Here is a 48,096-nt window from a genome sequence, read left to right on the forward strand (position 1 = left end):
GCCAAGCCGGCCTCGACGTCGGCCGGGGTCAGTTCGGGGCGCAGCAGCGAGTGGTCGATCATCTTCGCCACCGCGGCGCGGGTGGGCAGCGGGCCGCTCCAGCGCGGGACGTCGAGCGAGGTGACGGACATGGAGTGCTCCTTCGGGGTATGATCGAGGCTCAGCTGTCTATACAGCCTATACAACTTCTTCCGAGGAGGCGCGCGCCGGCCATGGCAGCACCGCAACCGCTGTACGAGCGCATCGGCCGGCAGCTGCGCCGCCGCCTGGACGCCGCCGAGGACGGGGACCCGTTCCCCTCCGAGCCGCGGCTGGCCGAGGAGTTCGGCGTCTCCCGGATGACCGTGCGCGCCGCGCTGGCGGGCCTGGAGCGCGACGGCCTCATCGAGCGGGTGCCCGGCCGCGGCAGCTTCGTGCGCAAAGCCGCCGCCGAACGGCCCGTCGGCACCCTGCTCAGCTTCCACGATCAAGCCCTGGCCGCCGGTCACACCCCGCGTTCACGCGTCCTGCGGGCCGGGCCGCGACCCGCCTCCGGGCAGGAGGCGGCGGCCTTGTGGCCCGACGGCGCCCCGCAGCCGGCCGAGGTGGTCGCCATCAGCCGGATCCGGCTGTTCGACGACCTGCCGATCGCCGTCGAACATGCCGTCTTCCCGGCCGCTCTGGAGGCCCTGCTCACCACCGACCTGGAGACCGGGTCGCTGCACAACGCCTTGCGCCGGCTCGGAGTCCGGCCGACGCTCGGCTCCTCGGTCCTCACCGCGCGCACCGCCGGCGACGACGCCGCCGGGCTCGGCGTCACCCCCGGCACGCCGATGCTCGTCGAGACCCGCACCATCCACGATCAGCACGGCGATCCGGTCGAGCACACCGTCAGCTCGTACGTGGCGGACCGTTACGCGCTCAAGGTCGAGTTCTCGGTCGTCACGTCGAACGACCCTGACACACCCACGGTCGGATCAAAGACCAATCGGCAGTGATCAACCCTCATGCATTCGCACCATGCGCAGAACCCTCAGCTCGTGTCTGATCGCCGGGGCCGTCGGGCTGTTCGGCGGCCCCCCGGCAGATCGTCGACAGGGTGCGCATCACCTATCCCGACCCGCAGGCCGGCGGCCTGGTCCCGGCCGACGTGACGGTCACGGTGGCGCCCACCAACGCTGTCGGACGTCCCGGCGCCGGGCGTCCAGCCGTGCTGGCTGTTCTCCAAGATGCCGCTGTACCTCGACGTGGTCGACTTGTATCCGGAGACAGGCAGCTGAAATGAGCCCACTCTTCGCCCCTTGGCCGGGGCGGCGGAGAGCGCCTGCCGCATAGCGTGATCGTCATGAGCGATGCAATAGACAGCCGGGCCCGGGGATTCCTGCTGCGCCCCGGCGAAGGAGTCCGGCTGGAGCTGCCCGATTGGCAGATGAATGTGAAGGTGGCTGCCTCGGACACCGCCGGGGCGGCCACTGTCGTGGAGGGGATTCTGGCGCCCGGGCATCCGGGGCCCGCGCCGCATGTCCACGACGGTCACGATGAGTGCTTCATCGTGCTCGAAGGGCGCATGCGGTTCCGGGTGGACGAGGGGTTCCGGACCGCGGCGGCCGGGGACACGGTGTTCGCCGGTCGCGGGCTGGCCCACGGATTCGGCAACCCGTTCGCCGAGTCGGCGCGGTATGTGGTCCTGCTGACACCGAGCGGATACGAGGACTACTTCGCCGAGGTGGCGGCGCGGATCGAGCAGGTCGGCGGCAGGCCTGATCCGGAGTGGAGCGCCGCGCTGATGGCCCGATACGCGACGCGGCCCGTCGAGGTGCTGGCCGATCCGGGCGAACGTAAGTTTTCCTAAGGAATCATTCACGGCGGCTTAAAGACCGGGTTCCACCATGCACAGGATGCGAGTGCATGAGAACGGTCTTCCAGTCGGCGGCGGTCTCGGGCTGCGGCGGCTCAACGCCACCGTGGCCACGGCCGCCGGCGTCGTGACGGTGCCCCGCCGGCGGCCGGTCGCCCGGCCGTTCACCGTCCTCGGTGAGCCGCTGCGGCGGGTGCTGCCCGTCGTGCTGGTGATGCTGGCCGTCGCCGGTTCGCTGGTGGTGCTCGTGGTGGCCCGGGCGCCGCAGCTGTCGATCGTCGACGAGGCCGCGCACGCCGACTACGCCTACCAGGTCTCGCACGGACGCCTCCCGGCCAAGGGCGCGCTCGTCGACTCCGAGATCCGCTACGAGTGGTACTGCCACGATCTCGGGGGCGCGGTGTCCTCGGCGGGCTGCACCGCGGGATTCACCGACGACTTCCAGGCGGACGCGCAGGACTACACATTCGGCGACCCGCCGTTGTACTACCTGGTCACCGGTTATCTGGGCCGGGCGCTGAGCCCGCTGGTGCCGGGGGCCCACGACTTCATCACCGCCGGCCGGGTCGTCGGCGCGCTGTGGCTGTTCGCCGGGATGCTCGTGTTGTATCTCGCGCTGCGCGCGTTCCGTGTGGAGCAGCGTTATGCCTGCCTGGGCGCGGTGCTGCTGCCGTTGTGCCCCGGTGTGCTGGCCGCCGCGAGCTCGCTCACCAGCGACGCGCCGTCCGCGTTGTGCGGGGCGGCGGCGCTGTATGTGCTGGCCCGGGTGATCGTGCAGGGCCGGACCGGCTGGGTGGTGCCGTTCGCCGTCACGGCCCTGAGTACCGGGACGAAGATCCTGAACGGCCTGCCGATGCTGGTGGTCGGCGGGGTCGCCGTGGCCCTGGCGGTGGGGGCCTGGCGGCGCGGCGACCGGGGCGCCGCGCTGCGTACCGGTCGGATGGCGCTCGCGGTCGCGGTCGCCTTCTGCCTCGTCTACGGCGGCTGGACGGTGTTCCAGAGCGGACGCGGCCAGGCCGGCTGGGTGAACCCGAACCTGGCCGACGGCCTGCCGCCGGCCGGATCCGCGGCCGGCGACCTGCTCAGCAACCTGTTCGGCACGTTCCAGCACCTGACGACCGACTACTGGCTGGCCGACAACGTCAACGGCGAGTCGGTGGTGATCTGGGCGACCCTGCTGTGCGTGGTGCTCGGCGCCGCGCCCTTCGCGCTGATGGCCACCAGCCGCGTGCGGTCCTGGGGCTGGCAGCTCGCCGTCGGCACCGCGATCGGCATCTCGGCGGTCGCGGTGGTCGTGGAGACCCAGGTGTTCGCGACGAGCGGGCGCTACTTCGCGGTCGTCGCCGGCCGGTACGCGCTGTGCTTCCTGCCGTGGGCGATCGCCTGCCTGGCGGTTGTGGCGAGCCGCCGCGGGCTCTCGCGCAGCGGGATCGCGTTCACCGGTCTCGGGTTGACCGTGATGCTGCTCGCCACGACCGGACTGTTCACCCTCGGGCCGGCGCTGAGCAGCCGGACGGCGTTCCTGGTCGGCTGACCGGCGCGGCGCGGCGCGGCGCGGGTGTGGTGCGGGTGCGGCGCTGCGCGGCCAGCCCTCAGCCGCTGGCGGGCTGCTGGCTGGGGACCTTCAGCGGCAGCATCAGGTAGCGGAAGTCCGGCTGTGCCGGGACGTCGAGCGCGGCGCGGCCCATGAGCACGGTCGGCCGCGTGGGCTCGGTGAACGACAGCTGCGCGTACGGCGTGTCCAGGGCGGCCAGGCCGTCCAGCAGGTAGCTCGGGTTGTAGGACACACTGATGTCCTCGCCGTCCAGGACGGCCTCCACCGCCTCCGAGGCGTGGGCCTCGTCGCCGCTGCCGGCTTCCAGGGTGACCTCGCCCTGGATGAACGCCAGCTTGATCGGCGAGGTGCGCTCGGCGACCAGCGCCACGCGCTTGGCCGCTTCCAGGAACGCGGCGGTCTCCACCATCGCGGTCGTGGTGTACGCCTCCGGGAGCAGCGAGCGGTACTTCACGAACTCGCCGGCCAGCAGGCGCGAGGTCATGGTGCGCGACCCGCCCGCGCCCTCGGCGGCGCCCCGGGCCGACTCGAAGCCGATCAGCCCGTCGCCGAGGCCGCCGTCGGCCAGCGCCAGCCGGACCCAGTCGCCGCCGGCCAGGGCCCGCGCGGTGTCGGCGAGGACCTTGTAGGGGATCAGCGCGGTCTCCGAGACGTCGGCGCGTTCGGGCTTCCACGGCAGCTCCCGGATCGCGAGCCGGAAGCGGTCGGTGGCGACCAGGGTGAGCTTCTCGCCCTCGATCTCCACCCGGATCCCGGTCAGCATCGGGATGGTGTCGTCGCGTCCGGCGGCGATCGCGACCTGTGCCACGGCGCCGGCGAAGCCGGAGGCCATGACCGAGCCGGTGGCCTCGGGCATCGCGGGCAGACCGGGGTAGTCCTCCACCGGCAGCGTCTGCAGGCTGAACCGCGTCGACCCGCAGGACAGCAGCAGCTTGGAACCCTCGGTGGCGAACTCCACCGGGCGGTTCGGCAGCGACTTGGCGATGTCGGCGAGCAGCTTGCCGTGGATCAGGATCCGGCCGGGCTCGGCGACCTCGGCCCGGACCTCGGCCCGCGCCGAGACCTCGTAGTCGAACCCGCACAGCGTGACCGTGCTGTCCCCGGTCTGGCTCTGGTCCGCCTGGAACAGCAGGCCGGAGAGCACCGGCGCCGCGGGCCGGCTGGGAAGGGAACGGGCTGTCCAGGCCACTGCCTCGGAAATGGTGTCGCGCTCGATCCGGAACCTCACCGGCGCCTCGCCTCCTGTCGCTGCGGGTAACAGAGCTCTGAGTACACCACCCGGCGCCGACGCTCGGCCCGGCGATCAGACGAAGAACAGGTTGAACTGGTCGATGACCGCCTGCGGCTGCTCCTCGACGAAGTAGTGGCCGGTGTCCGGCACCACCACGACCTGCACGTCGGTCCCCTGCGTCGGCAGCGTCGCCTGCATCTGCGCGGCGAACAGGGTGTTGACCATGCCCAGCAGCGGCACCGTCACCTTGCCGTACGTCGCCAGGTCGGTGATGTCCTGGCCGAAGGTCTGGTACCAGCCGTTGCCGCCGCGGATGCCGTCCGGGGCGTTGTAGGCGCTCGTGTAGACGGCACGGTCCACAAGCGTGACAGCATCCTGGTTCAGCAGAAGGTTGTCGAACATCCAGTCCACGATGTACTGCGCGCGGCCGGCCACCAGTTCCTCCGGCAGGCCGGCCACCTGGTTGAAGGCGAACCACCAGGGATAGAACGGCGAGCCGGGCTGCGGCAGCATCGGGATCTGGTAGTAGCCCGGGTTCGGGTGCACGACGTCGAGCATCGCCACGCGGCGCGCGGCCTGCGGGTAGTTGGCGGCGAAGGCGAAGGCGACCATGGAGCCGATGTCGTGGCCCGCGATGTCCGCCTGTTCGTAGCCCAGCGCCTGGATGAAGCCGTGGACGTCGCCGGCCATCGTCTTCTTGTCGTAGCCGCCGGCCGGCTTGTCCGAGCCACCCATGCCGCGCAGGTCCAGGGCTATCACCCGACGTCCGGCCGCGGCCAGCGCCGGCATCACCTTGCGGTACTCCCACCAGGTCTCCGGCCAGCCCGGCAGCAGGATCAGCGGCGCGCCCTGGCCGCCGGCGACATAGTGCAGGCGCAGGCCGTCGACGGTGACGTACCGGCTCGTGAATCCAGCTCCGAGGGATTCGGCCAGGTGCGCGTCGCTGAGGGCTGCGGCAGTGCTCGCGGCCGGGGCGGCGCCGCCGTCGGCCGGGGCGGCGGAGGCCAGGGCCGGGGCCGGGCTCGCCGCGGTCAGCGCGGCGGTGCCCATGCCCAGGGTGAGCGCGCTCCGTCGGTTCAAAGTCACTGTTCTGTCTCCTCGGTGAGGGGAACGGCGGGATATTTATCAGGGGTCTGTTTCACCCGTGTCCCGACTACCCCACCGGGCTCACGGGTAACCGCCCCGCCGTCGCCGGACAAGGGTCGCGCGGGCCCCGGCAAGGGTTCGGCAGCCTCAGCGGCACGTCAGGACACGGTCAGGTCAAGGACTGAGTCAGGGCTCGGGCACGTTGTCTAGACCTCTGGGCGCGATTACGGTGCCGCACAGCGGGGCGACCGACCTCATCTGCCGGTCGGCCGCCGATTCCCGGTCCAGGACGGAAGGCTCGCGGCACGCCGCGCGCCCATGTCCCCTTGCCATGGAAAGGAGTCCGAGTGGACAAGATTCGCTCGGCGTCACGCGCACGATCCGGGTGGGCCGCCCGGCTCGCGGCCCTCGGGGCCGCGGCCGCGCTGGTCTGGGGCGGCTTGGGCGGTCCGGCCTCCGCGGCCTCGGCCGCCTCGGCCGCCGGCACCCAGCAGGCACCGGACTACGTCCGGTCCTGCGCCGTCCCGACGCACGAGGGCCAGATGGCGTGTCTGGCCCTGCGGCGCACCGACGTGCCGGCCCACCGCGCCACCGCCGTACCCGCGGCCGTCTCCGGCTACGGTCCGTCCGACCTGGCCAGCGCCTACAACCTGCCGTCCGGCGGCGGGGCCGGGCAGACCGTCGGCATCGTGGACGCCCAGGACGACCCGAACGCCGAGAGCGACCTGGCGGCCTACCGGTCCAACTTCGGGCTGCCGGCCTGCACCACCGCCAACGGCTGCTTCCGGAAGATCGACGAGAACGGCGGCACCAGCTATCCGACCCCTGACACCGGCTGGGCCGGGGAGATATCCCTGGACCTGGACATGGTCTCGGCGGTCTGCCCGCAGTGCCACATCCTGCTGGTCGAGGCGACCTCGGCGAACATGGGCGACCTGGGCACGGCGGTCAACGAGGCCGTCGCGCAGGGCGCCAAGTTCGTGTCCAACAGCTACGGCGGCTCCGAGGACAGCTCGGACACGTCGTCGGACTCCAGCTACTTCTACCACCCGGGTGTGGCGATCACGGCCAGCACCGGCGACTCCGCCTACGGCGCGGAGTACCCGGCGACGTCGCAGTACGTGACGGCGGTCGGCGGCACCTCGCTGACCCGGGGCGGCGGCACGCGCGGTTGGAGCGAGTCGGTGTGGTACACCAGCTCCACGGAGGGCACCGGCTCAGGGTGCTCTGCGTACGACCCGAAGCCGTCCTGGCAGCACGACACCGGCTGCTCGCGGCGCATGGAAGCCGACGTCTCCGCGGTGGCCGACCCGGCCACGGGCGTCGCGGTCTACCAGACCTACGGCGGGTCGGGCTGGTCGGTCTACGGCGGCACCTCGGCGGCCTCGCCGATCGTCGCCTCCGTATGGGCGCTGGCCGGCGCGCCGAACTCCGGCGACATCGCGGCCCAGTACCCGTACAACCACACGGGCAGCTTCAACGACGTCACCTCCGGCCGGAACGGCAGCTGCTCGCCGGCCTACTTCTGCACCGCGCAGGCCGGCTACGACGGTCCGACCGGCTGGGGCACGCCGAACGGCACCGCGGGCTTCAGCTCGGGCTCGAGCGCCGAGACCGTCTCGGTGACGAACCCGGGCGCCCAGAGCACCGCGGTCGGCGGCGCGGCGTCGCTGCAGATCTCGGCGACCGACTCGGCCGGCAAGGCGCTGACCTACAGCGCCACCGGGCTCCCGGCCGGCCTGTCGATCAGCGGCAGCGGCCTGGTCTCCGGCAAGACGACGACCGCGGGCACCTCCTCGGTCACCGTGACCGCGTCCTCCGGGACGGCCACCGGCACGGCCACCTTCACCTGGACGGTCAACGGTTCGGGCGCTGAGACGGTGTCGGTGCGCAACCCCGGCGGCCAGACCGGCACGGTCGGCACCGCGGCGTCGCTGCAGATCTCCGCCGCCGACTCGGCCGGCAACCCGCTGACCTACAGCGCCACCGGCCTGCCCGCGGGCCTGTCGATCAGCGGCAGCGGTCTGATCTCCGGCACCCCGACCACGGCCGGGACCTCCTCGGTGACCGTGACCGCGACCTCCGGGACGGCCACCGGCTCGACCACCTTCACCTGGACCGTCACCGGCGGTTCCGGCGGCGGCTGCACCGGCCTGACCCCGTGGAACGCCACCACCTCGTACGTCCCGGGCGACGTGGTCTCCTACAACGGCCACAAGTACACGTCCACCTGGTACTCGACCGGGGCCACCCCGGGCGCGCCGGCCTCGTGGGCGGTGTGGACGGACAACGGGACCTGCTGAGACAGGAGGGCCCGGCAAGGCGTTCAACCCTGGGGTGGAGGCGTGGATTCCACCCCCGTCCCACCTCAGGGTTGAAGAAACAGCAGGTCGTCGGCTTGCATAGTCGTAGTCATGACGACAACCGACTGGATCATCGACATCGCGCTCGTCCTGATCGTCTTCCGCCAGCTGCGCGAGGAGCGGATCTCCAAGGCCACGTTCATCGTGCCGATCGCGATGATCACCTTCGCGGCGAAGAACTACCTGCACGGCATCCCCACCGCCGGCAACGACCTGGTGCTGATCGCTGTGTTCACCGGTGTCGGCGTCGTGTTCGGCCTGTTCGGCGGCCTGCTCACCCGGGTGCGGACCCTCAACGGCCACGCGCACATCAAGGCCACCGCCGGCGCCGCCGCACTGTGGGTCATCAGCATGGGCTTCCGCCTGGGCTTCGCGGTCTGGTCCTCCCACCCCTCCGGCGCCGCACACCTCACCAAGTTCTCGGCCGCCCACGACATCACCAGCGGCCAGGCCTGGGTCACCGCCCTGATCCTGATGGCCTTCAGCGAAGTCATCGTCCGACTGAGCACCATCGGCGCCCGCGCCTGGACCCTGTCCTCGCACACCACCCACGAGCCGGTGCGGGAACCGGCGGGTGACCTGGACTGGCTGATCCAGGAGGCGAGGATCCCGTCGAAGGCGAGCCGCTGAGCGAGGGCCGTCGACGCCTTGTGGCCCGACTCGGAAGTTCCGAGTCGGGCCACATCGCTTTGGCTCAGACCAGTTCACACACGCCGAGCTGCTGCACCAGCTGCAGAGTGTCGGCGTTGACCCAGTACTCGGCGAGCATGCCGTCCTGGATGCGCAGGGTGTCGGTCCCGGTGAAACGGACGCGGTTGCCGACGGCGGACTCGGACCCGCCCGGGAAGCCGCCGGCGTAGGTGCCCTCGGCGCTCCAGCGGACCACCAGGTAGTCGTCGGTGACGATGGGGCCGACGGTGAACTCGAAGGTCAGGCCGCGCAGGACGGTGTGGATTCCGGCGACCCAGTTGTTCAGGCCCTCGCGTCCCCGCACGGTGTCCTCGCCGGAGCCGGTGATGGGGGCGGCGTGCGCGACGAAGTCGGGGGCGATGATCCGGTCGGTCTGCGACAGGTCGTTGTTCCACAGGTCCCGCCAGGGGTTGGCGAGCAGGGCGTTGGTGGAGGCGGACATGGTGGTTTTCCTTTCAGCCTTCGAAACTGTTCAGGTCGGCGTCGGGGATCCAGGAGCCGTGGACGCCGGCGGTCACCCGCCGCGGCAGGTGCACGGTGGCGATCCGGTCGAGGCCGGAGGCGTCGAGGACGAGCAGCTGGGAGGCGTCCTGCTTGAGGTCGGAGACCACGGTGAGCAGATAGCCGTCGTCCTCGCGGGCGGCCCCGGCGGCGGCGACGAACACGGCCTCGCTGGGCAGGCGCGCGTCGCCGACGTGGTGGATGCGGCGGGCGCCGGTGGTGCGGTCGTACTTGACGACTCCGTACCCGCCGAAGCCCTTCTCGTCCGGGAAGGAGATCGCGTACTGATAGCGGTTCTCGGCACCCAGGTACTGCTCGTTGAGGGTCGGGAACTCCACGGTCAGGTCGTCGATGATCTGCTCGTCGACGGTGCCGGCCGCGGTGTCGACGACCCAGCGGCGGGTGTAGGACCGGCTTCCGGGCTCGGTGCCGCGTCCCGGCGCGCCGATCCACCAGTTCCAGGACAGGTGGAAGCCCTCGCGGTCCACGGTCGGGCCCTCCAGGACGATGCGGCCCCGGGCGTCCTCGTACGCGTTGGAGACGTGCAGCAGGTTGCCGGGCTCGACGCTGAACCAGCGGATCTGCCGGGCGCCGTCCTCGCCGCGCGGCATGACGCCGATGCGGGCCGGCTGCAGGTCGCTCCAGCCGTAGGGGATGCCGGAGTGGTCAGACGGATCGAAGGTGACGTTGCCCTCGATGAAGACCACGTGCCGGCCGGTGATGGCGAAGTCGTGCTTGAGCGAGGCGGTGGCGTCCGGGACCTCGGTGCTGTACAGGATCTCGCCCTTGGCGTCGGCGACGTGGTAGACGAGGAACGGCGGGAACGGGGAGGACCCGAAGAAGTGGAGTTCACCGGTCGCAGGGTCCTGCTTCGGGTGCGCGGTCATCGCGGTGCGCAGCTTGCCGTGGAAGTCGTAGGCGCCGACGGTCTCCAGCTCCGGGGTGAGCTCGAAGGGGAGGTTCGACTCGCACAACGCCAGCAGCCGGCCGCCGTGCTCGATGATGTGGGTGCCGGCGGTGCTGGCGGTCAGGTCCGGGCCGTGCTCGGTCATGTAGGGCGCGCCGTCCAGCGCGGGAGTCTTCACCCAGCGGTTGCGGTACCACTCGGCGCGTCCTTCGCGCAGGCGGATGCCGTGCACCATGCCGCTGCCCTTGAACCAGTGGGTCGGGGTCACGCCGGCCTTGGGGTTGTGCCCGTTGCGGAGCAGCCGGCCGGTCAGCTCGGGCGGCAGGGTGCCCTCGACGGTGAGCCCGGTGGCGGTGATCTCGTCGGGGACGGGAGTGAAGTGGCCGGTCAGGTAGGGCTTGGGGGAGTTCATGGCAGGACCTCTTTCTGGATGTGGATGTGGTGGTTCAGCAGCGGTTCAGTGAGTGGTCTGATGAGCAGCGGCACCAGCAGCGCTGTGGCCGCCATGACGGCCGCCGAGACGGCGAACGCGGCCCGGTAGCCCGCAGTGAGCGCCTGGAGATGCGATTCGTGGGTCGCCGCGTGGGCGGTCACCGAGCCGGCCAGGGTGGCCAGGGCGGCGAGGCCGACGGCGCCGCCGACCTGGCGTGTGGTGTTCACCAGGCCGCCGGCCAGTCCGGCGTCCCGCGGCGGGACGCCCTCCACGGCGAGTGAGGTGAGGTGCACGAACGCGATGCTCAGACCGAGCCCGACCAGGATGCTGGGCCCCAGGATGTCGGCGAGATAGCTGCCGCCGGCGCTGATCCGGGACAGCCACAGCAGACCCGCGGCCTCGGTGAGCATGGCCCCGGTCACGGTCGCGGTGGTGCCCAGACGCCGGCGGATGCGCGGGGCGAGTGCGGATCCGAGCATGTTGGCCGCGGCGAGCGGCAGCTGGCCCGCGCCCGTGATCAGCGGGCTGGCTCCGAGGACTTGCTGTTGGTAGAGCGGCAGGAAGAAGAACAGGGCGATCCATATGGACCCCAGCAGCGCCATCAGCAGGTTGCCGACACCGACTCGTCCGGTGGCGAACAGCCGGGGCGGTATCAGAGCGTTCGGCGTGCGCAGCTCGATCCGGACGAAGACGGCCAGCAGCACGGCCGAGGCGGCGAGGGCGTACAGCACCGGGCCGTTCGTCCAGCCGGCACTGCGCGCGGTGGTCAGGCCCCAGACGAGGCCGGTGAGGGCGAGGGTGATGGCGGCCGTGCCGAGCAGGTCGAACTTCCCGGCCTCACGGTCGGCCGTTCCCGCCGGAACCACGAGCACCACCGCGACCGCGACCAGCGCGGACCCGATCGCGACACAGAAGAAGATCGATGACCAGCCCCACGCCTGGGTGAGCACCCCGCCCAGCAGAACGCCCCCGGCACCTCCGGCACCGGACACCGCGCCCCAGACCGCCAGCGCCCTGCCACGCTCGGCGCCGGACGGGGACAGCTCCATCGCCAGCGCCAGAGCGGCCGGCGCGATCGCGGCGGCTCCGAGGCCCTGTAAGGCACGGGCCGCGATCAGCGCCCCGGCGGAGCTCGCCGACCCGGCGGCGAGCGAGGCGCCCGCGAACACCAGGAGCCCGAGAATCAGCACCCTGCGCCGCCCGAGCATGTCGGCTGCCCGGCCGCCGGCCAGGAGCAGCGCCCCGAAGGCCAGCCCGTAGGCGTTGACCACCCAGGTGGTGCCGCCCTCCGACAGGCCGGCCCCGGCCCGGATCTGCGGCAGCGCGACGTTCACGATCGAGGTCGCGAGCATCACGGTGAACTGGGCCGCGGCCAGGGCGGTGAGCACCACCGCGCGCCGCGGAGGGGATGGTGTTTGCCCTGATCGCGGGCGCTGTGGCTTCATGACGCACAGCTTCGTGCGGGGTGCTGTCCACTCTCCAGGTCGTACGGGGGCGAGAACTGTTCACTGCTGTCCGCAGGTGTCCACCGCGGCGGACCGGAGCGGAGGCCGGCTCAGCGAGCCCCGTGCGTCTCCAGCTGCCACAAGGCTTCGCTGAGCAAATCAAGCCCCTGCCGAAGGTGCCGTCGGTAGGTCCCGTACGGAAGCCCGAGCCGACGTGCGGCCGCCTCCTGTGTCGGAGCGCCGGAGAAGTACCCGGCGGCCAGGGCCTCGCGGGCGCGCACGCCGCGCGGGTCGGCGGCCAGGCCGTCGACGCTCTGGCGGAGCAGGGCCCGGAGTTCCTCGACCGGGTCGTCGGTGAAGTCCGCCGCCAGGCGGGTGCGGGCCAGGGCGCAGGCGGCGAAGGCGGCCGGGTCGCGCCAGTGCGGCAGGGCCTCGCGGACCGCTTGGTCGAAAGCGGTGCGGGAGAAGGCCGGCGGTCCCGACGGCACCGATTCGGGGCCGGGCGGCATGAAGCGCAGGAGCCAGCTCTCCACGGACACCTCGCGCCAGTCGACGGCGAACACCCCGTAGGTGTGCTCGCCGACGCGGGGGCGGGCCCCGGTGTCGGCGAGGGTTCCGGCGACGCGCTCGCCCCAGGTCTGCGCGTCCTGGAAGACGGCGAAGCCGTAGGCGCGGCCGCGGGCCCGGGCGGATTCGGCGTGGGCGCGCGAGCTGCTCAGGTCGGTGACGCGGGAGGGGATCTGGTAGCGCTCCGGGTAGATCGAGAAACGGCTGATGCCTATGTGCTCGCCGGGCTTCACCGGGGCTGCGGCGTCCGCGTATTTCCAGGCCGCCGCGACAACGGGATCGGCGGCCAGGTCCTCCGGGTCGGCGGGTGCCGGCAGGGCGAGCCGCGCGGTGAAGGCCACCGTGCGGCCCGTGCTCACGAGCCGGTAGACGCTGAAAGCCTCCGGCTGGCGCCGCGCCCAGTAGCGGACGATCTCCGCCGAGGCGGGCCCCTCGGTCTCCTCCGCCATGCGCAGCACCATGTCGAGGTCTTCCGGCTGCAACGGACGGTCGTGCACCTCGTCCTCCCGGGACCAGGTACGCAGCCGCGCCAGGGTCTTCCCCTCGCGGAACAAGTAGAAGAGCTCGTCGGTGACTGTCCACCCGCGCTCCTCGGGGGCGTCGCGCAGCAGGCGCAGGTACTCGTCCGCGAGGCGCTGGCGCATCGCCACGAAGGCGTTGGGCGCACGCCACCGCAGGTCGGCGGCGAGGGTCTCGCGCGCGGCGTCGTGGGGATGGAGCCCGCGATGCGTGGACTCCATGAAGGGCAGATCCCGCAGCCAGGCGAACAGCTGATGGGCATCCTCCTCGGGCAGCACCGCCGAGAGCAGTTCCTCAGAGGTCGAATAAGCTTGAGCCGCCACTTCCAGAGCACGGCGGTGGGCGGCGCTGGGCACCTCGCCGATCAGCCCGGCCAGCAGCGTCCGCAGCACGTCGGCCGACGGCGCCCACATCTCCTCGCGGCCCCACCCCGCCGAGCCGGCGGCCGCGGCCAGGGCCAGCGCCAGCGGATTGCCGCCGGTGAAGCGCAGCACCCGTTCGCGCAGCTCCGGCTGGATGTCCGCGGCCGTCAGCAGACTCCGGGCCTGGTCCTCGGAGAACGGCTCCAGCTCGGCCACGTACAGCAGCCCCGCGCAGGCGGGGTCGGTGGTCCAGTGCACCGGCGGGCGCAGCCGGCCCGCCACGACCACCATGGCGTTGTCCGCGCCGCGGGGCAGGAACTGGTACCACAGCCAACTGGCCAGCCACTGGCAGTGCTCGAAGGAGTCCACGAACAGGACCGTGCCGGGCACGTCCAGGAACCGGCCCGCGGCCCGCTCGAAGTCCACCGGGTCCCGGCTCACGAAACGTCCGTCGAGCTCCACCAGCGTCCGGCCCGCGGTCCGGGCCTCGTCGGCCAGGCGCCGCAGCAGCGTCGATTTCCCGATGCCGCCGGGCCCGCAGAGCACGAACGCGAACGGCTCGGGCGGCTCGTCGCCCAGCGCGCGGGTGAAGAGCTGCAGCTGCTCGTCGCGGCCGATGAAGCTGCGCACCCGCGCAGACCTCAGCCGCTCTCCGACGGACACCATGGTGACTCCCGCTAATGGGTTATATCGGTCGGCGTCATGGCACGACGCTTTCGGTGACAGGAGTGAAGTCCAGGCACAAGGACGCCGGACCCCGGGTGTACAGGCCGGTTTCCCGGTACTCGAAGCCCGGACTGTAACGGACCTGATCGAACAGCGGCAGGAGCATCGCGGCGACCGTCTCGATCTCGGCGCGCGCGAAGGCCGCGCCGACGCACTGGTGCAGCCCCGCGCCGAAGGCCAGGTGCTGCGCGGCGGCGGTGAAGGAGCGGGCGGTGCCCAGGTCCGGACGGTCGATGTCGAAGGTGTCCGGGTCGGCGAAGGCCTCGGGATCGCGGTTGGCCGCGCCGATCAGGCCGAAGACGGTGGCCCCGGCCGGGATCGTGGTGCCGGCGAACACCGCGTCCCGCTCGACGTGGCGCGGGATGAGCTGGACCGGCGGGGTGTAGCGCAGCGTCTCGGCGATCGCGGCGGGCAGCAGGCCCGGATCCTGGCGGACCCGCGCCAGCTGCCCGGGATGGTCGATCAGGTGCTTGAACAGCAGGGCGATCGTCTTGTCGGCGGGCTCGGCGGCGGCCACCAGGACGTTGATCACCAGCGCGGTGACGTCCCGGTCGGTCAGGCCGATGCCGTCGAACTCGGCCGTGGACAGCTGCGAGACGAGGTCCGCGCCGGGCTCGCGCCGCCGCTGGGCGATCACCGGCGCGAGGTACGCCTCCAACTGCTCGGCGCAGTCCAGGCAGTGCCGCCGGCGCTCGGGCGTCAGGGCCAGGCTCGTGATGAACTCGGCCACCCCGCCGTGCCATCCGGCCACCTGCTGCCAGTCGGCCTTGTCCAACCCCAGGATGTCCAGCGCCGCGTACACGGCGAAGGGCTTGCCGAAGTCGTTGACGAGGTCGACCCGGCCCCGGGCCAGGAACGGCGCGAGGATCTCGGCGGCGTCCTCCCGGATGGCGCGGATCTGCTGCTGCAGCATCTGCCCGGTGAAGCCGCGCACGACGATCTTGCGCTTAGCTGTGTGCTCGGCCCCGGTCATCTGGGCCAGGACCGGCCCGCGCATCACCGGCTCGGCGCGCTCCTGCAACGTCGCGGTGCTGAACGCCTCGTGGTCGGTCAGCACCCGCCGCACGTCCTGGTGGCGCGAGAGGATGTAGCTGTCGATCGCCGGTTCGTAGTGCACCGGCGCCTCCTCCCGCAGCCATGCGAAGGAGGAATAGGGGTCAGCAGCGAAGTCGTCGGAGAGGATGCTGGGGCGCGCATCGACGTTCGGCATAGGCAGAGAATCCCCCAGAGAGCCCGGCGACCGCAAACCACAGAAGGGCTCGTGCCGACGTCGGCGGCTTTGGCGGACGCCGACGGCGTTGAGGATTCCGCGATCGCGAGGATTCGACCGCCGAGACCGCCGAGACCGCCGAGACCGCCGAGACCGCCGAGACCGCCGAGACCGCCAGGCCGTGACGGCCTGGCGGTCTCAGCGAGGTGGTACCCAGATGGGTTCTCAGCCTGGCGATCAGCCGCTTTCTCAGTCCTCGACGATGACCGTGCCCCGCGAGCCGCCGCCGAGGCCAGCGGCGATGCACAGCACCGAGCCGGCGAGCGCCAGCCACAGGCCGACCTGCAGGCTGTGGTCCGTGGAACGCTGCACCTGGATGATGAACAGCACCGCGCCGACCAGTCCGATCGCGCCGGCCAGGCGGGTCAGCCAGCCGGTGACGTCGGCCAGCCCGAGCACGGCCACCAGCCCGACCAGGATCGAGGCGCCGCCGATGGACTGCACGAGGTCGGTGGTGCCGCCGAAGCCGCTGTCGAACAGGGCGTGCCAGGAAACGTGGGTGCCCTGGGTGCTGCGCGTCCAGTTCATGAACGCGCCGACGATCAGGCCCGCCGCGCCGAGCGCGGTGAGCAGAATTCTGGACGTCACACCGGTCGATCCGGCTCGTGACATCGGCGTGTGGATCGCCATGGTGTCCGCCTCCTCACGGTGCCGGTTGACGAGTGTCGAAGGATTCTCCTTCGCATCGGCACCACCGGCTCCGGGTGTCCCGGTCTGCGGGTTCGAAACAAACAGCGTGCGAACCGCGGACGCCTCGGCTCACGCGGCGGCGCGCACCAGCCCGCGCCGCGCGGTCGCCCCGCCGGTGTCGACGACGACCGCCAGCAGCCGGTGGTTGATCGCCGTCTCGACGGCGTTGGCCCGGGAGGTGACGCCGAGCTTGCGGTAGACGCGCCGCAGGTGCGTCTTGACCGTCTCGATGGACAGCGACAGGTGCCCCGCCACCTGCGCCGAGGTCAGCCCGTGCGCCAGGCCGGCCAGCACCTGGCGCTCACGCGGGGACACGGTCGGCGCCTGGGTGTGCGGCTGTGCGGCCATCACCCCGCAGCCGTGCGCCAGGGCCACCGCGTGCGCGGCGTTGCGCGCGCCCAGGGCGCGGTAGATCCGCGACATGTGGCTGGCCACGGTGTCCGGAGCCATCCCCAGCAGCCGGGAGATCTCGTCCCGGCTGCGGCCCGCCGCGACCATGGTGAGCACCTCGACCTCGCGGGGGGTGAGCGAGCGGCGCCGGGCGTCGCCGGCGTTGACCCGCAGCCGGACCAGGCCGATGCGGGGCGCCGGGGCCCCGGCGCGTGTCGTGACGCCGACGTGGACTGAACGGACGGGGCTCATGACGGTCATCGCGGCGGACTCCAGATTCTCAGGGCGGCATCATGCTGCGGCACCGCTCGTTCAAGCCACGGCGGTGTCGCGCGCCCACATGTCCCGTTTCGCGGGGAGCATGCACGCGGGCCGGTCCTGAATTCCGGCGCCGATCGTCACCGCTCGGCGGCCAGCCGCACCCCCAGGCCGATGAACACGCCGCCCGTCGCCACATCCAGCCGCCGCTGAGCCCGCTGCCGCCGGCCGAGCCACCGGCCGATCCGGCCGGCCAGGACGCCGACCGTGCCGTCGACCACGAACTCCAGCGCGACGAAGACCGCGCCGAGGATCGCGAACTGGAGCCAGACGCGTCCCAGGCGCGGGTCGACGAACTGCGGCAGGAACGCGATGGTGAAGGTGACCATCTTCGGGTTCACCAGGTTCGTCAGCAGGCCGCGCAGGTAGGCCACGCGCCCGGGGACCCCGTCGGCCCGGTCGTCCAGGGCCGGGTGCCCCTCGCCCCGGTGGCGGATCGCCTGGACGCCGAGGAAGACGAGGTACGCGCCACCGCCGATGCGCAAAGCGGTGAAGGCCGCGGGCGCTGTGGCGAAGAAGGCGGACAGGCCCGCGGCGGCCAGCGCGATGTGCACGATCTCGCTGGTGGCCACGCCGGCCGTGGCGAGCAGGCCGGCGCGGGGGCCGCCGCGGACGCCGCAGCCCAGGACGAAGAGCATGTCGGGTCCCGGGCTGATCATCGCGACGGCGGTGGTGATGAGGAACAGGAGGAAAAGGTGCTGCTCGATCGGCATGGAGCAAGGGTTGCCGGGGTCGGACGGCCGGGCAACACGAATCCGGTCAGTGGGCGGTGCTGAGCGGCTCAGTGCCTGCGGGCGATGCCATGCAGCTCAGTGTCCGTGGTCGAGATGCAGCGCCCCGGTCGGCATTCCCCGCTCGCGGCCGCACGAGGTCAGCGCCAGTACTCTGCGGCCCCGAACGGTGTTGTCCGGACCGAGTTCGCCCGGGTTCACCGACAGCAGGCCGGCCACCGTTTCGGCATAGCCTCCGTCCTCCTCCTCCGGCAGCGCTTCGCCGATCTGCATCTCCGGTTCGAAGGCGTCGTAGAAGCGCACGATCTCACCGGCGCGCGCGACGCACCACGAGGTCCACCCGTCGCCGCAGCTGGTCCCGTACCAGTGGGCCTCGCCGAACTCGGCGCTCAGCCGCCGGCATTCCTGCTGCACCAGCGCGAACATCGTCTCGGGCTTGTGGTCCTCGGCGTGCTCCACCTCCGGCGAGATGCCGAAGGCCAGCGTCCAGCCGTCGATGGCGGGGGTGATGTAGCTGCGGCGGCAGGAACTGTGCGAGTACCAGTCGTGGTGGTCCCGGTTCCAGGCGTCCGCGCCCAGGCTCATGGGGACGGTCAAGGGATCGGACAGGTCCAGGGCGCGCAGCACCCTGTCCTGGTCCTCGGTCGGCAGGGCCAGCCAGCTGCCGCACAGGTGCATCGGTGCGGGTTCCTCGTCCAGGGCCTGGACTTCCAGGAAGCGGCGGATCGCCACCTGGTCGCGCGTGTCCATGCCCTGAAAACCGACCAGCTCCAGCAGCATCTCGCGCAGCTCCGGCCGCGCCACCTTGGCGGCGGTGCGCCGGGCCCGCAGCAGGAACGGGACGAGGTCCCGGCCCGCGGAGCCGAGGGTGTTGTAGGCGGCGATGCGGACGTCCCCGTCGGGGTCCGCCATCATCGCCAGGATCGCCTCGGCGTGCTGCTGGACCGCGTCGTCGTGGCCGCTGAGCGCGGCGACCGCGCCTTCACGCACCGGGGCGGCGTCGTCCGCGAACAAGGGCAGGAACGCCGCTGCCCGGTCGGCGATGTCCAGTTCCGCGAGCGCGTAGCGGAAGTGGGCGTTGGCCTTCTCGGGATGGCCGGCCCGCAGCGCGGTGATCAGCGGCTCGACGGCTTCGGCGCCGAAGTGCTGGAACAGCCAGGCCGGCGGCGACGTGGCGATCTCCGACTCGCCGGCGGCAAGGATCGGGATCAGCCGCTCGATCGCGGCCTGGCCGTACCGCGCGATCCGGGGTGCGAACTCGGTGAAGTTCCGGGTCTTCTCGAGCTCCGCTATCAGCTCGGCGAGAGGGTCTGAGGCCGGTGTCATGGGCTGAAGGGTAGTTGGGTGGAGACGCGGGTGGAGGCCGGGTGGAGACGGAAACGCCGCGGGCGTCTCCACCCGGCCTCCACCCGGGATCAAGCTGTGGACCGACGCGTCGCAGGGTGCGGGTTCCTACCGTTGAGGGTGTCGCCAAAACGTCGGACAACCTGGAGCAGCCCATGAATAGCAGCGTCTGGATCATCAACCTCGCGGTGCTGATCGCGGTGCTGGAGGCCGACCTGGGCCACCGGCGCATCACCTGGTTCCGGATCGCCAGGCCCCTGGTGTTGTCCGCGGTGATCGTCCCCATCTACCTGAAGCACACCGTGACCAGCGGGCACGGCCTGGCGCTGGAAGTGGTCGGGGCGGTGGCCGGGGTGCTGTTCGGGGTGGCGGCGGCCTCGGTGATGAAGGTGCGGCGCGACGCCGCGACCGGGCGGCCGGTCTCCGACGCGGGGGCGCTCTACGCCGCGTTGTGGATCGTGATGATCGCGGCCCGGCTCTTCTTCGTCTACGGATCCAACCACATCTTCCAGAACTCGCTCGGCCACTGGATGATGACCGAGCGCATCACCAAGAACGCGTTGACGGACGCGTTGGTCTTCATGGCCGTGACGATGACCCTGTCGCGCACGGCGGCCCTGGTCGGCAGGGCCGCGACGGCCAAGCCGGCGTCCGGGCTGGAGGTGGCCGAGGCGTCGGCCGCCGAGACGTCGGCCTTTGCCCGGTAGCCGGTTCCCCCCCGCGCGCTACCTGGCCGACACACACCAGCTCGGCATCCCTGTGGCCGCCCCAGCCCAGGGAAGGCCCGCACCCCGCTGCTTCGGCAGCCCGGGGTGCGGGCCTGAACCATTTCGCCGAATCCGATACCGGTCGCTGTCAGCCCTCGTATAGACGCGGCGCTAGATTTGTCAGGGAACGGCGACCGATCCACCAGGAAAGACAGGGTTCTCATGTCGGACTCGGCACCCCGATCCAGCTGGTTCGCCTGGCCCATGCGGGTCGTGCGGGCCATCGGTCTGGTCCTGGTCACCTCGGTGAGCCTCACCGGGCATGCCGCCCCCGGCGCCCAGGGCCGCCGGCTGGTGGTGGCGATCGCGCTGACCGTGGCCACGGTGTGCTGGGCGGTGTGCATCTTCGCCGAGCGGCTCAGACCACGGGTCCTGACCCTCCTGCTCTGCGCGCTGGCGGCCAGCGGCGGGCTGCTGGCCTCGATCCAGCACCACGGGGTCAGCCTGGTGTACGGCGGTGTCGCGGCGTTCACCGCCGGGTACCTGCTGGAGCTGTCGGCGGCCCTGTTCGTCACCGCGCTGGCCTGCTTCGGCGCGGCGTGCGCCGAGCTCGCGGTCGGCGGCATGTTCGCCAACCTGGCCGTCAGCCTGCTGCTGTACTGCTGGTTCTTCTTCGCCGGGATCGTGGTCGGCGACTATTCCACGCGCGCCCGGCATGCCGAGCAGATCCTGGAACACACGCAGAAGCTGCGCGCCGAGGAGGCCCGGGCCGCCGCGCTGGCCGAGCGGGCGCGGATCGCCCGGGAGATCCACGACGTGATAGCGCATTCGATGGCCGCGCTGTCCGTTCAACTGCAGGCTGCCTCAGCGTTGCTCAACGACGAGGAGCTTCCCGAGCACCCCGTCCTGGACACGGTCTCCGAGTGCGTTCGCCGTGCCAGCGGCCTGGCCCGCGAGGGATTGGCCGAGACCAAGCGCGCGATCCACGCTTTGCGGGAGGACGCGGTGCCGCTGTCCGCGCTGCTGTCCGCGCTGGCCGCGGACTACCAGGACGGCGACGGAGGCCCGGCGACCTTGGAGATCACTGGTAAAGTCAGGGCTCTGACCCCCCAAGCCAGTCTCGCGCTGTTGCGCACGGCCCAGGAAGGTGTGACCAACGTGCGCAAGCACGCGCCGGACGCGCCGGTGTCGATCACCCTGGAGTTCCAGGACGACCAGACCTGCCTGACCGTGGCCAACCCGGCCGATCCGGCCGCCGGCGCCCCGGCGCCGCTGGCCGACACCGGCGGCGGCTACGGCCTGATCGGGCTGCGCGAGCGGACCGAACTGGCCGGCGGGCAGCTCAGCGTCGGTCCGGTGGACGGCGGGTGGCGGTTGGCGGCGAGGATCCCGGCGTGACCGCCGAGAAGGCGGCCACCGCGGTCCGGCTGGTGATCGCCGACGACCAGACCGCGGTCCGGCAGGGTTTGGGCCTGCTGCTCGGGCTGCTGCCCGACATCGACGTGGTGGCGCAGGTCGGCGACGGCGACGCGGCGCTGGAGGCGGTGGCCCGGCACGCGCCGCAGGTGGTGCTGATGGACCTGCACATGCCGCGCCGCGACGGGATCGAGGCGACCAAGGCGATCCGGCGGGACCACCCCGGCGTCCAGGTGGTCGTCCTGACCACCTTCGACGACGACGTGTCGATCCTGCGCGCGCTGCAGGCCGGGGCGCTGGGCTTCCTGACCAAGGACGCCACCCAGGCCGAGATCGGCCGGGCGGTGGCCGCCGCGGCGGCCGGCCAGGCCATCCTGGACCCGGCCGTGCAGGCCCGGCTGCTGGCCGCGGCCGCCGGGACCGCCGGCACCCCGCAGCAGTCCCAGGATCCGGACTGCCTGACCGCGCGCGAGACCGACGTGCTGCGGCTCATGGCCCAGGGGCAGACGAACCGCGAGATCGCGCAGACCCTGTTCGTCACCGAGGCCACCGTGAAGACCCATGTGAACCACATCTTCGCCAAGACCGGGAGCCGGGACCGGGCCGCGGCCGTGTACTACGCCTACGCGCAGGGGATCGCCGAACGGGGCGCCGGCTGACTCTGGCCGGGGCAGCCGTCCCGCGCTATCGTCGATGACGCATTGTGGAGCGGGCCGTCACGTCTTGTCACGGCCGACGTCGGCGCTGCTGCCGGAGTGCGCAGTGCCGAACCCCGCAGGTGATCTTCTGTTGGCATACGGGCAGTCACCCTGGAATTCTCTTCAGTGAATCAGGGCCTTGCTTCAAAGGGCGGCTCTGTATCAAAGGCCTCATGGAGATACCCGATTCATGAGGCGGTTCCTGAGGGGGACTGTGATGAAGATCAGCAAGAAATCCGCCATGCCCGCGCTCGGTGCGCTGTGCCTGAGCGTCGTGGTGTCGCTGAACCCGCACCTGGGTGGGACCCACCTTCCGTCGGAGGCCAGGACCGGGCAGCACGCCTCGGTGACGGCCGCCCCCGGAGACCCGGGCTGGGACGGCACGGCCGATCCCGGCGACGGAGACCCCGACCCCGGTTGGGACTGAACAGCGGGTGAGCCGGTGTGTCGCGCAAACCTCGTATCCGCGGCACATCGGCATGCGGCCCGCGTCTGGCGGGCCTTCACGGGGTGGGGTTGCGAGGAGGGGATTCGTTTCATGGAACTGCGTATTCTGGGGCCGATCGAGGCCTGGCACGGCGGCGAGGAGATCCGGCTCGACGGCACGAAGCAGCGGACGTTCTTGGCGTCCCTGATGCTCGGCGAGGGCCGCATCGTGCACGACGTCCGACTCGCCGAACACCTGTGGGGGGCCAACCCGCCGTCCACGATGGACGCCCAGCTCTACACCTACGCCTCGCGGCTGCGCTCCTACCTCGGCGGGCACGCCCGCGTGGTACGCCGGTCCCCGGGGTACCTGCTGCACGCCGACGGCGCGTGGATCGATCTCGTGGAGTTCGAGCGGCTGCGCCGCCGCGCCGACGCGGACTGGAACCTCGGGCGCCACGCCGAGGCCGCCGCGTCCTACCGCGAGGCCCTGGCGCTGTGGCGCGGACCGGCCCTGGCCGGCGGTGCCGACGCGCTGATCAGCGCCGAGGGCGTGGCCCTGGAGGAGACCCGGCTGGTGGTGCTGGCCCGGCGCCTGGAATGCGAACTGGAGCTGGGCCGCGCCGTCGAACTCCTGCCGGAGCTGCGCTCGCTGGTGGCCCGCCACCCCCTGCACGAGGGCTTCCGGGCCTCGCTGATCAACGCCCTGTACCAGGCCGACCGCCAGTCCGAGGCGCTGCTGGAGTACGACAAGGTGCGCCACATCCTGCAAGAGGAGCTCGGGGTGTACCCCGGGCCCGGGCTGAGCCGGCTCTTCCAACGGATCCTGGCCGGCGAACATCCCTCGATGGTCGCCTGACGTGGGCCTGGCAGTGATGCTCGTCGACGATCACACGATCGTCCGCGAGGGGTTCCGGCACGTGCTGCAGGCGCAGGACGGCATCGACGTGGTGGCCGCGGCGGACCGTTCGGAGGGCACGCACCTGCTGGCGCGCCGCCACGAGCCGGACGTGATCCTGCTCGACACCCGCATGGACGCCGGCCACGGCCAGGCCTTCCTGCACCGGCTGCAGGCCGCGGTCAGCGCCGAGCGCACCAGGATCGCGCTGCTGACCGACACCGCCGACGACGCCGAGCTGTTCCGCGCGCTGCGCGCCGGGATCAGCGGGTTCCTGCTCAAGGACATGTCCGAGCCCGAACTCGTGCACGCGGTCCGCTCCATCGCCTCCGGGCACGCGGTGATCGGCCCGGCGCTGACCCGCCGGCTCATCGACCGCTTCGAGATCTTCCTGCCGCCCGAGGACGCCTTCAGCTACACCGTCGGCCTGCTCACCGAGCGCGAGCGCGACGTGCTGACCGCCATCGGCAACGGCGGCTCCAACCAGCAGATCGCCCGCGATCTGCACCTGACCACCGCCACGGTGAAGTCGCACGTGTCCAACGTGCTGTCCAAGCTGGGCCTGCCCAGCCGGGTGCACGCCGCGCTGCTGGCCTACCGCATCGGCCTGGTGCGCGGGCAGAGCGCGGCAGAGCTCGACCATCAGAGGGCCGTGGCGACCGTCCAGACGTTCAGCGCGACCAGCACGCCGGACAGCGCCGTCGCCGCGACGGTCGCCCGCAGGCCGGCCCGGCGCTCGCCCATCACGTCCTCGCGGCGGGCCAGCCAGATCAGCGGCGCCAGGCCGAAGGGCACGCCGAACGAGAGCACGACCTGAGACAGCAGCAGCGCCCGGGTCGGGCTGACCCCCAGCCCCAGCAGGATCAGCGACGGCACCAGCGTCACCAGGCGCCGCACCGTCGCCGGGGGTGAGCGCCGCAGGAAACCGCGCATGACCTCCTGGCCGGCGTGCACGCCCACCCCGGCGGAGGCGACCCCGGCCACGAGCAGCGCCAGCACCACGATCAGCGCGGCCGCCGGGTGGAGACCGGCCAGGATCCGGTGCGTCTGCTCCAGCGTCACCGAGGAGTCGGCGCGGCCGTGCAGGGCCCTGGCGAACACGGCGAGCATCGCCAGGTTCGCCAGGCCCGCGATGGTCATCGCGACCGTCACCTCGCGCCGCTGTGCGCGGATCGTCTCCTCGGCCGCCAGGCGCGGGGTCCGCGCGGCCAGGGCCGAATGCAGATAGATGACGTGCGGCATGATGGTCGCGCCGACGAGCCCGGCGACCAGCGCGGCCCCGTCGCCGCCGGGCAGACGCGGCGCCAGTCCGCCGGCGATGCCCGGCAGCGGCGGCCGCACCACCGCGACGATGACCGCGAAGCACACGAACACCGTCGTCAGCACCGCGGCCATCATGCGCTCCAGGGCCTGCCCGCCGAGCTTCGCCGAGGTGATCGCGAAGCCGCCCGCGCCCGCCAGCAGCGCCCCGGCCAGCGGCGGCAGGCCGGTGAGGATGTGCAGGGCGGTCGCCGTCCCGACGACCTCGGCCAGATCGGTGGCGGCGCAGACCACCTCGGCCTGTGCCCACAGCGGCCACACCGCGGCCCGCGGCAGCCGCCGCCGGCACAGCTCGGGCAGTCCCTGACCGGACAGCGCGCCGACCTTGGCCGCCAGATACTGCACATAGGCCGCGGCGACGCTGGCGACGAGCACCGCCCACAGCAGCGCGTACCCGGTCCCGGCGCCCGCGGCGGCGTCGGCCGCGAAGTTGCCCGGATCGACGAAGGCGATGCCGGCGACCGCGGCCGCGCCGACGACCGGCACCGCCGCCTGGATGGCGGCGGGCCGGACGCGGCGGACGGCCTCGCCCGACGGACGCGGCGGGCGGGCCTGGACGGTCACCGCGGCGCGACGACCAGATCGATGATGTCGCCGATCGTGCGCAGCTCCTTGAGCTTGTCGTCGGCGACCGAGACGGTCAGCTCGTCCTGGATCGTCACCGCGATCTCGATCATCGTCAGCGAGTCGATCGCCAGGTCGTCGGCCAGCCGGCGGTCCGGGGTGATCTCCTCGGCCGGGATGCCGGCGATCATGTCGAAGATCTCCGCGACCTTCGCGGCGGCCTCCTCCCTGCCCAACGCGGCGGTCTGCTCCGTGGGAGCGGTCATGGTGTCCTCCTGGTGATGGGGGCGGCTGCCAGGCGCTTGGCCTGCGCCGCCTCGATCTGTTCGGTCTGCCGGGTAGCAGCCCGGTCCAGCTCGGTGACGAACGTGCCGAGCCTTTCTTGCGCGGCGGCGCCCGAGGCGTCGAGCCCGCCGAGATCCAGGACTTTCACATAGCGCACCAGCGGCATGGCGACCTCGTCGTGGTGCACCCGCAGGTTGTAGATGCCGGCCCGGGCGATGGCCAGGGCCCGGCGGGTGAATCCGGGGATGCCGCGGCCGGGCATGGCGAAGTCGCGCAGCACCTTGTCGAAGGCGGTCACCGTCTCCGAGGGGGCGAGGTGCAGCGCGGCCTCCATCAGCGAGCGGTAGAAGACCATGTGCAGGTTCTCGTCGACGGCGATCCGCGACAGCAGCCGCTCGGCGACCGGGTCGCCGCTGGCGCGCCCGGCGTTGCGGTGCGCGACGCGGGTGGCCAGCTCCTGCAGGGTGACGTAGATGATGGCGCTGAGCGGGTCGTCGCCGCGCCCCGGATAGCCGATCTCGACCGTGGCCATCCGGGCCCGCTCCAGCTCGACCGGGTCCACGCCGCGGGTGACCAGGAGGTAGTCGCGCAGCACCTGGCCGTGCCGGCCCTCTTCGGCGGTCCACCGGTGCACCCACGTGCCCCACGGCCCTTCCAGACCGTAGCGCTCGGCGATGATGTGGTGGTAGGAGGGCAGGTTGTCCTCCGTCAGCAGGTTGATCTCCAGCGCCGCCTGGGCGTCCTTGGAGAGCCGGGACTGCTCCGGCTCCCAGGGCTCGGTGTCGAAGTCGCGGCCCGCGGACCAGGGCACGTACTCGTGGGGGAACCACTCCTTGGCGGTGCCCAGGTGGCGGTTCAGGTTCTGCTCGACGACGGGCTCCAGCTCGGCGAGCAGGTCGACTCCGGTCGCGGATTCGGTCACGGTCATCCTTCCGGTGGGTGCTGTGCCGTCAGTCCTTGGCGAAGACGAGCACGACGTTCTGGCCCCCGAATCCGAAGGAGTTGCTGATGGCGGCGTCGACCCGGGTGCGCAGGGCGGTCGTGACGACGTCGAGCTTGATCTCCGGATCCGGGCGGTTCAGGTTGCGGGTCGGCGGCAGCACGTCGTCGCGGACCGACAGCACGGTGAAGGCCGCCTCGACCGCGCCGGTGCCGCCGATCATGTGCCCGGTGCCGCCCTTGGTCGCGCTGACCAGGACGTGGTCGCCCAGCGCCGCGCTCAGGGCGGTCGCCTCGGCGGCGTCGCCGGTGAAGGTTCCGGTGGCGTGCGCGTTGACGTGCGCGATGTCGGCGGCGCTCAGGCGCGCGTCGTCCAGCGCGGCTCGCAGGGCCCTGATCTGGCCGGCCGGGTCCGGTGCGGTCATCGACAGCCCGTCGGAGCTCAGGCCGGCCCCGGCCAGCCGGGCGTACACCCGCGCGCCGCGGGCCCGGGCGTGCTCCTCGGACTCCAGCAGCATGGCGCCGGCGCCCTCGCCGAGGACGAAGCCGTCCCGGTCGGCGCCGAACGGCCGCAGGGCCCCCCGCGGGTCGTCGATCCGCTTGGACAGGGCCCGCATCTGGTCGAAGCAGGTCAGGCCGAGCCGGTGGATGATGGCGTCGGTCCCGCCGGCCAGCACCACGTCGGCGCGGCCGGAGCGGATCAGGGTCAGGCCCATGGCGATCGCCTCGGCCCCGGAAGCGCAGGCGCTCACCGGGGTGTGCACGCCGGCGCGGGCCGCCAGCTCGATCCCGATCGCCGCCGCCGCGCCGCTGCCCATCAGCATCGGCACGGAGAAGGCGCTGACCTTGTCGGCCCCGCGGGTGGCGATCACCTCGTCGTGCTCGAGCACGGTCAGCACCCCGCCGACCCCGCTGCCCACGACGACCGCCAGCCGCAGCGGATCGACCTCCGGTGTGCCGGCGTCCGCCCACGCCTCCCGCGCGGCGATCAGCGCGAGCTGCTGACTGCGGTCCAGCTTGCGCGCGGTCGCGTTCTTCAGGACCTCGGCCGGCTCGACCTTGACGCGGGCCGCCATCGGCACCGCGACCTGCTCCGTCCACGGCTCGGTCAGCCGTGCGGCGCCGCTGTCGCCGGCCAGCAGGGCCTGCCAGGTGCTGGACACATCGCCGCCCAGAGGCGTGGTCATCCCGAGACCGGTGACCACGACCCGGCGTTCTTCGCTCTGCCTCGTCACGGCGCCGACGCTATCCACGCCCCGGCCGTGCGCGGCACCGGCGACCGGCTGAATCAGGCCCCTACCAAAGGATGAGGCCGGGGCGGCCGACCGGCCGTTGTCCCGGCCCCGGGCGCGTCGGCAGGCTGGACGGCACGTCTGGTGTTTAAGGAGCTCAGCAGCATGCGATTGCCGTCCGGGCCGTGGTCGACCCTCGTCGACGTCTGTGTTTCCCGAGCCGCCGAGGACCCCGACCGCGGGTTCTTCTCCTACCTCCCCGACGGCCGTACCGTCGGCTCGTCGCTGACCGCCGGCGCGGTGGACCGGCAGGCCAGGGCGCTGGCGGTGGTGCTGCTGCGGCACGCCGACCCCGGCGACCGGGTCCTGCTGGCCTATCCGCCGGGCCTGGAGTTCATCGTCGGGTTCTACGGCTGCCTGTACGCCGGCATGATCGCGGTGCCGGTCCCGCCGGTGGAGATCGGCCGGCTGGGCGCCCGGAGCGACAAGGCGGAGGCGGTCCGCGGCAGCGCGCGGCCCAAGGTGTTCCTGACCACCGAGGCCGCGTTGGCCCGGCTGGACGGCGGCCGGGCCGTGCCGGCGCTGGCCGACCTGGTGTTCCTGGCCTCCGACACGGTGATCGGCCCGGACGCCGGCGAGCTGGCGCAGAAGTGGAGCGCGCCGCGGATCGAGCCGGACTCGGTCGCGTACCTGCAGTACTCCTCGGGGTCGACGGGCGTGCCCAAGGGCGTGATCCTCACCCATCGCAACGTGCTGCACAACCTGGAGCTCATCCGGGCCAACGCCTTCCGGGGCGCGCCGGCCGAGGGCGAGCGCACGGAGTCGAACGTGCTGTTCCTGCCGTTCTTCCACGACATGGGCCTGGTCAACGGCGTGCTCTCGCCGCTGTACCGGGACTACGAGGCCGTGCACCTGTCGCCGATGGCGTTCGTGCAGCGTCCCGTCAGCTGGCTGCGGGCCATCTCCGAGCGCGGCCGCGCGGTGAGCGTGGCCCCCAACTTCGCCTACGACCTGGCGGTGCGCCGGATCCCGGACGAGCAGGTCGCCGAGCTGGACCTGTCGGGCTGGCGGCTGGCCGGCTGCGGGGCCGAGCCGGTGCGGCCGCAGACCATCGACGCGTTCTGCGAGAAGTTCGCCGCCGCCGGGTTCTCCCGCTCGGCGTTCTACCCCTGCTACGGACTCGCCGAGTCGACGGTGATGGTCAGCGGTGGGCCGGCGCTGACCGAGCCGGTGGTGGTCGGCTTCGACGCCGAGCGGCTGGCGGCGGGCAAGGTGGTCCCGGCCTCCGCCGGCACCGGCGCCGACCGGGTCAGAACACTCGTGGGCTGTGGGCAGATCCAGGAGTCGGTGACGCTGCGGATCGTCGCGCCGCTGACCCGGCGGGTGTGCGCGCCCGACGAGATCGGCGAGATCTACATCGCCGGCCCCAGCGTCGGCGAGGGCTACTGGAACGCGCCGCGGCAGACCGCTGAGACCTTCGGCATCGAGCTGCCCGACGAGCCCGGCGTGCCGTTCCTGGCCACCGGCGACCTCGGATTCGTCCACGGCGGCCAGGTGTTCGTCACCGGCCGGCGCAAGGACGCGATCATCCTCAACGGGCTCAACTACTACCCGCACGACATCGAGGCCGCCGTGCGCGGAGCCCATCCGGCGCTGCGCGACGACCGCGGCTGCGCCTTCTCCGTCGACGACGGCAGCCAGGAGCGGCTGGTCGTGCTGGCCGAGGTGCAGCGCCGGTACCGGGTGGTGCGGGAGCCGGCGGCGCCGTCGCCCGAGACCGGGCAGGCCCCGCGGGAATCGACGCGTCCGACCGTGGACGCGTCCGAGATCGAGTCCGCGGTGGCCGCGGCGGTCGCCTCCGCGCAGGGCGTGCGGGTGGACGAGGTGGTGCTGGTCGCGGCCGGCGCCCTGCCCTACACCAGCAGCGCGAAGATCAAGCGCGCCGAATGCCGGAGCCGCTATATCGCCGCCCAACTCGAGCTCGCCTAAGCGAAACCGTCCCACTGACTACGTAAGGAACGCACCATGCGAGACAACGGAACCTCCCGGCGCAGCGGCTACGAATCGCTGCGGGCCGGCGGCCTGGACTGGGATTCGCTGCCGATGCGGCTGTTCGCCAAGGGCAACCGGAAGTTCTGGAACCCGGCGGACCTCGACTTCAGCCGCGACGCCGAGGACTTCGCCGCGCTGGATCCGCAGGCCAAGGAGATGGTCGCGATCATGTGCGCCCAGTTCGTCGCGGGCGAGGAGGCCGTCACCCAGGACATCCAGCCGTTCATGGCCGCCGTCTCCTCCGAGGGCCGGCTGGGCGACGAGATGTACCTGGCGCAGTTCTGCTTCGAGGAGGCCAAGCACGTCGAGGTCTTCCGCCGCTGGATGGACGCCGTCGGGCTGCGCGAGGACCTCAACGAGCTGGTCACCGGCAACCCCGGCTACCAGGAGATCTTCACCGTCGCGCTGCCCGAGGCGCTGGACAAGCTGCACCACGACCCGAGCCCGGCCAACCAGGTGCGCGCCTCGATCACCTACAACCACCTCATCGAGGGCACGCTGGCGCTCACCGGCTACTACACGTGGAACCGGTTCTGCACCGCGCGCGACATCTTCCCGGGCATGCGCCGGATCGTGGAGCTGATCGGCGACGACGAGCGGCGCCACATGGCGTGGGGCACCTACACCTGCCGCCGCCACGTCGCCGCCGACGCCGAGAACTGGACGATCGCGCAGGGCACCATGCGGGAGCTGATCCCGCACGCGCTGCGCCAGATCGACTTCGCCGCGCAGGCCTACCCGGCCGACCTGTTCGACATCGGCGTGAAGGAGATCCTGCTGTACGCGAGCAGCCGTCCGCGCCGGCGCCTCAAGGCCATCTCCTCGGCGCTGGCCGAGTCGGCGGCCGACGTCGAGCGGGACGTGGTGGCCGAGCGGCTCGAGGACGAGTTCGCCGAAGAGGACCGCCGCCAGGCCGCGGGTGCGCGTCGGTGACGCGGACAGAAGCCTTCGACTACGTCGTCGTGGGAGCCGGGGCGGCGGGCGCACCGCTGGCCGCCCGGCTCAGCGCCGACCCGGGCGCGACGGTGCTGGTCCTGGAGGCCGGGCCGGCCGACGACATGGCCTCGATCTCGGTACCCGCGCTGTTCCCCGCCCTGTTCGGCACCGCTGTCGACTGGGCCGACGAGACCGTCGCGCAACCGGAGCTGTCCGGCCGGCAGGTGTACTGGCCGCACGGCCGCACTCTCGGCGGCTCCTCGTCGATCAACGCCATGATGTGGGTGCCCGGCCAGCGGGCCGACTACGACGGCTGGGCCGAATCCGCCGGACCGACCTGGTCCTACGACGCGCTGCGCCCGATCCTGTCCCGCATCGGCTGCGACGACGACGCGCCGATGCGCGTGGCCGAGCTGCGCGATCCGGCACCGGTGACGTCGGCGTTCGTGGACGCCTGTGTGAAGGCCGGGATCCCGCTCGCCGAGGACGAGATCGGCTCGACCGCCGACGGTGTTCGGCCCACGATGGTCACACAGGACGGCGGCCGGCGGCGCAGCACGGCCGACGGATACCTGCGGCCCGCGACGGACCGGCCGAACCTGGTGGTGCGGCACGACGCGGCCGTGGAGCGGGTCGAGTTCGATGGCGACCAGGCCGTGGCGGTGCGGTATCTGGATACCGCCAGCGCCAGCACCGGCAGCACTGCCGAGGGCGCTACTTCCGAGGGCCGCACCATCACCGTCGCGGTCCGCCGCGAAGTGATCCTCTGCGCCGGCGCGATCGACTCACCCAGAATCCTGATGCTCTCCGGCGTCGGCCCCGCCGACCGCCTGCGCGAGCACAGGATCCCCGTGGTCGCCGACGCCCCGGAGGTCGGGCGCAATCTGCGCGACCACCTCGCCGCGATGCTGGTGGCAGAAGCCGCCGAGCCCGCCGTGGACCCGCGCCGCGACGCGCGCAGCTTCGGGCCGTTCCGTGCGGACGCCCGCGGGCCGCTGACCTCCAACCTCGGCGAGGCGTACGCCTTCGTGCGCAGCGATCCGGCGCTCGCCCACCCGGATCTGGAGCTGGTGCTGCTGACCGGGCAGTTCCTCGACGAGGGGCGCGTGCGGCCGCAGACCGCCGGCCACAGCGTCGCCGTGGTCCTGCTCCGGCCCGCCAGCCGTGGGCAGATCACGCTGCGGGACGCCGATCCTCGCTCCCGGCCGCTGATCGATCCCGGCTACCTGAGCGATCCGCGGGACCGCGAGGTGCTGGAGGCCGGGCTGCGCATCGCCGAGGAGGTGCTGGCCACCGAGCCGCTGGCCTCGGAGACCGGCGCGGCCACGCAGCCGGCGCTGCCGCCGGGCCCGGAGCGCCGCCGTGCCGCCGTGCAGAAGGCGCAGTCGCTCTATCACCCGGCCGGGACCTGCCGGATGGGGACCGACCCGGGCTCGGTCGTGGACGAACAGCTCCGGGTCCGCGGGGTCCGGAACCTGCGGGTGGCCGACGCCTCGGTCATGCCGGAGATCGTGCGCGGGCACACCGCCGCGCCGTCGATGCTCATCGGGGAGCGGGCCGCCGAGCTGATCGCGGCCGCGCGAAGGGAGTAGGGGCGATGCGTCGCACCGTCTACAACGAGGACCACGAAGCGTTCCGCAAGATGTTCCGCGACTTCCTGCAAGCGGAGGTCGTGCCCTACTACGCGGACTGGGAACGGGAGCGAAGGGTCCCGCGCTCGCTGTACCGGCGGCTGGGGGAGCTGGGTGTGTTCGGCATCCGCGCCCCGGTCGAATACGGCGGTGCGGGGGAGCGCTCCTATAAGTACAACGCGATCCTCACCGAGGAGACCACCAGGCTCGGCGTCGGACTGGGTGCCGCGGCGGTCCACTACAACCTGGTGCTCCCGTATCTGATGACCTTCACCGACGCCGCGCAGAAGGACCGGTGGCTGCCGCCGTTCATCAGCGGCGAGATGATGACCGCCATCGCGATGACCGAACCCGGCGCGGGCTCGGACCTCGCCGGGATCACCACCGTCGCGACCCCGTCCGACGACGGCACCCACTACGTGCTGCGCGGCTCCAAGACCTTCATCTCCGGCGGCGCACAAGCCGACCGGGTCCTGGTGGTGACCCGCATCGCCGGCGACGAACGGCGGGGCCTGTCGATCCTGTGCGTCGACGCCCACTCGCCCGGGTTCGCCGTCGGCCGGGGCCTGGAGAAGATCGGCCTGCACGCCCAGGACACTGTCGAGCTGTTCTTCGACGACGTGCGGGTCCCGGCGGAGGACCTGCTCGGCGTGGCCGGGCAGGGCTTCAAGTACCTGGTGCACAACCTCACCGAGGAACGGCTGACGATCGCCCTCGGGGCGACGGCCCAGGCCGCCGCCGCGGTCCGCTTCACCGTCGACTACGTCAAGGAACGCAAAGCGTTCGGCCGGGCCGTCGCCACGTTCCAGAACACGAAGTTCGTGCTCGCCGACTGCCTGTCCCGGGTGCAGGCCATGCAGGCGATGGGCGACCAGGCCCTCGAGCTGTTCGACGCCGGAGAGCTCAGCCCGGCCGACGCGGCCGCCCTCAAGCTGTTCGCCACGGAGACCGCCGGCCAGGTGATCGACCAGTGCCTGCAACTGCACGGCGGCTACGGCTTCGTGACCGAGTACCCGATCGCCCGGCTCTACACCGACACCCGGGTGTCCCGGCTCTACGGCGGCACCTCCGAGATCATGCGCGGCATCGTGGCCGACGACCTGCTTCACCGTCCTGACGCCGTATAGGGCCGGTATAGCGCTGCTTTCGACAGTAAGCATCTGGGGCGGAACAACCGAGGAGAACGAAGTGAGCACACAGCAGACCGAGCACGCGGCGGCCACCCACTCCGTGGTGCGCAACGACGAGGACCAGTACTCGATCTGGTGGCTCGGGCGCGAGCTCCCCGCGGGCTGGCACGCGGAGGGCTTCCAGGGCACCGAGGAGGCGTGCCTGGCGCACATCTCCGAAGTCTGGACGGACATGCGCCCGGCCAGCCTGCGCCGGCGCATGGAGCAGCAGAGTTGAGCCCGCTGCTGCCGGCCCGCGTCGCCGAGCAGGCGGCCCGGGTCCCGGGAGCGGTCGCCGTCGTGGACGGCGACCGCTCGTTCACCTATGCCGAGCTCCTCGCCGCCGCCGACAAGGTGGCCGACTCGCTGCGCGCCCGCGGCCTCGGCCCGGAGGACCGGGTCGGGGTGCTGCTGCCGCGCGGGCTCGATCTGGTCGTCGCGCTGCTGGGCGTGTGGCGGGCGTCGGCGGCCTATGTCCCGCTCGACCCGAGCCATCCCGGGGAGCGGATCCGGTGGATCGCCGGCGACGCCGGCGTGCGGGTGGTCCTGACCGCCGGCGCGCACGCCGACATCGTCGCCGCACCGCGCTTCGACTCCGCGGACGACGCCCCGGCCACGCTGCTGGTCGGCTCCGACGACCTTCTTCCGACCGGGGGACAGGCTGTCGGCCCGGTGTCGGACCTGGATGCGCAGAACGCCGCCTACGTGCTCTACACCTCCGGCTCGACCGGCCGGCCCAAGGGCGTCGTGGTGACGCACGCCGGGATCGCCAACTACGTCGACTGGCGCATCCGGACCCACGAGCTGGGCCCGGGCGATCGCGTGCTGCAACGCACGCCGATCGGCTTCGACGCCGCCGGCTGGGAGTTCTTCGCCCCGCTGGCTTCCGGCGCCACGCTGGTGGTCGCGCCGGACGGCGCCGAGCGCGACCCGGCCCGGATCGTGGCGGCGGTCGCGGACGCCGAGGCGACCGTCGTGCAGGTCGTGCCCTCGATCCTGCGGCTGCTGGCCGACGAGCCCGGATGGCCGGACTGCCGCAGCCTCAGGGTTCTGACAAGCGGCGGCGAGGCGCTGCACCACGAGGACCTGACCGCGGTGCCCGCCGGCGCGCAGGTGTTCAACACCTACGGGCCGACCGAGTGCACCATCGACGTCGCCGTGCACCGGTGCGACCGGGACACGGTGTCCGGTCCGGCGCCCATCGGGCGGCCGGTGTCCGGCGTGCGACTGCTGGTCCTGGACCACGGCGGCGAGCCGTGCCCGGTCGGCGTGCCCGGCGAGCTGTACGTCGGCGGCGTGGCGCAGGCCCGCGGCTACCAGGGCCGTCCGGACCTGACCGCGCAGCGCTTCGTCCCGGATCCCTACGGACCGGATGGCGGCCGGCTCTACCGCACGGGCGATCGCGTCCGGTGGCGCGAGGACGGCGAGCTGGAGTACCTGGGCCGGCTGGACCAGCAGGTGAAGGTCGGCGGCGTCCGCATCGAGCCGGGCGAGGTCGAGGCCGCGATCGCCGGCCACCCGGGAGTCCGGGCGGCGAGCGTGGGCACGGCGGCCGGGCCGGACGGCGCGGCCCGGCTGACGGCGCACTACATCGGCGACGTCGCACCCGCCGCGCTGCGCTCCTTCCTGCGCGAGCACCTGCCCGCGCCGATGATCCCCTCGGTGCTCACCTCGGTCGACAGCTTCCCGATGCTGTCCAACGGGAAAGTGGACCGCCAGGCGCTGGCGCGTCTGGCCCCCGAGCTCGTCGCGCGCCCGGCCTACCTGGCCCCGCGCACCGACGCCGAACTGGCCGTCGCAGAGGTCTGGCAAGACCTGCTCGAGGTGGAGAAGGTCGGCGCGGAGGACGACTTCTTCCAGCTCGGCGGCCACTCGCTGATGCTGACCCGGCTCGCCCAGCGGCTGGGCCGCGCCACCGGGACCGACATCGATCTGCAGAGCCTCTACACCCACACCACGGTCGCCGACCAGGCGCTGCTGGTGGCCGACACCGTTGATGCCGGCGGTGCCGACGCAGGGCTCGACGGCGCCAAGGCGCCGCAGATCATCTCTGTGCCCCATGACGGCCCGCAGCCCCTTTCGTTCGGGCAGCGGCGCATGTGGTTCCTGGACCGGCTGCGTCCGGGCAGCGGCGAGTACACCGTGCCGCTGTTCGTCCGGCTGATCGGCCGGACCGAGCCGGGCAAGGTTCACAGGGCCCTGATCCGCCTGGTCGAACGCCACGAGATCCTGCGCACCCGCTACGTGGCCGCCGACGGCGAGCCGCTCCAGGTCGTCGACCCGGCCGGGCCGGTCGAGCTGTGCACGAGCGAGAGCTCGAACGCCGCGGGCGAGATCAACGCGCAGATCTCCCTCGGCTTCGACCTGGCGGCCGGTCCGGTCTGGCGTGCGCTGCTGGTGCGCTCCGCGGACGGTCGCGGCAACGACCTGCTGTTGCTGACGCTGCACCACATAGCGTGCGACGGGTGGTCGGCGGTCGTGCTGGAACGCGATCTGCGCGCGCTGCTCGACGAGCAGGAGCAGGAGCAGGAGCAGGCTGTCGAGCCGGCGCCAGAACCAGAATCGGAGCCCGAGTCAGACCCAGAGCCGGCTCGGCTCCAGTACGCCGACTACGCGCTCTGGCAGCAGAAGTGGTACACCCCCGAGCGGGTCCAGCGCGGCGTGGAGGCCTGGCGGGACACGCTGTCCGGCCTGGAACCGCTCGTCCTGCCCGCGGACCGCCCGCGCCCGCCGGTCCGCGACGGGGCCGGCGCCCTGGTCGCCTTCGAGCTGCCCGCAGACACCGCCGAGGAGTTGGCCCGCATCGGCCGCGCGTGCGGAGCCACGCCGTTCACCGTGCTGGCGACCGGGCTCACCGCGCTGCTGGCGCGCCGCACCGGGACCTGGGACGTGGCCCTCGGGATGCCGACCGCGGGCCGGCTGCGCCCGGAGTCGCAGGACATCGTCGGGTTCTTCCTCAATTCCCTGGTCTTGCGGCCCCGGCTGCACCCCGGGGAGGACTTCGAGCGCTCGGTGCGGCGCGTCGAGCAGGCGCGGCGGTTCGCCCTGGCGCACCAGGACGTGCCTTTCGAGCGCCTCGTCGACGCCTACGGCGGCGAGCGGGACCTGTCCCGCACCCCGCTGTACCAGGTCGCGTTCGACCTGCACGACGCCGAGCTCACCGGCGGCCTGTCCGGCGCCGACGACCTGGACGCGATGCGCGAGGCCTGGCGGGTGGCCAAGACCGACCTGACCGTCTTCGCGCGCCGCCGGTCCGACGGCTCGTACGCCTTCGGCTTCGAATACGCCACGGCGCTGTTCGACCGCAGCACGATGGAGGAACTGGCCGAGCAGTTCGGCCTGCTGCTGTGCCGGCTCGCCGAGCGCCCCGACCTGCCGCTGCGCGACGTCGATCTGTTGTCGGCGGCCGAGCACCGGCAGTTCGACGCCTGGAACCGCACGGCGGCCGATTTCGGGCCCGGTTCTCCCCAGTCGACACAGACCACCTTGGAGCTCTTCGAGCGGCAGGCGGCCACCACCCCGCACGCGCCGGCCGTCGTCTATCAGGGCACGGCGATGACCTACCGCGAGACGGACGCGCGCGCGAACCAGTTCGCCGCGCTGCTGCGGGACTTCGGCGTACGCCGCGGCGACGCGGTCGGCGTCCTGCTCGGACGCGGGCTGGATCTGCATCCGGTGCTGTTCGGCGCCTGGAAGGCCGGCGCGGCCTACGTGCCGATCGACCCGCTCTTCCCCGCCGAGCGGATCGGGCACATGCTCGCCGACTCGCGGGCGAAGGTCCTCATCACCGAGTCGGAGTATCGCAGCCTGCTGCCGGAGTCCTTCGGCGGCGAGCTGATCAATATCGACATCGACCTGGACCGGGAACGCCTCCAGAGCCGGTCCGACGAGCGCGTCGGCCCGGGGGCGTCACCGCAGGACACCGCCTACGTCATCTACACCTCCGGTTCGACCGGCCGGCCCAAGGGGGTCCGGGTCCCGCATCGCGGCCTGGCCAACCACCTCCAGTGGGCGGTCCGCGATCTGGCCTCGCGCGGGACCACCGGCGCCCCGGTGTTCTCCTCGACCGCCTTCGACCTGGTGGTGCCGAACCTCTACGCGCCGCTGCTGGCCGGGCAGCCGGTGCACATGATGCCGCGCGACCTCCCGGTCGCCGACCTCGGCACCGTGCTGGCCGGCAGCGGGCCGTTCAGCTTCATCAAGCTCACCCCCGGCCATCTGGAGCTGCTGGCCCATCAGCTCAGCGACGCCGCCGCGGCCGCGCTGGCCCCGGTGATCGTGGTCGCCGGCGAGGCGCTGCCGGCCCGCCAGGCCGAGCACTGGCGCCGCCTGCTCGGCGACGGGAACCTGATCAACGAGTACGGACCCACCGAGAACTCGGTCGGCTCGACCATCCATCCGGTGGTCGGCGAGCCCGGACAGCCGGTGGTGCCGCTGGGCCGGCCGCTGCCCAACGTCACGGTGCACGTGCTGGACGAGAACCTGCACCGGATCCCGGTCGGGGCGGTGGGGGAGCTGTGCGTCGGCGGTGTCGGCGTCGCGGACGGGTACATCGGCGATCCGGCCAAGACGGCGGCGCGCTTCGTGCCCGATCCCTTCGGGCCGCCGGGATCTCGGCTCTACCGGTCCGGCGACCTGGCCAGGTTCGGGCCCGCCGGGGACGTCTCGTTCCTGGGCCGGATGGACGGCCAGCTCAAGGTGCGCGGCTACCGGGTGGAGACCGGCGAGATCGAGGCGGTGCTGCGCGAGCACCCCGGGGTGCGCGAGGCCGTGGTGGTCGCGGCGGGCGTCGGCGATGGTGCCGACTCCGGCTCTGTCCCCGACTTCGGCTCTGTCCCCGGCTCGGGCGATGTCCGGCTGCACGCCTACTACGTGCCCGCCGAGGCATCGGTCCTGGTCCCGCACCAGGAGCTCGCCGCCCACATCGGACGGCGGCTGCCGGACTACATGGTCCCCTCGGCGTTCGCCGCGCTGGAGGCGATCCCGCTCAACCGCAACGGCAAGGTGGACCGGCCGGCGCTGCCGCCGATCACCGCCGAGGCCGTCGACCGCGCCGAGGGCGACGTCCCGACCGGGCCGGTGCAGACCCGCATCGCGGCGATCTTCCTCGCGCTGCTCGGCGTCGACCCCGGCGCGGGCAGGGACTTCTTCGCCGCCGGCGGCAACTCGCTGGCCGCGGTGCGGCTGATCGCCCGCATCCAGGACGAGTTCGACGTCGACCTCCCGGTGCGGACCGTCTTCACCGGACCGACCGTCGCCGAACTCGCCGACGCGGTGCAGGACGCGATCGAGGCCGAGATCGGGGCCATGTCCGACGCCGAACTCGCGGCCGCCTATCAAGACCACCAAGAACAGTAAGAAGGGTTTGCCACGATGACCGGCGTTGAGACCTCCGCTGCGGACCAGCTGCGGGCCGAAGTGCTGCGCAAGCGGCTGGCCGGCGGCCGGGCGCCGCGTCCGGCCGGCAGCTCGCGGATCCCCCGGGCCGACCGCTCGCGGCCGCTGCCGCTGTCCTTCGGGCAGCAGCGGCTGTGGCTGATCGACCGGATCGACCCCGGTTCCACCGAGTACGTCGTCCCGCTGGCGCTGCGCCTGCGCGGCCGGCTGGACCCGGTGGCGTGGAACCGGGCGTGGCAGGAGGTCCTCGCGCGCCACGAAGTCCTGCGGACGCGGTACGTCGAGGACGGCGGCGAGCCGCGCCAGGTCATCGACCCGGCGCCGGCCGAGGCCGACATCGAGACCGTGGACGTCCGGGCGGCGGCCGATCCCGAGGCGATCGCGCACGAACTCGCCACCGTGCTCTCCTCGCGGCCCTTCGACCTGGCCGCCGACTGGCCGATGCGGGCCCTGCTGATCCGGCTCGGCGCCCAGGACCACGTGCTGGCGCTGTCCTGCCACCACGTCGCCCTGGACGGCTGGTCGATCGACATCCTGGTGCGCGAGCTGCGCGCGCTCTACCAGGCGAACGTCGCCGGCCGGCCGTCGCCGTTGCCGCAGTTGGCGATCCAGTACGCCGACTACGCCAAGTGGGAGCGCGAGACGCTGGCCCGCCGGGAGAGCTTCGCCTCGGCGCAGCAGTACTGGCGCGACCAGCTGGCCGGCGGCGAGCCGCTGGAGCTGCCGACCGACCGGCCGCGCCCGGCGCAGCGGGACTGGACCGGGCAGATGGTGCCCTTCGACGTCCCGGCGGAGCTCGCCGACCGGTTGCGGGCCGTGGGCCGCGAGCAGGACACCACGCTGTACGGCGTCCTGCTCGCCGCGTTCAACGTCCTGCTGCACCGGTACACCGGCAGCCGGGACATCAGCGTCGGCTCGCCGGTCGCCGGCCGGGGCCGTCCCGAGGTCTCGAACCTGATCGGGTTCTTCATCAACACCCTGGTGCTGCGCAACCGCTGGGACGGCGACCCGGTCTTCGCCGACCTGCTGCGCCAGACCGGCCGGACCGTGCACCAGGCCCTGGTCGGCCAGGAGGTCCCGTTCGAGCACCTGGTGCGCGAGCTGGCGCCGGAGCGCGACCCGGCCCGCTCGCCGCTGTTCCAGGTGATGCTCGGCCTGCGCAGCACCGGCGCCTACGAGGCCGACCTGGCCGGGCTGACCGTCAGCGAGTTCCCGATCGCCGCCAAGTCCTCGCGGTTCGACCTGACCGTGCTGGCCAGCGAGCACCCCGACGGCTCGCTCAACGGCGAGATCCTCTACCCGACGGCGCTGTTCGACCGCGAGACCGTGGAGCGGATGGGGCGCCACTACCTGGCCGTGCTGCGGGCCGTCGCCGAGGCGCCGCACCTGCCGCTGTCCCGGCTGTCGCTGCTGGACCAGGCGGAGACCGACCTGCTCCTCGGGGCCGCAGGCCTTGCCGACGATGCCGACCGGCCGCGCGGCGACACCTTCGACCACGGCGTGCGCGCCACCGTGCACGAGCTCTTCGAAGCCCAAGTCGCCCGCACCCCGGACGCGACCGCGATCGTGGTGGACGGCGAGGGCGCCGGCATCGTCGAGCTCAGCTACGCGCAGCTGAACGAGCGCGCCAACCGGATCGCGCACCGGCTGCGCATGCTGGGCGCCGGTCCCGAGAAGATGATCGGCCTGTGCCTGGAACGCGGCGAACATCTGGTTCCCGCGCTGCTCGGCATCCTGAAATCAGGGGCCGGATACCTGCCGCTGGACCCGGCGGCCCCGGCCGACCGGCTGGGCTACATCATCGGCGACGCCGCCGCGCCCATCGTGGTCACCCAGCAACTGCGCGCGGAGAAGATCGCCGGCGTGCACACCGGCGACGTGCTCGTCCTGGACGAGGAGGACCTGGAAAGCCTTCCGGCGGCCAATCCGGAGCCGCTGTCCGGACCGGACAACCTGATCTACACGATCTACACCTCCGGATCGACCGGCAAGCCCAAGGGCGTCGTCCTCACCCACGCCAACGTGGCGCGGCTGCTGTCCGGCGCCGAGCGCCACTACGGCTTCGCCTCCGACGACGTCTGGCCGCTGTTCCACTCCTACGCCTTCGACGTCTCGGTGTGGGAGCTGTGGGGCTCGCTGCTGTACGGCGGCAAGCTCGTCGTCGTCCCGGCCTCGGTCACCCGCTCGCCGAGCGACTTCCTGGACGTGCTGGTCCGCCACCGCGTCACCTTCCTGAACCAGACGCCGTCAGCGTTCCGCGCCTTGGTTTCAGCCGCGGCCGACAACGATCCCCGCATCGGGGACCTGGCGCTGCGCGCGGTGGTGTTCGCCGGCGAGAAGCTGGAGATGCCCGAACTCAAGCCGTGGATCGACCGGCGCGGCCTGGACGCCCCGCGCTTGTACAACATGTACGGGATCACCGAGACCACGGTGCACTCCACCTTCTACCGCGTCGCAGAGGCCGACCTCGCCCCCAGCGCCCCCAACGCGATCGGCTACCCGCTCGCAGACTTGCGCATCTACCTGCTCGACGGCGACGGGAACCTGGCGCCGATCGGCGTGCCCGGCGAGATCTACGTCGGCGGGCCCGGCGTGGCGCGCGGCTACGCCAACCGTCCCGACCTGACCGCCGCGCGCTTCGTGCCGGACCCGTTCGGCCGCCCCGGCGCCCGGCTCTACCGCAGCGGCGACATCGCCCGCCGCCGCGCCGACGGCTCGCTGGAGTTCCTGGGCCGCGCCGACCACCAGGTGAAGATCCGCGGCTACCGCGTCGAGCTCGGCGAGATCGAGGCGGCGGTGGCCGCCGCGCCCGGGCTGCGCGACGCGGTGGTCATCGTCCGCGAGGACACCCCAGGGGACAAGCGGCTGGTGGCCTACGTCGTGCCCGAAACAGGTGCGGACGCCGATGCCAAGGGCGATGCGGAGCCCGGCGAGCTGGTCGCGCGGCTGCGTGCCGCCGCCGAAGCGGTGCTGCCCTCGTACATGATCCCCTCGGCGTTCGTGACGGTGCCCGCGCTGCCGCTGACCGTCAACGGCAAGCTCGACCGGCGCGCGCTGCCCGCCCCCGACGGCGCCGCCCTTGCCGTCAGCGCCCAGTACGTCGCGCCGCGCACCGGAGACGAGGAGCGGATCGCCCGGATCTGGAGCGAGGTCCTGGGCGTGGAGCGCGTCGGCGTCGAGGACGGGTTCTTCGAACTCGGCGGGGACTCGGTGCTCGCGGTCTCGCTGACCGGGACGATGCGCGCGGCCGGATTCGACGTGACGGTCAAGGACGTCTTCGAGCGGCGCACCATCGCGCAGCTGTGCGCGCACCTGGCCGGCCTGGAGCCGCTGACCGGGCAGCGGCCGGCCGTCGAGCCGTTCGCGCTGCTCGCCGAGCAGGACCGGGCGCGCGTTCCGGCCGGCATCGTGGACGCCTACCCGGTCTCCGGTGTGCAGCTGGGAATGGTGGCCGAGATGCTCGCCGACTCCGGCGAGCGGAACTACCACAACGTCACCTCGATGAAGATCGACGACGACGCGCCCTTCGACGCGGAGGCCTTCCTGCGCGCCGCCCGGACCGTGGTCGAGCGGCACGAGAACCTGCGGACCTCCTTCGACCTCGACGGCTACTCCCGTCCCCTGCAACTGGTGCATGAGAGCGCTGAGATCAGCGCCGACGTCCTGGACCACCGCGGGCTGGAGCCCGCCGGACGGCTCGACGCGGTCCGGGCCTGGATGGTGCGCGAGCGCGACCTGCCCTTCGACCTGGCCCGGCCCTCGCTGATCCGGCTGGCCGCGCACCTCACCGGCGACACGGGAGAGGCGGGAACCGGCGAGCACACCTGGTGGCTGACCATCACCGAGTGCCACGCTGTGCTCGAAGGGTGGAGCTACCACCAGATGCTGATGGAGATCGTCGACCTGTTCGGGGCGTTCCGCGCCGGGCGCGAGCCCGAGCCCGAACCGGCGCCGGCCGTGCGCTACGCCGACTTCATCGCCGCCGAACTGGAGTCGCTGGCCGGCGGCCAGGACGCGGCCTACTGGGCCCGGATCGTCGGGGAGCACCCGGCGTTCCGCCTCCCGGACACCTGGGGCGCCGACCCGGCCACCCCGCGCGAGACCTACCGGACCGGGGTGTCCTACCTGGACCTGCTGCCGCAGATCAAGGGCTTCGCGGCCCGCGCCCGGGTGTCGGTGAAGGCGGTGCTGCACGCCGTCCATCTCAAGGTCATGTCGATGATCACCCCGGAGGACCGCTTCTTCTCCGGCCTGGTCTGCGACGCGCGGCCGGAGGCGGTCGGCGCCGACCGGGTCTACGGCATGTACCTGAACACCGTCCCGTTCCCGTTCGAGCGCGCCTCGGGGACCTGGGCCGAGCTGGTGCGGCAGGTGTTCGCCGCGGAGATCGACCTGTGGCCGCACCGCCGCCACCCCATCTCGGCGATCCAGCGGGCCGCAGGCGGCGGGCGGATGATCGACGCCTACTTCAACTTCATCGACTTCCACGTGGTCGACGCCGAGCGCGTGGACTACCTCAAGACGATGGACATCAGCCCCAACGAGTTCTCGCTGCGGGTCACCACCCAGGCCAAGCACTTCTCGGTCACCGTCAACACCCACGTCATCAGCAAGGCCGATGCCGACCGGCTGGCCGGGATGTACCGCGCGGTTCTGGAGGCGATGCTCGCCGATCCGGACGGCGACGCGACCGCCGTCCCGCTGGCCGCCGCCGATCTGCGGGTGCTCGACGCGCTGACCGCCGGGCCGCTGGAGAAGTCGCGGCGGCCGCTGGCGCCCGCCGCGTTCGACGCGATGGTCGCCGAACGCCCCGACGACATCGCAGTGGTCTGTGTTGCTGATGCCGATGCCGACGGTGAGCAGCTCGGGTACGGCGCGCTGGGCCACCGCGCCCACCGCGTCGCGCAGGAACTGCGGCGGCGCGGGGTCGGCCGCGGGGACGTGGTCGCGGTCTCCATGCGGCGCTCCCCGGCGATGGTCGCGGCCCTGCTGGGGGTGTGGAAGGCCGGAGCGGCCTACCTGCCCCTGGACGCCGGGCTGCCCGCCGACCGGGTCGACTACATGCTCGCCGACTCCGGCGCGCGCTTCGTGCTCGATGACGACGCCGTCGAGGCACTGGCCGGCAAGCCGGCCTCGCCGCTGGCCCCGGTGGTCCCGCAGGCCTTCTCCGACGAGGACCTGGCCTACGTGCTCTACACCTCCGGCTCCACCGGCCGGCCCAAGGGCGTCGAAGTCAGCCACGGCGCCTTGGCGAACCTGCTGGCCGCCATGCGCGAACTGGCCGGCGCCGGCACCTGGCTGGCCTCGACCGCGCTGTCCTTCGACATCTGCGGCCTGGAACTGTTCGCCCCGCTGACCGCCGGCGGACGGATCGTGCTGGCCGCCGACGCCCAGCTGCGCGACGGCGCCGAGCTGGTCCGGCTGGTCGCCGAGCACGGCGTGGACCACGTGCAGGCCACGCCTTCGGGCTGGAAGATGCTGCTGGCCGCCGGATTCGACGGGCCCTCGGTGACCGCGCTGTGCGGCGGCGAGGCGCTGCCGCTGGACCTGGCCCGCCAGATCCGCGGCCGGGTCGGCCGGCTGTTCAACGTGTACGGACCCACCGAGACCACCATCTGGTCCACTGCCTGGGAGGTGCCGGAGCGGCCGGAGCGGGTCGTCATCGGCGCCCCGGTCGCCGACACCCGGCTGCGGGTGCTGGACTCGCGCGGCAGCCGGGTCCCGGTCGGCGTCGTCGGCGAACTCGTCGTCGGCGGCGCGGGTGTGGCCCGCGGCTACCACGGGCAGCCGGGGCTCACCGCGTCCCGGTTCGTGCCGGCCGAGGCCGGGGGCCGCGAGTACCGCACCGGGGACCTGGTCCGGGTCGGCAAGGACGGTGAGATCGAGTTCCTCGGCCGCGCCGACCACCAGGTGAAGGTGCGCGGGCACCGCATCGAGCTCGGCGAGATCGAGGCGACGCTGCGCAGGGCGCCGGGCGTGCGCGACGTCGTGGTCGTGGCCCGCGGCGCGCAGGACAAGACGCTGGTCGGTTACGTCGTGGGCGCCGACTACGCGTTCGACGGCCTGCCCGAGTTCGCCGCCGACGCGCTGCCCTCCTCCATGACCCCCTCGGTCTTCGTCGCGATGGAGGCGTTCCCGCTCAACACGGCGGGCAAGATCGACCGCCTGGCGCTGCCCGAGCCCGATGTCGCCGCCACCGAGCAGTACGCCGCGCCCAGCGGCGCCGACGAGGAACGCATAGCCCTGATCTGGCGCCAGGCCCTGGACGTGCCGCTGGTCGGCGCCCTCGACGGGTTCTTCGAGCTCGGCGGCGACTCGATCAAGGCGATCGGCCTGGTCGGCGCGCTGCGCGCGGCCGGCTACGACGCCTCGGCCCGGGACGTGTTCGAGCACTCCACCGTGCGCGCGCTGGCGGCCCGGCTCAGCGGCCGCCCCGCGCCGCGGGAGTCCGCCGGTCCGGTCGAGCCGTTCGCCCTGGCGCCGCGCGGCGTGACGCTGCCGGACGGCACCGTGGACGCCTACCCGCTGTCGATGGTGCAGCTCGGCATGGCCGCCCAGATGCTCTCCGGCGCCGACAACAGCCGCTACCACTCGGTGACCGCGTTCCCGGTCAACGACGGCGTCCCGTTCGACGAACAGGCGCTGCGCCGGGCGGCGGCGGTGGTCGTGGCCCGGCACGAGATCCTGCGCACCTCCATCGAGCTGACTGCGTACGGCACGCCGCTGCAACTGGTGCACGCGCACGCCGAGTTCCCGATCGATGTCAGGGACCTGCGAGGGTCCGACGCCGCAGCGGTGAGCGCTGCGATGCGCGAGCACGCGGCCGAGGAGCGCGCGCGGCCCATGACGCTCACCGACGTGCCGTTGGTGCGCCTGACGGCCTCGGTCGTCGACGACGGCACCTGGTGGCTGACGTTCTCCTTCTGCCACGCCGTCCTGGAGGGCTTCAGCCAGCACACGCTGACCGCCGAGCTGCTGCGCGCCTACGCGACCCTGCGCGACGGCGGTGAGCTCGAACCCTGGCAGGCCCCCGCGGTGCGCTTCGCGGACTTCATCGCCGCCGAGCTGGCTTCGCTGGCCTCGCAGGAGGACCGCGCCTACTGGGCGTCCGCGGTCGCCGACCGGCGCTCGGCGGCCCTGCCCGCCGGCTGGCAGGACAGCGGATCGCCGAGGTCTGACTACCTGCGGCGCGTCCCCTTCGAGGACCTGCGTCCCGGACTGACCGTGCTGGCGCTGCGCTCGCGCACCTCGCTCAAGAGCGTCCTGCACGCGGCGCATCTGAAAGTGATGAGCGCGCTGGTCGGCGAGGAGCCGTTCTTCGACGGGCTGGTCTGCGACGGCCGGGTCGAGGCGGTCGGCGCGGACCGGGTCCCCGGCATGTACGTCAACTCCGTGCCGTTCGCGTTCGACGGCATCACCGACGGCAGCAGCTGGACCGATCTGGTCCGGACGGTGTTCGCCCGCGAGGTCGAGCTGTGGCCGCACCGGCGGCACCCGCTGCCGGAGATCGCCCGCGCGGCCGGGGACAGCCGGCTGCTGTCCGTCCTGTTCAACTACCTGGACTTCAGCGGCTTCTCCTCCGGCCTGGTCGACGCCGCCGAGGCGATCGGCGGCGGCGCGACCGAGTTCGACCTGGCCGTCACCACCGGCGGCGGCCAGATCACCCTGGCCACGCACACCGGCGTGCTCTCGGTGCGCAACGGCGACCGGCTGGCGCAGATGTACCGCGCCGTGCTGGAGGCGATGGCCGCCGACCCGGACGGCGACGCGTGCGCCGCCTGCCTGCCGGACGGCGAGCGCCAGGCCGCCACGGCCGCCGTCGGGCCGCTCTTCGACTACGGCCCCGGCGTCCTGGAGACCATCGAGCGCCAGGTCCGGGCCACCCCCGACGCGGACGCGGTGATCTTCCGGCCCTCCGGGCAGGCCGACGAGGAGCGGATCAGCTACGCCGAGCTCGACGCGCGGGCCAGTGCGCTGGCCGGCCGGTTGCGGGAGCTGGGCATCGCCGCGGAGTCCACGGTCGGCGTGGTGCTCGGCCGCACCCCCGAGGTGCTGGTCGCGTTCCTGGGCGTGTGGAAGGCCGGCGGCGCCTACGTGCCCATCGACCCCGCGCTGCCGCAGGACCGCGTCGAGTACATGCTCACCGACTCCCGGGCCGCCGCGGTGGTCACGCTGGACCGGCACCGGGACCGGCTCGGCGCCTTCGCCGGACCGGTGGTCGACCTCGCCGCTCTGGAGCCGGGGACGTCGATGCCGATGCCGATGCCGACGCCGACGCCGACCGAAAACGGCGCGGATCTGGACCCTGATTCGGTCGCCTACGTGATCTACACCTCGGGCTCCACCGGCCGGCCCAAGGGCGTGCAGACGACGCACCGCGGCCTGTCCACCTACCTGGGCTTCGCCGTCGAGCAGTACGCCGGCACCCCGGGTGGCGCGCCGCTGCTGTCCTCGCCGTCGTTCGACATGGTGGTGACGATCCTGTTCGCGCCGCTGATGACCGGCGCGCCGGTGACCGTCTTCGACGAGCAGACCCCGATCGAGGACCTGGGCCTGCTGCTGCTGGAGTCCGGGCCGTTCAGCTTCATCAAGCTCGCACCCACGCTGCTGGACCTGCTGTCCGGCCAGCTCGGCCCGCGCCAGGCGGCGGAGGTCGCGGCGGTGGCGGTGGCCGGCGGCGAGGTCTTCGACACCGGGCTGGCCCGGCGCTGGGCCCGGCTGGCCAAGGGCGCGCGCGACGGCCGGACGGTGCGGATCGTCAACGAGTACGGGCCCACCGAGATCACCGTCGGGAACAGCACGCACACCGCCGACGGCACCGAGGACGGCGACCAGCTGCCGATCGGCCTGCCGATGCCGAACACCAGCATGTACGTGCTCGACCGGCACCTGGAACCGGTGCCGGCCGGCGTGGTCGGCGAGATCCACGTCGGCGGCGAGGGGCTGGCCCGCGGCTACGCGCACCTGCCGGGCCGCACCGCGGCGGCGTTCGTGCCCAACCCGTACGGCCCGCCCGGATCGCGGCTCTACCGCACCGGCGACCGGGCCCGGATGCTGGCCGACGGCGAGTTCGAGTTCGTGGAACGCCGCGACGACCAGGTGAAGGTGCGCGGCTACCGGATCGAGCTCGGCGAGGTCGAGGCCGCGCTGGCCGGCTGCGGCGGCGTGCGCCGCGCCGTGGTCACCACCCGCGGCGACGGCGGTGCCAGGGAACTGATCGGCTATGCGAGCCCGGAGCGCGGCGCGGTCCTGTCCGGTCCCGCGCTGCGGGCCGAGCTGGCCTCCCGGCTGCCCGCCTACATGGTGCCGGCGTTCGTCGTCCCGGTCGCGGCCATCCCGGTGACCGCCAACGGCAAGGTCGACCGCGCCGCGCACGAAGCGGCGACGACGATGGGCATGGACGTGTTCGCCGAGCGTGCCCGCCGGGAACTGCTAGCCACCGGCGAGACGGTCCGCAAGCG

Annotated in this window: 33 protein-coding genes and 1 pseudogene (1 of these 34 running past the window's edge); 18 read left to right on the forward strand and 16 right to left on the reverse strand. The window is 72.5% G+C overall.

The genetic code is table 11. The features are described from left to right. Positions 1-131, reverse strand: partial view of a deoxyribose-phosphate aldolase gene (gene deoC / locus ABH926_RS27665; RefSeq protein ID WP_370368721.1) — the beginning only. It extends 631 nt beyond the left edge of the window; the window shows 131 of its 762 coding nt (coding positions 1-131); it begins with the start codon at positions 129-131; its stop codon lies off the left edge, out of view. A gap of 81 nt (positions 132-212) precedes the next feature. On the opposite strand from deoC, the gene ABH926_RS27670 reads away from it, so the two are divergent. The 3 genes from ABH926_RS27670 (at position 213) to ABH926_RS27680 (ending at position 3,371) form a co-directional block, all read left to right on the forward strand. Then, positions 213-977, forward strand: coding sequence for a GntR family transcriptional regulator (locus tag ABH926_RS27670; RefSeq protein WP_370368722.1), 765 nt, complete (start codon positions 213-215; stop codon positions 975-977). A 347-nt stretch (positions 978-1,324) separates the two neighbouring features. Continuing rightward, the gene (locus tag ABH926_RS27675) at positions 1,325-1,831 is read left to right on the forward strand and encodes a cupin domain-containing protein (protein ID WP_370368723.1); all 507 of its coding nucleotides are present in this window, start codon (positions 1,325-1,327) and stop codon (positions 1,829-1,831) included. A gap of 46 nt (positions 1,832-1,877) precedes the next feature. Next, the gene (locus ABH926_RS27680) at positions 1,878-3,371 is read left to right on the forward strand and encodes an ArnT family glycosyltransferase (protein WP_370368724.1); all 1,494 of its coding nucleotides are present in this window, start codon (positions 1,878-1,880) and stop codon (positions 3,369-3,371) included. 58 nt (positions 3,372-3,429) lie between these two features. Here ABH926_RS27680 and dnaN read toward each other — a convergent pair whose 3' ends face one another. Together dnaN and ABH926_RS27690 are read right to left on the reverse strand one after the other, a co-directional pair. Next, complete coding sequence (gene dnaN, locus ABH926_RS27685) at positions 3,430-4,620, reverse strand: DNA polymerase III subunit beta (protein ID WP_370368725.1); 1,191 nt, start codon at positions 4,618-4,620, stop codon at positions 3,430-3,432. 75 nt (positions 4,621-4,695) lie between these two features. Next, on the reverse strand, positions 4,696-5,709 hold the full coding sequence (locus tag ABH926_RS27690; RefSeq protein WP_370368726.1) for an alpha/beta fold hydrolase: 1,014 nt from the start codon (positions 5,707-5,709) through the stop codon (positions 4,696-4,698). Between the two features lie 347 nt (positions 5,710-6,056). Here ABH926_RS27690 and ABH926_RS27695 point away from each other — a divergent pair, with 347 nt between their 5' ends. Beyond that, the gene (locus tag ABH926_RS27695) at positions 6,057-8,012 is read left to right on the forward strand and encodes a putative Ig domain-containing protein (RefSeq protein WP_370368727.1); all 1,956 of its coding nucleotides are present in this window, start codon (positions 6,057-6,059) and stop codon (positions 8,010-8,012) included. A gap of 111 nt (positions 8,013-8,123) precedes the next feature. Then, positions 8,124-8,702 carry a hypothetical protein gene (locus tag ABH926_RS27700; RefSeq protein WP_370368728.1) on the forward strand — a complete coding sequence of 193 codons (579 nt, stop codon included), beginning with the start codon at positions 8,124-8,126 and terminating at the stop codon, positions 8,700-8,702. Between the two features lie 64 nt (positions 8,703-8,766). Here ABH926_RS27700 and ABH926_RS27705 read toward each other — a convergent pair whose 3' ends face one another. From ABH926_RS27705 to ABH926_RS27745, 9 genes are all read right to left on the reverse strand, one after another. Further along, a complete protein-coding gene (locus ABH926_RS27705; protein WP_370368729.1) occupies positions 8,767-9,204 on the reverse strand; it encodes an ester cyclase in 438 nt (145 codons plus the stop codon). 13 nt (positions 9,205-9,217) lie between these two features. Then, complete coding sequence (locus tag ABH926_RS27710; RefSeq protein WP_370368730.1) at positions 9,218-10,582, reverse strand: carotenoid oxygenase family protein; 1,365 nt, start codon at positions 10,580-10,582, stop codon at positions 9,218-9,220. Then, positions 10,579-12,048 (reverse strand): MFS transporter, encoded by a 1,470-nt coding sequence (locus tag ABH926_RS27715; RefSeq protein ID WP_370368731.1) that lies wholly within the window; start codon positions 12,046-12,048, stop codon positions 10,579-10,581. The genes ABH926_RS27710 and ABH926_RS27715 overlap by 4 nt, the downstream gene beginning before the upstream one ends. 110 nt (positions 12,049-12,158) lie before the next feature. Further along, positions 12,159-14,162 (reverse strand): ATP-binding protein, encoded by a 2,004-nt coding sequence (locus ABH926_RS27720; RefSeq protein WP_370368732.1) that lies wholly within the window; start codon positions 14,160-14,162, stop codon positions 12,159-12,161. Between the two features lie 34 nt (positions 14,163-14,196). Continuing rightward, the gene (locus ABH926_RS27725) at positions 14,197-15,432 is read right to left on the reverse strand and encodes a cytochrome P450, cyclodipeptide synthase-associated (RefSeq protein WP_370368733.1); all 1,236 of its coding nucleotides are present in this window, start codon (positions 15,430-15,432) and stop codon (positions 14,197-14,199) included. Positions 15,433-15,681: 249 nt separating this feature from the next. Beyond that, positions 15,682-16,080: a sugar:proton symporter gene (locus ABH926_RS27730; RefSeq protein WP_370368734.1), complete on the reverse strand. Its 399-nt coding sequence runs from the start codon at positions 16,078-16,080 to the stop codon at positions 15,682-15,684. 171 nt (positions 16,081-16,251) lie between these two features. Beyond that, on the reverse strand, positions 16,252-16,824 hold the full coding sequence (locus tag ABH926_RS27735) for a response regulator transcription factor (protein ID WP_370368735.1): 573 nt from the start codon (positions 16,822-16,824) through the stop codon (positions 16,252-16,254). A gap of 146 nt (positions 16,825-16,970) precedes the next feature. Next, a complete protein-coding gene (locus tag ABH926_RS27740; RefSeq protein WP_370368736.1) occupies positions 16,971-17,603 on the reverse strand; it encodes a LysE family translocator in 633 nt (210 codons plus the stop codon). A 96-nt stretch (positions 17,604-17,699) separates the two neighbouring features. Continuing rightward, positions 17,700-18,947 (reverse strand): HEAT repeat domain-containing protein, encoded by a 1,248-nt coding sequence (locus ABH926_RS27745; RefSeq protein ID WP_370368737.1) that lies wholly within the window; start codon positions 18,945-18,947, stop codon positions 17,700-17,702. A 173-nt stretch (positions 18,948-19,120) separates the two neighbouring features. On the opposite strand from ABH926_RS27745, the gene ABH926_RS27750 reads away from it, so the two are divergent. The 6 genes and pseudogenes from ABH926_RS27750 to ABH926_RS27775 all read left to right on the forward strand — a co-directional run. Beyond that, positions 19,121-19,672, forward strand: coding sequence for a hypothetical protein (locus ABH926_RS27750; protein WP_370368738.1), 552 nt, complete (start codon positions 19,121-19,123; stop codon positions 19,670-19,672). Positions 19,673-19,894: 222 nt separating this feature from the next. Beyond that, positions 19,895-21,070: a sensor histidine kinase gene (locus tag ABH926_RS27755; RefSeq protein ID WP_370368739.1), complete on the forward strand. Its 1,176-nt coding sequence runs from the start codon at positions 19,895-19,897 to the stop codon at positions 21,068-21,070. Further along, positions 21,067-21,747 (forward strand): response regulator, encoded by a 681-nt coding sequence (locus ABH926_RS27760; RefSeq protein WP_370368740.1) that lies wholly within the window; start codon positions 21,067-21,069, stop codon positions 21,745-21,747. The genes ABH926_RS27755 and ABH926_RS27760 overlap by 4 nt, the downstream gene beginning before the upstream one ends. Before the next feature lie 256 nt (positions 21,748-22,003). After that, entirely contained in the window at positions 22,004-22,213 is a 210-nt protein-coding gene (locus ABH926_RS27765; protein ID WP_370368741.1) for a hypothetical protein, read from the forward strand. A gap of 111 nt (positions 22,214-22,324) precedes the next feature. After that, positions 22,325-23,071, forward strand: coding sequence for a BTAD domain-containing putative transcriptional regulator (locus ABH926_RS27770; RefSeq protein WP_370368742.1), 747 nt, complete (start codon positions 22,325-22,327; stop codon positions 23,069-23,071). 16 nt (positions 23,072-23,087) lie between these two features. Continuing rightward, a pseudogene (locus tag ABH926_RS27775) lies at positions 23,088-23,693 on the forward strand (response regulator); the annotation flags it as partial. 59 nt (positions 23,694-23,752) lie between these two features. Here ABH926_RS27775 and ABH926_RS27780 read toward each other — a convergent pair. Genes ABH926_RS27780 through ABH926_RS27795 form a run of 4 tightly spaced genes read right to left on the reverse strand, consistent with a single transcriptional unit; the run spans position 23,753 to position 27,453 of the window. Continuing rightward, the gene (locus ABH926_RS27780) at positions 23,753-24,994 is read right to left on the reverse strand and encodes an Nramp family divalent metal transporter (protein ID WP_370368743.1); all 1,242 of its coding nucleotides are present in this window, start codon (positions 24,992-24,994) and stop codon (positions 23,753-23,755) included. After that, positions 24,991-25,260, reverse strand: a complete 270-nt coding sequence (locus ABH926_RS27785; RefSeq protein WP_370368744.1) for an acyl carrier protein — start codon at positions 25,258-25,260, stop codon at positions 24,991-24,993. Before ABH926_RS27785 ends, ABH926_RS27780 begins: the two co-directional genes overlap by 4 nt. Further along, a complete protein-coding gene (locus ABH926_RS27790) occupies positions 25,257-26,207 on the reverse strand; it encodes an acyl-ACP desaturase (RefSeq protein WP_370368745.1) in 951 nt (316 codons plus the stop codon). The genes ABH926_RS27785 and ABH926_RS27790 overlap by 4 nt, the downstream gene beginning before the upstream one ends. A gap of 22 nt (positions 26,208-26,229) precedes the next feature. Continuing rightward, positions 26,230-27,453, reverse strand: coding sequence for a beta-ketoacyl synthase (locus ABH926_RS27795; RefSeq protein WP_370368746.1), 1,224 nt, complete (start codon positions 27,451-27,453; stop codon positions 26,230-26,232). Between the two features lie 162 nt (positions 27,454-27,615). On the opposite strand from ABH926_RS27795, the gene ABH926_RS27800 reads away from it, so the two are divergent. From ABH926_RS27800 to ABH926_RS27830, 7 genes are all read left to right on the forward strand, one after another. Further along, positions 27,616-29,439: a fatty acyl-AMP ligase gene (locus tag ABH926_RS27800; protein WP_370368748.1), complete on the forward strand. Its 1,824-nt coding sequence runs from the start codon at positions 27,616-27,618 to the stop codon at positions 29,437-29,439. A gap of 36 nt (positions 29,440-29,475) precedes the next feature. Beyond that, entirely contained in the window at positions 29,476-30,435 is a 960-nt protein-coding gene (locus ABH926_RS27805; protein WP_370368749.1) for a R2-like ligand-binding oxidase, read from the forward strand. After that, entirely contained in the window at positions 30,432-32,030 is a 1,599-nt protein-coding gene (locus ABH926_RS27810) for a GMC family oxidoreductase (protein WP_370368750.1), read from the forward strand. Before ABH926_RS27805 ends, ABH926_RS27810 begins: the two co-directional genes overlap by 4 nt. Before the next feature lie 5 nt (positions 32,031-32,035). After that, entirely contained in the window at positions 32,036-33,196 is a 1,161-nt protein-coding gene (locus tag ABH926_RS27815) for an acyl-CoA dehydrogenase family protein (protein WP_370368751.1), read from the forward strand. A gap of 61 nt (positions 33,197-33,257) precedes the next feature. Further along, positions 33,258-33,476, forward strand: a complete 219-nt coding sequence (locus ABH926_RS27820; protein WP_370368752.1) for an MbtH family protein — start codon at positions 33,258-33,260, stop codon at positions 33,474-33,476. Then, positions 33,473-38,596: an amino acid adenylation domain-containing protein gene (locus ABH926_RS27825; RefSeq protein ID WP_370368753.1), complete on the forward strand. Its 5,124-nt coding sequence runs from the start codon at positions 33,473-33,475 to the stop codon at positions 38,594-38,596. The genes ABH926_RS27820 and ABH926_RS27825 overlap by 4 nt, the downstream gene beginning before the upstream one ends. A gap of 15 nt (positions 38,597-38,611) precedes the next feature. Then, positions 38,612-48,096, forward strand: a 9,485-nt coding sequence (locus ABH926_RS27830) for an amino acid adenylation domain-containing protein (RefSeq protein WP_370368754.1), incomplete at its 3' end; no start/stop codon positions are given.

It is taken from the genome of Catenulispora sp. GP43 (assembly GCF_041260665.1).
In the GTDB taxonomy this organism is placed as follows: Bacteria; Actinomycetota; Actinomycetes; order Streptomycetales; family Catenulisporaceae; genus Catenulispora.

Excerpts from the sequence above, each read along its gene's own strand:
- ABH926_RS27800 (WP_370368748.1), top strand. The coding sequence starts at position 27,616 with ATGCGATTGCCGTCCGGGCCGTGGTCGACCCTCGTCGACGTCTGTGTT.
- ABH926_RS27735 (WP_370368735.1), bottom strand. The coding sequence starts at position 16,824 with ATGAGCCCCGTCCGTTCAGTCCACGTCGGCGTCACGACACGCGCCGGG.
- ABH926_RS27700 (WP_370368728.1), top strand. The coding sequence starts at position 8,124 with ATGACGACAACCGACTGGATCATCGACATCGCGCTCGTCCTGATCGTC.
- ABH926_RS27805 (WP_370368749.1), top strand. The coding sequence starts at position 29,476 with ATGCGAGACAACGGAACCTCCCGGCGCAGCGGCTACGAATCGCTGCGG.
- ABH926_RS27675 (WP_370368723.1), top strand. The coding sequence starts at position 1,325 with ATGAGCGATGCAATAGACAGCCGGGCCCGGGGATTCCTGCTGCGCCCC.
- ABH926_RS27785 (WP_370368744.1), bottom strand. The coding sequence starts at position 25,260 with ATGACCGCTCCCACGGAGCAGACCGCCGCGTTGGGCAGGGAGGAGGCC.
- ABH926_RS27765 (WP_370368741.1), top strand. The coding sequence starts at position 22,004 with ATGAAGATCAGCAAGAAATCCGCCATGCCCGCGCTCGGTGCGCTGTGC.
- ABH926_RS27725 (WP_370368733.1), bottom strand. The coding sequence starts at position 15,432 with ATGCCGAACGTCGATGCGCGCCCCAGCATCCTCTCCGACGACTTCGCT.
- ABH926_RS27670 (WP_370368722.1), top strand. The coding sequence starts at position 213 with ATGGCAGCACCGCAACCGCTGTACGAGCGCATCGGCCGGCAGCTGCGC.
- ABH926_RS27770 (WP_370368742.1), top strand. The coding sequence starts at position 22,325 with ATGGAACTGCGTATTCTGGGGCCGATCGAGGCCTGGCACGGCGGCGAG.
- ABH926_RS27745 (WP_370368737.1), bottom strand. The coding sequence starts at position 18,947 with ATGACACCGGCCTCAGACCCTCTCGCCGAGCTGATAGCGGAGCTCGAG.
- ABH926_RS27740 (WP_370368736.1), bottom strand. The coding sequence starts at position 17,603 with ATGCCGATCGAGCAGCACCTTTTCCTCCTGTTCCTCATCACCACCGCC.
- ABH926_RS27710 (WP_370368730.1), bottom strand. The coding sequence starts at position 10,582 with ATGAACTCCCCCAAGCCCTACCTGACCGGCCACTTCACTCCCGTCCCC.
- ABH926_RS27755 (WP_370368739.1), top strand. The coding sequence starts at position 19,895 with ATGTCGGACTCGGCACCCCGATCCAGCTGGTTCGCCTGGCCCATGCGG.
- ABH926_RS27680 (WP_370368724.1), top strand. The coding sequence starts at position 1,878 with ATGCGAGTGCATGAGAACGGTCTTCCAGTCGGCGGCGGTCTCGGGCTG.
- ABH926_RS27790 (WP_370368745.1), bottom strand. The coding sequence starts at position 26,207 with ATGACCGTGACCGAATCCGCGACCGGAGTCGACCTGCTCGCCGAGCTG.
- ABH926_RS27720 (WP_370368732.1), bottom strand. The coding sequence starts at position 14,162 with ATGGTGTCCGTCGGAGAGCGGCTGAGGTCTGCGCGGGTGCGCAGCTTC.
- ABH926_RS27750 (WP_370368738.1), top strand. The coding sequence starts at position 19,121 with ATGAATAGCAGCGTCTGGATCATCAACCTCGCGGTGCTGATCGCGGTG.
- ABH926_RS27715 (WP_370368731.1), bottom strand. The coding sequence starts at position 12,048 with ATGAAGCCACAGCGCCCGCGATCAGGGCAAACACCATCCCCTCCGCGG.
- ABH926_RS27815 (WP_370368751.1), top strand. The coding sequence starts at position 32,036 with ATGCGTCGCACCGTCTACAACGAGGACCACGAAGCGTTCCGCAAGATG.
- ABH926_RS27705 (WP_370368729.1), bottom strand. The coding sequence starts at position 9,204 with ATGTCCGCCTCCACCAACGCCCTGCTCGCCAACCCCTGGCGGGACCTG.